Genomic DNA, 55,987 nt, shown 5'->3' on the forward strand with positions numbered 1-55,987 from the left:
CGTGAATGGCTTCGGCCAGCGGGGTATGGGTCAAAGGCCCGGTGGCAATGATGACATTGGACCAGTCGGCGGGGGGTAAATCCTCAAACACTTCACGACGGATTTCCACATTGGGATGGTTCGTCAACGTCTGGGTCACGGCTTGCGAGAAGGCGTCACGATCCACGGCTAGCGCGCCGCCGGCGGGTACTTGATGGCGATCGGCCATCGCCATGATGAGCGAGTTGCATCGGCGCATCTCCTCATGCAGCAGGCCCACGGCATTGGTCTCCGCATCATCGGAGCGGAAAGAGTTGGAACAGACCAGCTCGGCCAGGCCATCGGTTTTATGGGCCTCAGTGCCGCGAACGCCGCGCATTTCATGCAGAATAACCGGGACGCCAGCTTCTGCGGCCTGCCAGGCTGCTTCGCTGCCTGCCATGCCGCCACCAATAATATGGAGAGGGGTAAGATCGCTCATGCGTGCGATATAGCGCGTTTGCGCGTGGGGCTCAAAACCTTGCCACATATGGCTTGCGCCTATAGGGGACACGCTATTGTTTTCAAATAGACGCTGATTAACACACCCTTGAAAAGGAATACTGGAGCGGTTGCCCTTGGTGTGTGCGTGTGCCGAAGCCCAGGAGACCACGCCCATGCGAGGATCAAGATCTCGCAAGGAAACACTCCCATTCTAAACGAAACGCGCATGCAGGCCTATCTCAGTTATCAAAGCGTGGGTCGGAATAATATTGCGTTGATGCATGTTATCATGGGTGCGCGAAGCAATGATCAGCGCGTGCAGACCATCGCTTATGAATATCCCGATCAAAGCCTTAGTCCGTATTTCAATTTATCGCGCACGGATACGCGGGCAACAGAAGATAATCAGCGTTTGGCTATTTACATGCCGTGTTTGCGCTATGGCTCGGATGAGGTGCGTCAAACTTTGACGTGCCTTCCTGGATTTGACATTTCCGATGTTCAAGGCTTTCAAGAGGACTGATGGCGCGCGGACTGAAGCTTTTCATTGGCCTTGGGGGCGCTTCGCACTAATTAAAGCGCTATGAAAAACTGGATTGATTTACCTGCGCTCTCACACACGGTTCACGCACTGTTTGGGGCGAAAATAACCTGGGCCCTCAGCGCGATGGTCGGGGCTGTCAGCTTTGGCCTCGTTGGCGTGTTTACGCATTTCGCTTTGGCGGGGGAGCCTGCGGCGGGGCTTGCGATCTGGGTGTTTATCGCGCTGGCATGCGGCCTTGCCCTCGTCATTGCCAATGCAGGCTTGCGTATCGCGCGCGGTGATGACCTTGGCAAAGCGTGTGGCTTTGCCTGGGGCGGGGACGAAGTTCGCCTGCTCTGGGTGAATGCTTTAATTTTGGCGCTAGCCTTAATTGTCGTTTTAACGGTTTTCCTCTTTATCGTGGCATTATTGGTGGGGGTCAGCGCGGTGGCGATGGACCGTCTTGGCGTTGCTGAGCCGCCTGAAACCTATATTGAGCTTTGGCCTTTGCTCAATGGCTGGGAACGCGGTGTTGTTCTGTTTCTGCTTGGGGCCTTTATGGTATTTTGCGCCTGGTTTTTTGCCCGTCTGGCGATGAGCGGACCTGCGAGTTTTGATGCCAAACGCTTGCAGGTCTTAAGCGTTTGGCCGTTGACCCAGGGACAGGCGGTACGCATTGGTCTCGCCAGTGTCGTGATCTGTCTGCCTATGAGTGTGGGGCTTTGGGCGCTGATCGTGGCAGGAACCGCGCCTGTCGGGGCACTGGGCGCCTTTGTCACCGGCATGTTCAGCGGGGCCGTCGTTTTTGGTCTAGGGCTATTCCCCTTGTCGGTGCTCCATGGACATCTTTTCAAAGATTTAATCATAAAAAATTCAGATAAACTCGAACAGACCAAGACAGCGTAATAAAATTCATTTACCTTCTTATATGAGTTGTATGAGGAGGGGACCATGAGTGGGTCTGCGTATAATTTTGGGGCAGCAACATTTGCCTTTTTTAAAACCATGGGACGGCGTCCAGGCGCGGTGATCTCCATCGCGGTCTGGCAAGTGTTATTCTATCTTGCGCTATTCGTGATCGCTGCGGTGATGTTCCTGCCGCATGTGGGGGCCATAGTCGCCTTGGCAGAGGCCAAGCACGAGCCTGAGCCCGCCCAAGTTTTGGCGCTCTTCGCGCAAATGGGGGGAGCTATTTTTCTGACCCTTGTGATTGGTTTTGCTTTGACCTTGATGGTGCAGGGCGCGTGGCTGCGTTTGTTGACCCGTAATGAAGTGGCCTCTGGGGTGCCTTTCCGGTTCGGCGGCGATGAATTGCGCTTGTTCGTTGTTAATCTCCTTTATGTCTTCTTCGGCTTCTTGATGTATATCGCGATTGTGATCGCCGTCGTCGCAGGCAGCCTTGTCGGCGCACTCATCTTGAATGTGGCGGGTGAGGGCACGGTCACCGGGGGCTTGTTGACCGGCCTTTGGGGATTTGTCGCGGCCCTTGCGGTTATGGCAGTGGTGATCTTTTTGCTGATCCGCTTTGCGGCCGCGCCTGCTTTAACGGTGCGTCAGAAAGATATTCGCTTCTTTGAATCCTGGAGCGCCACCAAAGATGTCACGGGGATGATGTTCCTGTCATACCTGGTGGTGATTTTGGTGTCTTTTGGCCTGGGGATTATCGCCAGTGTCGTCCAACAGATCTTTATGGTCGGTGCGATGGTTTCGGTGATTGAACCTTTAAGCCAGCTGGAAAACACAAAAGGCGCGGATGTTGATCAGGTGATGTCTATCCTGGGCACGGTCTTCAGTAATCCGGTGGTGATTATTGCCCTCCTTCTAGCCCTGGTGGTCCAGTACATTATCCAAGTGATCATCGAGGTCTGCTGGCACGGCGTGGGGGCCTATGCGGCTGTGCGCTATGATGGCGGCGATGATGTGTTGGCACCGGCTAAGCCTGCGCCTTATGCACCTAGCCAAAGTGTGGGTGAAGCGCCCAGTGAAGGGTGATCACATTTTGTAAGTCTTTGAAAATAAGCGCCCCGGTTGTTCCGGGGCGTTTTTGCTGGTTGCCTCGTGGGGGGGCGGTGATATTTTCGCCCCAACGATAACACAACAGGGGCAGACCTCATGCAGACCTCAAATACAGACCTGATCGATGACGCGCCACGCTTTGGCCTTTATGCCCGTGTTGAGCGCTGGCGGCGGACCTATGGCTGGGCCAGTCTTCTTTTGCTGTTGGCAGGATATTTTTTAAGTTCCGTGTTTGCCGGTCTCTTCGCCGGGATTTATTATGGCATCCATACCGCGATGGCGGGCAGCCTGGAAGCTGGTGCGCCCGGGGGTGCTGGGCTTGGCGGGGCCATGCTCACCGATCCCCATTTTCTCCTGCCCATGCTGGCCTTGCAATTTGTGTTTTGGGGAGGTTTTACCCTGATTTGGCTCAGCGTCTTTGAGCGGCGCGGGTTAAAATCCATCGGGTTCAGCGATGGCGTTTTGTGGCGTTATGGCCGCGGGGTTGGCGTTGCGCTGATCGCCGTGATTGTGTTGAGCGTCTTGGGTGCGATTGCCAGCGCCCTGGGTTTTGACATGGGTAAGGGTTCTGAACTTGCCGACGCCGCAGGTGAGGTGGATCCCAGCGTTATGGCCAGCTTGCTTCGCCCGGGCGTTCTGATTGGCCTGGCGTTGGTTTTGGTGCTTTTCCTGTTTCAAGGTGCGGTGGAAGAGATTGTGTTTCGCGGCTGGCTGTTATCGGCGCTGGATGCGCGCTGGGGCCGGATCGCTGCGATCATCGTCAGCACGATCCTGTTTGCCATCCTTCATGCCCAGCATTTGCAAAATGATCTGGTGCTGGGGCTCGCCTCGATTGTCGCGATTGGCATTATGGGGTTGTTCTTGACCCTTTATGCGGTGGGGGAGCGTTCCATCGCAGGTGTGGCAGGCATGCATGGCGCGTTTAATGGCTTGATCATGATCGTTGGCATTTTAGGGGCCTTAAGCACCAATCCCGAGCAAAGCGTGGTCGAAGCCTTTATGGCGACGCTGAACCCCTCGGCCGGCTTGGGCAATGGCGCGGAGCAAATCCCGATGATTGGCGCGGTTATTCAGGGCGGCACCTTCCTGATTTTATGTGCCTTGCCGGTGTTTGGCATATTACGGCGTAAGACACATATTGAGGCGTGATGGTTTTAGAAAGCCCCCGCCTCGGCGGGGGCCTTTTTTAAACGCTTAGCTGGCCTTGGATTTTAGCGCCTTCTGGCGGGCTTTATCGCGCGCCAAGAGCGGTTTGAGATAGCGCCCGGTCCAGCTCTCTTCTACTTCGGCAACGTCTTCAGGCGTTCCGGCGGCCACGATACGGCCCCCGCCATCCCCGCCTTCAGGACCCAGATCAATCAGCCAGTCCGCGGTCTTGATGACGTCGAGATTATGTTCGATCACCACGACGCTATTGCCCTGTTCGACCAATTCCTGCAGCACTTCGAGGAGTTTGCGCACATCTTCAAAGTGAAGACCGGTCGTGGGTTCATCCAGGATATAGAGCGTTTTCCCGGTGGAGCGTTTGGACAGCTCTTTGGAGAGTTTCACCCGCTGGGCTTCGCCGCCTGAAAGCTGGGTGGCTTGCTGGCCAACCTTGACATAGCCCAGGCCCACGCGTTGCAGGGTGACCATTTTATCGCGCACGGCTGGTACAGCTTTGAAGAAGTCCGCAGCCTCATCCACCGTCATATCCAACACATCGGCGATGGATTTACCCTTGAAGGTGACTTCCAAGGTTTCGCGGTTAAAGCGCTTACCCTCGCAGGCATCGCAGGTCACATAAACATCGGGCAGGAAGTGCATCTCAATCTTCTGCACCCCATCGCCCTGACACGCTTCACACCGCCCGCCCTTCACATTGAAGGAGAACCGGCCCGGCTTATAACCCCGGGTCTGGCTTTCGGGCAGATTGGCAAACCAGTCGCGGATCGGGCCAAAGGCCCCCGTATAAGTCGCAGGGTTTGAGCGCGGCGTACGTCCGATAGGGCTTTGATCAATGTCGATGATCTTATCGAGCTGCTCCAGCCCCTCAATCCGATCATGGGGCGCCGGGACCGATTGAGCTTTATTGAGCTTACGTGCCGCCGCCTTATAGAAGGTCTCGATGGTAAGGGTGGATTTACCGCCCCCTGAAACGCCGGTGACGCAGGTAAAGACGCCCAGCGGGAAATGCGCGGTGACATTTTTCAAATTATTGCCGTTGGCCCCAATGACGCTGACTTGACGCTTGGGATCAATCGGGCGGCGCACCTCAGGGATTTCGATCATGCGCCGACCCGACATATATTGCCCGGTCAGGCTGTTGGGATTGGCCGCAATCTCTTGCGGGGTGCCCTGGGCGACAATCTCGCCGCCATGAACCCCGGCGGCTGGGCCGAGATCGACGACATAATCGGCCGTCTCGATGGCTTCCTCATCATGCTCGACGATGATGACGGTATTGCCCAGATCGCGCAGACCGCGTAGCGAATCAAGTAGGCGCGTATTATCGCGTTGATGAAGCCCGATTGAAGGCTCATCGAGGACATAAAGCACACCGGTCAGGCCCGATCCGATCTGGCTGGCCAGACGGATACGCTGGCTTTCCCCGCCGGATAAAGTGCCCGAAGCACGGCTGAGGGTCAGATAATCCAAACCCACATCGACCAGGAATTTGAGCCGGTCGCGGATTTCTTTCAAGATCCGGCGCGCAATTTCCATTTCCTTATCAGAGAACGTGTCTTCAATTTCACGGAACCAATCACGTGCGGCCCGGATGGAGAGCTCGCCCGCCTGGGCGATGTCACATTGTGCGATCTTGACCGCCAGAGCTTCGGGTTTGAGGCGCTTACCCTCACACACTTCACACGGCTGGGCCGATTGGAAACGGCCCAGATCATCACGTACCCAGGAACTGTCGGTTTCGCGCCAGCGCCGCTCCATATTCGGGATGACGCCTTCAAAGGTTTTGCTGGTCTGGTATTTGCGCAGATTGTCTTCGTATTCGAATTTAATCTTGTCTTTGGTGCCATAGAGCACGGCTTTTTGAAACGCTGTAGGCAGATCGCGCCATGGTGTAAACATCGAGACATCAAAATGCTTGGCCAGCGATTCCAAGGTCTGTTGATACAGCTTTGACGTGCCGCGCGCCCAGGGGGCCACCGCGCCATCATAAAGTGACTTATCACGCTCGGCGATCACCAGCTCTTCATCGAATTTCAGGCTTTGGCCCAGGCCATCACAGCTAGGGCAGGCCCCAAAGGGATTGTTGAAGGAGAAGAGGCGCGGCTCAATCTCCGCAATCGTAAAGCCCGACACCGGACAGGCAAAATTCTCTGAGAATAACAAACGCTCAGGCTTACCCTTCTCATCGGTTTTGTCGGCAAATTCGGCAACTGCCAAACCCTCGGCTAGGCCCAGCGCGGTTTCCAGGCTTTCGGCCAAGCGCTGCTCTAAGCCCTCTTTGATGGCGATCCGGTCTACAACGACATCGATGTCGTGCTTATATTTTTTATCGAGGTCAGGCACGTCTTCCAGGGCGTAAAACTCGCCATCGACTTTGACCCGTTGAAAGCCCTGCTTCAGGAAGTCGGCAAATTCTTTCTTATATTCGCCCTTACGCCCGCGTGCGATCGGGGCGAGGAGGTAAAGCCGTGTACCTTCTTCCAGGGCCATCAGGCGATCGACCATCTGGGTCACGGTTTGGCTGGCGATGGGTAGCCCTGTGGCGGGCGAATAGGGAATGCCGACGCGCGCCCATAATAGGCGCATATAGTCATAGATTTCCGTTACCGTGCCGACGGTGGAGCGCGGGTTTTTTGAGGTGGTCTTTTGCTCGATGGAGATGGCCGGGGACAGGCCTTCAATCGAATCCATATCCGGCTTGCTCATCAATTCCAGGAATTGACGCGCATAGGCCGAGAGGCTTTCAACATAGCGCCGTTGGCCTTCGGCATAGATGGTGTCAAAGGCAAGCGAGGATTTGCCCGATCCGGATAGCCCTGTGAAAACAATCAACTGATCGCGTGGCAGATCAACCGAAATATCTTTCAGATTATGTTCGCGCGCTCCGCGTACCCGGATGGCTTTTAAGGCGTCGCTCATCGTGTCGTTATCCTTTGCTGCGCGCATTTATATAGGTCTTTTTTATGGGAGAGCGACAGAACAATGTGCGAACCTTCCTGTCAATTCCATGTCAGCTGTTTAGCGCAGCCCAACTGACACCTCCTGTCAATTGTTTGCGCACGTTGGGGTGGGCTCTGACACGGTAACGCAAGCCCTGGCTGTTCGCTCCGTCTGGACTTCAGCTAAGGAAACGTTAACACTTGGCCGCGACTCGCGCCTCGCATCGACGGGGCTTTTACACGTAATATGATGAAGTATGAAGGTGCTCGTATGGCTGGCGTCAATAAAGTGATCTTGGTGGGTAATCTGGGGGCGGATCCCGAAGTGCGCCGGTTAAATTCTGGCGACCCGGTCGTCAATCTGCGCATTGCGACATCGGATACCTGGCGTGATAAATCCACCGGTGAGCGCCGTGAAAAAACCGAATGGCACTCCGTTGTCATCTTTAACGACGCTCTGGCCAAGGTCGCGGAAAACTATCTCAAAAAAGGCTCGAAAGTCTATATTGAGGGCGCCCTGCAGACCCGCAAATGGCAAGACCGCGACGGCAATGATCGCTATACGACTGAGATTATTCTGCAACGCTATCGTGGTGAACTGCAAATGCTCGATGGGCGTGGTGAGGGCGGTGGACAGCGTTCTGGGGGCTATGATCAAATGTCTGATCAGTCCGGTGGCTATAATGAGGGCGGCTATGGCGGTGGATCACGTGGTGGTCAAGGGGGCGGCCAAGGCGGCGCTCAACGCGAAAGCTTTGCCTCGGACACTCTGGATGATGACATCCCGTTCTAAGTCGACACATGCCAAGCTAAACCAAAAGCGCGGGGTCCCTAGGGCTCCGCGTTTCTTTTTAAATAATCCCTGGCTTATCGAGATAAGTTTCCAGGGCATTGATCGCGAAGAAGATTATCAGTGCACCAAAAATATAAAGCCATTGCAGAATGAAGAGGGTCTGGGCGGTGCGTACGAATTTATTTTTGAGATAAGGCGTGAGTTTCTCGCCAAAAAACTCGCTATAGAGCATACGTAGATTGAGAATTTGTGGCGGAGAATTGCAGCCATTCAGCTCCGCTATCACGACGAGCGGCCACACGACCAGATTGACAGGCACGCATAGAAGGCCCTGGCGTTTCAATTGGCTCTGACGATCTTTAATCGTCGCTGCGATCTCCTCTTCGCTTTCGCCCTCGCTCATATCGGGGTCGCGGAAAAGATCGGGGACTTCATCATGTTGTTTGCGAAATTTCAGCTGCTGGGTGCGCGCAGTGATCCCGGCCAGCAGGACCCAGATCGTCAAGGCATCATCGCCCAGGGGCGGCAAATCAATCTCAAACGGCAAGGCGAGATTGAAGGGGAAAATGATGAAGTCTGAAAGCCAATTCGAGAGCTTCCTAAAATTCTCCAGCACTACGCCCATATATTGGCCGAGATCAAAATCAGCCAGATTTTGCACGAAGGAAAAAATCGTCAACGCCGCCCATAAGACGCCGAACAATAACAGCGGATCTTTGAAATAGCGCGCATTGCGCTTCAAATCCTTGAACGCAGACATGCCTGCCCCTTTATCCCACCCGTAGGAGAGTGTAACGCCTTCGCGCCATAGGGGAAGGGGCTGGCGTATCACAAGGTGAAAAGACTTTACGCAGTGTGCGCCATATTTCATCTTGGCGAGACCTTAGCTTTGCCATAGTCCTTTTGCAAAAGGCGAGCACGCGTCTTTAAAAGGGATGGTGAAACCATGACAAAGTGGATTGTGAAAGCGCTGAGTGTTGTGGCGGCCTTGCTGGGCGCGCCTTTGGCACAGGCCCAGATTGCGCCAGGCGCAAATGTGCTGGACCCTGTGCTTGAAGAGATCGCGCTGGACGGCACGATCTATATCCAACGCGTCAGCGATGGTGCGGTGTGGAGTGCCAATGAAGCGCGCAGTGCGATGCGCTTTGTTCCGGCCTCGACCTATAAAATTCCCAACACTTTGATCAGTCTGGAAACGGGCGTCACCACATGGGACGAAGTGTTTATCTGGGATGGTCAGCCGCGCATGTTTGCGCGCTGGGAGCGCGATATGACCTTGGCTGAGGCGTTCCAGCTGTCTGCGGTGCCGGTCTATCAAGAGCTGGCCCATCGTGTGAGCTATCGTGTGATGCAGGATTGGGTTCAGCGCCTAGCCTATGGCAATCAGGACATTGGCGCTGAGGACAATATTGATCAGTTTTGGCTGAGCGGGCCGGTGGCCATTTCGGCGCAAGAACAGGTCGGTCTAGTGACCCGTTTAGAGGCGCAGACCCTGCCGTTTAATACCGATAATCAGCGCCGCCTGGGTGAGGTGATGATTGTGGACAGTGAGTTGGCCGGCGTTCTTCATGGTAAGACCGGTTGGACCCGCCAGCCGGGGCGCGACTTTATCGGCTGGTTTGTCGGCTGGTATGAGTTTGAGGGTGAAGATTACGTCTTCGCGATGAATGCGGAAGTATCAGATTTTGATAGCCAGGCAGGATATCGTAAAGGTCTGATCGAGACGGCCCTGAAACGGGTCACCGGCGAAGATTAAACACAAAAGCCCCGGAGATTTTCCGGGGCTTCTTTTTTTAGGTATGGCGCGGATTTATTCGCCGTGGGCGGAAATCACACCGCAGGCCACACGCGCACCGGCCCCGCCGATGGGCTGGGTGGTGCCATCATCGGAATTGGCATGGATCACCAGGGCTGAACCATCCTCATCGAGGAGGATGGGCAGGCCGCCGTCTTCAGACAGGGCCAGCATAGGGGTGAAAACCTCAGCCTTCAGGCTGCCATCTTCATGCACGAAGAGATTAGGCAGATCCGCCGCATCAGGGCCATTGGGGTTGAGTAAGCCATGGCTCGCGCCCGTTGGATTGATATGCCCGCCTGATGAGGTGAAATCCGAAGACGAGCAATCGCCAATTTTATGCAGGTGTGCCCCGTGCCAGCCTGGGGTCAGGCCGCGCGCTTCAATGCGGATCAAAACACCGGTCGAGCCTTGGGTGATCTGGGCCTGGCCGATTTCAGAGCCATCATTGGTGATCAGGCTCAAGGCGAGCGTGTCACCGGGGGTAAAGCGAGGGGGGGTAGCGCTTTGCTGCGCCGCGAGCGCAGGCTGCGAGGCGTCATGGCTCATCGCGGCAGGCTCTTCGCTCATCGCGTCAGCATCATAGACGGGTTGCTGGATCGCGGCGTGATCTTCGCTCTGAGGGCTTTGAGCCTCAGAGGCGGGCGCGGTTTGGGCTTGGGTAGGCTCTTGGCCATTATCGCATGCGCCCAGCGCCAGTGCTGATAGGGCTGTGATGGTAAGGCTACGGATCATAATCTTCCCCTTTGTAAGGATGGACCTTGTTACCCCACCCCTAAAATGGGGGGCTTCACCCTTATAAACAACCGGGCTCCCTAAAAAGATCCCGTGACATTTTCATGTCGACAAAGCTTATCCTACCGCATTGGGGATTTGCCGCTATGGCCTGGGCTTGGTACACCTAGGGCTATACATTTCGTCGATTCGAAGGGGGTGGTCTTCCTTTGCGGCGAAAGCCTGTCACATGCGCGCGGCGCTCCCTTTCTTGTGATAGGTGTGAAAGCACCATCATGCTGGCAAGGAACGCCTTCATCGCGTCAGAAAATGACTTAGGACGAGCACCTTGAGCGATATTGAAATTCCCAATTCCGAGCCCGAATCCAAAGGCCCTTTAAGTGGCCCCATGGTGACCATCGAAGAGGAAATGCGCCGCTCCTATCTCGATTACGCGATGAGTGTGATCGTCAGCCGGGCCATTCCCGATGCGCGTGATGGGTTAAAGCCCGTACACCGACGCATTCTGTGGGCCATGCATGAAGGCGGCTATACCAAGGACAAGGCCTATAAGAAGTCGGCCAATGTCGTGGGTGATGTGATGGGTCGCTATCACCCCCATGGTGACAGCGCGATTTATGATGCTTTGGCCCGGATGGCGCAGCCCTTCTCGATGGGGCTTACGCTGCTCGATGGTCAGGGCAATTTCGGCTCGGTCGATGGCGATCCTCCGGCTGCGATGCGTTACACCGAAATTCGCATGGATCATTCCGCCGAAGCCTTGCTGGCCAATATCGATAAGGAAACGGTGGATTTCCAGGACAATTATGATGGCTCCAAGAAAGAGCCAATTGTCTTGCCTGCGACCTTCCCGAACCTGCTCGTCAATGGCGGCGGCGGGATCGCGGTGGGTATGGCAACGAATATCCCTCCGCATAATTTAAATGAAATCGTCGATGCGACCATCCTCCTGCTGGATAATCCCCATGTCAGTGATGGCGAGATTTTGGAGCTTGTTCCCGGCCCGGATTTCCCCACGGGCGGTGAGATTTTGGGCCGTTCCGGTGCGCGCAAGGGTCTGGAAACCGGGCGCGGCTCGGTGGTGACGCGCGCGAAAACCTCCATCGAAGAAGTGCGCTCTGGGCGTAATGCTATCATCGTTCACGAGATTCCCTATCAGGTGAACAAGGCCAGCATGATCGAAAAGATCGCCGATCTGGTGCGGGAAAAACGCATCGAGGGTATTGCCGATCTTCGCGATGAATCCGACCGTTCGGGTATGCGCGTCGTCATTGAGCTGAAAAAAGATGCCAATGCCGATGTGATCTTGAACCAGCTTTATCGCTGGAGCCCGATGCAGACCTCTTTCGGGGTTAATATGCTGGCCCTGATCGGCGGGCGTCCGCAACAAGCCGGCCTTCGCCAATTGCTGGAGACCTTTGTCGATTTCCGTAAAGACGTCACGGCACGCCGGGCAAAATTCGATCTGAGAAAGGCGCGTGATCGCGCTCACGTCTTGATCGGCTTGGCCGTTGCGGTGGCCAATATTGATGAGATCATCCGCCTGATCCGCTCTGCGCCAGATCCGCAGACCGCGCGCCGTCAATTGCGCGAAAAAGCCTGGCCTGCCGCCGATGTGGCCCCCTTGGTGACATTGGTGGCTGATCCGCGCTCAATCATTCGCGATAATAACACCATCTTCCTGACCGAAGAGCAGGCCAAAGCGATCCTGGATCTGCGCCTGCATCGTTTAACGGCGCTGGGCCGCGATGAAATCGGGGAGGAAGCCTCGAAACTGGCCGCAGAGATTGCAGATCTTCTGGATATTCTGCGCTCGCCCCATCGTATTCGCGACATTATTCGCGGTGAACTTCATGACGCCAAGACCCGTTTTGGCGTGCCGCGCCGCACCCAGATCCTGGATGCGGAATTGGAGATGGAAGACGAAGACCTGATCCCGCGTGAGGATATGGTCGTCACCTTGACCCATGGCGGTTATGTCAAGCGCACGCCCTTGACCACGTATCGCGCGCAAAATCGCGGCGGGCGTGGACGCGCGGGCATGGCGATGAAGGATGAAGACTTCGTTGCGACCTTGTTCGTGGCCAATACCCATGCCCCGCTTCTGTTCTTCTCCTCTGATGGCATGGTCTATAAGACCAAGGCTTGGCGCTTGCCGCTGGGCGCGCCGAACACCAAGGGTAAGGCGCTGATCAACCTCTTACCCAGCCTCTCTCAAGGCGCGAGCATCACTTCGGTGATGGCCCTGCCGGAGGATGAGGATAGCTGGGGTGGGTTGGACATCATATTCGCGACCACCGAAGGTACGATCCGACGCAATAAATTGTCTGACTTTGTGCAGGTGAACCGCAACGGTAAAATCGCCATGAAGCTGGAAGAGGGCAGCCGCATCGTTGATGTGCGCCTGTGCTCTGAAGGGGATGATGTGCTGTTGGTTTCTGCTAAAGGCCGCGCGATCCGCTTCCCTGTGGATGCGGTGCGGGTCTTTGCCGGGCGCTCCTCTACCGGTGTACGCGGTATTCGTTTGGCGCAGGGCGATCGCCTGATCTCCATGGCGATTCTCAACCATGTTGAGGTCACCACCGATGAAGCGCGCGCCTATATGAAGCATGCCAATGCGATGCGCCGCGCAGCTGGGTTGGAAGAAGATGTTGCCACCTCCAGCGAGGATGAGGGCGATAGCAATGCCGCCCTGTCGCCGGAGCGAATTGCAGAGCTAGGCGCGGCTGAGGAATTTGTCATCACCGTGGCCTCTGATGGCTATGGCAAGCGCTCATCGGCCTATGATTATCGGGTCATGGGCCGGGGTAATCAGGGCGTTGCCGCCCATGATATGACCAAGAGCGATGATCTGGCCGCCGTCTTCCCAATCCAGGATGATGATACCATCATGATCGTCACTGATGGTGGACAGCTGATCCGCTTCCCGCTCGATAGCGTGCGCATTGCGGGCCGTGCCACGCGCGGGGTTCGCCTGATCCGTCTGGGCGAGGGTGAGAAAGTCGTCTCGGTTGTGCGTATTGACGCCGAAGACGGTGATGACGGCGAGGGTGAGGGCGTAGAGGCCTCAAGTCCTGAAACGCCAGGTGATGAACCCAGCGCCGGGGGTGACGCACAAGCCTAAATCAACGGCCCTCGATGATGCATCGGGGGCCGTTTTGTATCGCGTGGGTGGGCCATGATCACAGTGCACAGTGTCAATCTGCTTCATGTGATTTTGGTCTATCATGGAGCGATCCTGGCTGGCGTCCTGATCTGGCGGGTGCGGTTTTGGGCGTTGAGCGCCTTAATCGCCGCGTTCAGCGTGCATATGGCGTTGAATTTTTTCTCCGAAACCGGGCTCTGGATCGCCGGGGATGGCGTGGCGCAAACCTTTGGTGCGCTCTATGGCCCACTGTTTTTCCTGACCGTCAAAGGCTTGGTGGAGGCGCGCGCCCAAGGCGGGGTGAATTGGCGTGATGGTCTGCATCTTCTGCCTTGGCTGGGCTTGTTGATCCTGGCTCCGCCTTTGATCGTTATGCGGCTGGTCTCTCTCCTCTCCTTGGTGGGCTATGTGGGCTGGGCGTTTTTTCTGGCTTGGCGTTACCATACGCAGATGTGCCAGCTGCGTGCGGATGCGGAAAGTTTGCGTCTGGATTGGTTGCTCAGCATCATCATCGCCTTTGCCTTGATCAGCGCCATGGATGGCCTGCGCATGGTGTTAAGTGCCAATGGGCTTAATGATGCTGGCGCGCTCAGCTATGGCCTCTCTTTAACAATCGCGTTTATCTGTCTGAATGTGATCGCTTATTTTGCGTATCAGCATGTGCGTCGTCACGGGCCGGAGGCGGTCGCCGTTCCGCCTGCGCCCGGTCTAAACACTGCGCAGACCTCTACTCTGGATGAGGCCGCGATCCGGGATCACTTTATCCAGATCGACGCGGTCATGCGCGATGAGGAGCCCTGGCGAGAGCCCGCTCTGCGTCTCGACCAATTGGCCAAGCGCGTTCGCTTGAGCCCGCGCGACACCTCCCATGCGATCAATCGCCATGCCGGGTGCAGCTTTGTGCGCTATATCAACCGTGCGCGCGTGGCTGCGATCATTGCGCGCCTTGAGGGCGAGCCTTCTACGACCCTGATGGCGATGGCCTTTGATGCGGGATTTAACTCCAAGGCGGCCTTTAATCGGGTCTTTAAGGACGAGACAGGTCTCTCGCCCAGTGCCTATCTGGCGCAGAGAGCCTAATTTCACGCTCTTCAATCGTCTCAAAACATGAAGTGAGACGTTTTTATGCGGCTTTTGCAGCGCTTGTGATTGTAAAGGCTGACATGCAAGGGGCTCAACTTTTCAAAACAGGGATGCCCTATGATGATGTCGATGCTCGCTCATATGCTGGTCAGTGCAAGTTTAACCTCCAGCCCTTTTGCCTTTGGTCACTCGGTGGACGCGCTTGAAGCGCATTTCAATCAAGTCTGTACGCAGTGGGAGGTTCGCCGTTTTGATCCGCCGCAAGTGCCCTTCGCCCAGGAAAGCCACCAACAGGTCGATTGCCAGGGCTATGATTTCGCCCAAAGCCCGCGCTTGGCCGAATTTGTCTTTGTCGATGGCGGTTTGGCCTTCGTCTGGATTTTGGTGGAGGGCGAAGAGCTTCCCCAACTGGCCCAAGAGTTAAGCCAGGAATGGGGCGCGCCGCGTTTTGATAACGCCATGTTTGCCGCTTTCCCTCAAGGGGCTGTGGCCCTACGCCGCGATGTGCCCGAGGTGTTATATTACAGCCCCGATTATGCCCCGATGTTTGAAGGCTGGTTTGCGCAAAACGGTTAAAGTTCAAGAGGGGAGGCGCGTTTGCGCCGTCCTTCGTTCATGTCAGGGGCGCATATAGGATCTTGCCCCAAGGCGTTGAGGTGTTTACGGTCCGGCCCAGGATTAATCATAAGGATGGGCCTTTCATGACCCAGACGCGCATTGCGCTTTACCCCGGGACATTTGATCCCATGACCCAGGGGCATCTCGACATTATCCGGCGCGCCGTGAAGCTGTTTGACAAGCTGATCATTGGCGTTGCGATCAATCGCGAAAAAAAGCCGCTCTTCACATTAGAAGAACGCGTGGACATGGCCCGTACCGAGGTGGCCGCGCTTAATGTCGATATCGAGATCGAAGTGACCGCCTTCGAAGGGCTGTTGATGCATTATGCTGAAGAGGTGGGCGCGACCTGTATTGTTCGCGGTTTGCGCGCGGTCTCTGACTTCGAATATGAATTTCAGATGGTGGCGATGAACCAGCGCCTTAATCCAGCCATTGAAACCGTGTTCTTGATGGCTGATCCTCATCATCAGGCCGTGGCCTCGCGCCTGGTCAAAGAAATTGCCCGACTGGGCGGGAACATCACCGATTTTGTGACCCCGACGATTAAAGCGCGTTTGTTGGAGAAGTTTGCGTCATGACGTTTTCTGTTTTGAAATCTGGTTTATCTGCCAGCGTATTGGTGCTGGCTTTAGCGACCTCTGCCTGTGCGCAAGAGCCGCAAGACAATGCCCGCGCGCAAGATCGCGCTGAAAGCACGATCGTGCAAGAGGATGCGGGCGGATCAGCCGCTGTCGCAACGCCAACGGCCCAGCCCGGTGATGATGTCATCGCCAATGCCCCGGCGGAGGCCTGGCGTGTGGTGGATCCAGAAAACATGCTGATCATCACCACCAATGGCGGTAAGGTCTATGTTGAGCTGGCCCCTGAATTTGCGCCCAATCATGTCGCGCGTATGAAGCAATTGGCGCGTGAGAATTTCTATCGCTACACAGTATGGCACCGCGTGATTGGCGACTTTGTGGCCCAGGGCGGCGGTATGATTGATAATCCCAATCATGGCGCGGATCATTTGCCCGGCGTTGAGGCGGAATTTACCCGTGGGCGCTCCGCCGCCGATGGGATTGAGATTTCTGAGCTGATGATGCGTGCGCGGACCCAGCGCGGCAGCTCGGCAGAGGCGCGCGCCGGTTTCTGGAACGGCTTCCAGGCGGGCACTCAACCGATTGCCCAGGCGGCCATTCGCGCCGATGGTCAGGTGGAAAGCTGGCTGTTACATTGCCATGGTGCCGCCTCAGCGGCGCGCACCAATGATCCCAACTCCTTCCGCAGTCAGTTTTATATCACCACCGGTCACGCCGAGCATTTGAACACCCAATACACCGTCTGGGGCCGCGTGCGCGCAGGTCTAGAGGTGATTGACGCCATCCCTGAAGGGACTTTGGGTGAATCTATGGGCTATCGCCCGGTGATCATCGAGGATATTCAGGTCGCCAGCGACGTTCCCGATTCAGAGCGTTCTACGATTGAAGTCATGCGTACCGATGGGCCCAGCTTTGCCCAATATCTCGATGCGCTTAAACAGGCCCGCGGCGGTCAACTGCCTGATGTCTGTGACATCACGGTTCCAGCCCGGGTAACGGAGTAAATTCCCTCATGTCTGATACCCAAGAAAACTTGATCCTGACCCTCGATGGCGGTGATGTGACCATTCGCTTGCGTCCTGATCTGGCCCCGAAACATGTGGCCCGCATTTCTGAGCTGGCCCGTGAAGGCTTTTATGATGGCTTGACCTTCCACCGCGTCATTGATGGCTTTGTCGCCCAGGGTGGCTGCCCCAATGGTAATGGCATGGGCGGCTCTGGTCAGTTGATCGAAGCTGAATTTAATGATGCGCCTCATGCGCGCGGGGCGTGCTCTATGGCGCGTACCAATGATCCAAACTCTGCCGATAGCCAGTTCTTCATCTGCTTGGATGAAGTGCCTTATTTGAATGGCCAATACACCGTTTGGGGTGAAGTGGTTGACGGGATTGAGCATGTGGACGCTCTGCCAAAGGGCGAGCCACCCCGCCAGCCAGGTAAAATCGTTAAAGCCAGCGTCGTCGCAGCTTAAGGCGTTTATATCTTGACGAAAAAGGCTCCCCACGGGGAGCTTTTTTTTATGGCTTAGGGCTTTATTTTGAGCCTGGATTCAATTATCATACTTAGGTCTCAAAACCTCCAAACTTCGGTCACAATTAAAATGTATATTAAATACATCATTATAGCGTCTGTGTTCTATGGCGCTGATTGTGGAGGTTTGAATGGGAAGCATACGCATACAATCTGCGGTCTCAGGGCTGGGCGTGGTCCTGATGGCGATGATCTTGGGGGCGTGTTCCGGGGGAGACGGGCCGAGCCCAACACCCCCACCCCCTCCTGTCGATGAGACCCCAGCACCCACCCCGCCACAAATCGTGTCGGTGTCACCGGCCAATGGCGCTGGGAGTGTGGATGTTGCGACCTCATTGAGGGTGACACTGGATAAAGCGGCAAGCGGAATGACGCCTAGCTTTAATGTGGAAACGGGGGGCACAACGATCGCGGGCAATCTGAGTATTGCGGATAAGGTCGTGACCTTTGAACCCTCATCACCCTTGGATCATGGTACCACATACGCGGTTGATTTTGAACTTCGTAAAGCGAACCAAGTCGTCGCGACCCGCACATGGATGTTTACGACCGCCTGGGCCAATGTGACAGACCCCAGCCCGTGTGCGGGTTTTTATTCACCCGATTTCACTCTGGTGACGGGCTATGACAATAATCCCCCCTCGAGGATGGATGAGCCCGAAAAGGGCGTGCGCTATGGTGATGAGCGCTATGGCAGCTGTATCGTGCGCGCCACCGATCATGCCAACGAACCCCCCGTTGAATTTGCGCGTAATGATTATTCACGACGCCAAGCCTTTAATGCGGATAACACCCGGTTTATTGCTTCAGGCGGTAAAGGCTTTTGGCATGTCTATGATGCCAATAGCTTAGAACATATCAAACGATTGGATGGACAAGGTGGGCCTTTCCCCGCAGGTGATGCTGAACCGCAATGGGATCCGACCAATCCTGATATTTTCTACTTCATCCCCAATTATGGCGGCAGGGTGATCTATACCTATAATGTCACGAATGACACTGTGACCACCCGGATTGATTTTACAAACCGCTTGCCCTGGCCGGATGCGGCGCGGCTCTCGACCCGCTCGGAAGGTTCACCCTCTGCGGATGGGCGCTATTGGGGGTTCCAAGTTGAAACTCAAAGCTTCGAGCCCCTCGGCCTGATGGTATGGGATAGCGAGACCGATACGATCACAACGATGGATATGCCGACGGGGGCGGGCCGCCCAGGCTATGTCAGCATGAGCCCAAGTGGGGATTATCTGATTGCGGGCTGGTCCTATAACCGGACCTTCGGAACACGGGCCTATACTCGCGATCTCGGTGGCGATTATGTCCAGCTACAAAATACGACCGAGCATTCTGACATCGCTCTGCTTGCCAATGGTCATGATGCCTATGTCGCGGCCGATTATGACAGAGGCTATGTCTTCATGGTTGAGATCCAGACTAATCAACGCACCGATCTCTTCGACATGTATTTGAACCGTACAGCAAGCTCGTTCCACTTCTCGGGCAAGGCCTTTGACAAGCCAGGCTGGGTTCTGGTCTCCAGTTATCATGCTCATTTGGGCTCAACCCCGGATGTAGAGCTACCGAAAAGTCAATGGGAGTGGCCGTATGAGAAAGTTTTCGCCATGTCCCTGACGCCTAATCCTGAGTTTCGTCATATCGCTTATCATCACGGGAAAGTGGAACACTATTTTGATGAGATCCATGCCTCGGCTAATCGCGATTTCACGCGCATTCTTTATAATACCTCCTGGGAAGGCAATGCGCCGCGCGATGTGGACGCTTATATGGTGGTCTTACCAGAGGACGCTTTAGACTGAGGCTTAATCCGCCTTCATGCCCAAGGTCGCGATGATCGGGCGATGGTCAGAGCCCGTATCATCGCCGGCGTGGACATCCAGGGTCACGAAATCACGCCCTGCAAAAACGTGATCAATGCCGGCAACCGGGCGAAGGACGCTCCATGTCTTGTCTTCGCCCAATCGGCCCACGCGGTGTGAAGGCCATGTGGGGATGTTGTGCGTGCGCCGGGGTAGGTTGATGACCCGCTCTAACCGACGCAGGGCAAAGGAAGGTGCCGCGGCATTAAAATCACCCACTACGATGAGGCGATCATGCTCAAAGCCTTCTAGATTGGCGGCGAGGGCGCGGCGTTGCTGGCCTTGATCTTTTAGAGGTTCCGGCCAGGTCATATGAACGGTCAGGACGCGGATAAGGTCTCCACTGGGCAGACGAATATCAGCCCATGCTGCAGGGGGCGGGTAATCACCTTGAAGGGTGCGCTCTAAACATCCCGAATCTTCCATGGGGTATTTACTGACAAGCGCGACCGCATGGCGGTGACAATTGGCCCGATAGCGATAGGCCTCACTTAATTGATCGGGAACGCGCCCAGAGCGGCCAAAGCTCTCTTGCATCGCAATGATATCAGCCCCCGTGGCGATCAACACGTCAACAGCGCGTTCAGGCGTTAGGTTGCGCCCCCACAGATTATGGGTTGCGATGGTGAAGCTTTCAGACGTTGAACCTTGCGGGGCATAGCCACTGCTGGGGATCAGCCAACTGGCCAAGGTTAAGCTGGAGATTGACATCAAGCTAAGCAGGGCGAAGAGTTGAAAACCGCGCCTTGCCCAGCGCAATGCCGTCTCGCGAAGGAGCAAATAACTAAAAAAGCTCAACCCCATAAGCGTGATAAGAATGACCCAGATGAAGTGATTGATGAGATCAAAGGTCTCATTCCAATGGCCCGTCAGGCTGGCAAAGCTAAGCCCGATAAAAAGTGCGCTGAAGCCAAGTAGGACAAGATTGGCAAACAGATTGGCCCAGCGCATCAGGGGGAAGGTCCTTTTAAGTTCTTACTTTAAAATGTGATGGTATATTGCGTAAGTGTGTGACCAAAGCTAGACGCTGGACTCATGAAACTCTCTGATTTTGACTTCGATCTACCCGAAACTTCGATCGCGCTGCGCCCAGCGCGCCCGCGTGATAGCGCAAAACTATTACATCTTGATGCGGATGGGCGAATAAGTGATCGCGGTGTTCTGGACTTGCCCGAATTGCTGCAACCGGGCGATCTCCTGGTCTTTAATGATACCCGTGTGATCCCGGCGGCCTTGAGCGCAACACGCCCCGCGCGCGCCGTGGGCGGCGGCGGTGATGTCCAGGTTGAGATCAATCTTCATAAGCGTGTGGATGAAGCGCGCTGGCGGGCCTTTGCGCGCCCGGGTAAGCGCCTGAAAGAAGGCGATCAGATTGTCTTCAAAGGCGGGTTGAGCGCACGGGTTGAAGATAAGGCTGAAGGCGGGGATATCGGTCTTATCTTTGATCAATCGGGTACAGACCTAGACCGCGTCATCGTCAGCGCCGGTGTGCCACCTCTGCCCCCTTATATCGCGTCTAAACGCGCCCCGGATGACGCCGATCTGGAAGATTATCAGACGATTTATGCCGACCCTAACAAGTCTGGCTCTGTGGCTGCGCCTACGGCGGGCCTGCACTTTACCGATCGTTTGATGCGTGCGCTTAAGGCGCGTGAGGTAAAGCAGGCCCATATCACCTTGCATGTCGGGGCGGGGACTTTCCTGCCGGTTAAAACAGAAAACGTCCTGGATCATCAGATGCATGCCGAATGGTATGAGATTGATGAGACGGCCGCCCAGGCCATCGCCGAAACCCGCGCGGCCGGTGGGCGCATTATCGCCGTGGGCACCACGGCCCTTCGTAGCCTGGAAAGCGCCGCGGATGAGGCGGGCCATATTGTCGCCCATTCACGCGAGACTTCGATCTTCATAACGCCAGGCTATCGATTTAAATGTGTCGACGCTTTGATGACGAATTTCCACCTGCCCAAATCGACGCTCTTCATGCTGGTGAGCGCATTTTGCGGGCTGGATAAAATGCAACAGGCCTATGGCCACGCGATTGCCGGGGGCTATCGCTTTTTTTCTTATGGCGATTCCAGCTTGCTAGAGCGCGAGCGCTCCTAAGGCATCAAAGATCTGAGGCTTAGTGGCGCGGGCGTGGGCGCGGATTGGGCGTGGCGTTGACGACCCATTGCGGTGTGAGTGCGGGCTCGCTCTCCACCGCTGCGCCGGTCTCTTGATGTGCACCCGGAGCGCAGCCCCAGCGGGTGCGCGTCTGGCGCTCAATGATCTGCGGCTCAGCGCCGCTCTGATGGCTCACAATGACCACACGCTGGCGCATTTCGAAACGCGCTTCACCGGCACCATTTTCAACGCACTGGGCTTGATCTACAGGCAGGGCGTCAGGGGTGTGCAAGGTCTCATTGGGGGCTTGAAGGGTGATAGGCTTGGCGCTCGGCTTCGCCGTCTCGCCTTGAACGGGACTGGCCTGCAACAGAGCAAGGCTGGTGGCGACAAGATGTAAAGAGACCGCGATCATCCGCGCGTCGCTCCTTCATGTGATGCTCCCCAGCACGTTCAATATGTGCCAGAGCCAAGATGAGCGCAAGGTGAACACACGCCCAGTTCTGCCATGGTAATAAGGTTTTATGCATCATTTGGGCCAAATTAAGGGCAGGGGTTTGTTTTTGACAATGTGATTATGGGCTTGAAGAATGGGGCCAAGTGGTGTTTTCCACGGGGCCTTCAGATTTGCCAAGAAAGTGATGAATAGACCATGGCCGTTTTCCCCTTTCAGATTCACGCCAGTGAAGGCGCGGCGCGCACAGGTGTCTTGAAAACTGCGCGCGGGGATATCCGCACGCCGGCCTTTATGCCGGTGGGCACGGCCGCCACGGTCAAAGCGCTGTATCCTGAACAGGTTCGAGAGGCCGGGGCCGACATCATTTTGGGCAATACCTATCACTTGATGCTGCGCCCTGGGGGCGAGCGGATGAAGCGCCTGGGGGGCTTACACAGCTTTATGCGCTGGCCTGGCCCGATCCTAACGGATTCGGGCGGCTTCCAGGTGTGGTCGCTCTCATCCTTGCGCAAAATGACGGAAGAGGGCGTGGAGTTTAAGAGCCATCTGGATGGCTCCTCCTATATGCTCTCGCCTGAGCGCTCGATTGAACTGCAGGCCGAGCTTTTGGGCGCAGATATTTCGATGCAGCTTGATGAATGTACCGCCTATCCATGTCCGCGCGATGATGCGGCCAAGTCGATGGAATTGTCTTTGCGCTGGGCGCAGCGCTCGAAAGAGGCGTTTGGTGAGCGCGAAACCCAGACCTTGTTCGGTATTGTCCAAGGCTCGGTTTATCCTGATCTGCGCCAAGCCTCTGCCCAGGGCTTACAAGAGATTGGCTTTGGCGGCTATGCCATTGGTGGCCTGGCGGTCGGTGAGGGATTTGAGAAAATGTGTGAAGTTTTAGACTTCACCACGCCGCATCTGCCCAGCGAGCGTCCGCGCTATTTAATGGGTGTGGGTAAGCCGATTGATCTGGTTGAAGCGGTCGCGCGCGGCGTGGACATGTTTGATTGCGTGATGCCCACGCGTTCGGGTCGTCATGGTCAGGCCTGGTCGGATTTCGGGCCGATCAATGTGAAAAACGCCCGCTTTGCTGAGGATTTAGAGCCTTTGGATCCAAGCTTGAATTGCGCGGCCAGCCGTGATTATTCCAAAGCCTATCTGCACCATCTGGTGCGTGCAGGCGAATATCTCGCCGCCATGCTCTTATCCTGGCACAATACTGCTTATTATCAGAATTTGATGGCCCGGATGCGCGCGGCTATCGCTGAGGGGCAGTTTGAAACCTTCCGCAAGGATTTCCACGCCAAATGGTATAGCGAAGGCGAGGAGGGCGCGGAGTAAACCGCGCTCAAGCCTTAGAGACTTAGGTTTCAGGCGTATGCTCGCCTTGGGTGAGGCCATAAGTCTCAAACGCTTCGACCAGCACATCGCGCTCACACCCATAGCCATCGAAGAGCCCGCGTAGATAGGCGCGGCGTTTGAGGGCAAGCTCGCGTTCGCGGCGCGCTTCGGCTTCGATCTCACCGGCGCGTCCAATAAAGCGGATGATCGGGCGGGCGGGGTTTAATCCGACAATCGTTGAGTGGTAGGCATCGCGCGCCGCATCGCCGGCCATCTCTGGCGCGTCACTGGCAAAGTCACGTCCCTTATCGACCAGGCTGCGATCATCTTCGGGCTCTTCGCTGGGCGGCGGGGGCGGGGCCTCGCGGTCTGCGCCCAAAATGGCGGTCAGGCGCGCAATGTCGCGCGCCGTGGTCGAGCATCGCCGCCGCGCACCCTCCCCGCCATAGGGGGTGGGCACAGTGTCATCGCCTTCTTCAATGGTGATCATGCCTGGACGCTCTCGCGCCAGGCCCAAGGCGTCGCTCGCCGCGCTTTGGGTTTGCGTGAAGCCAGAGCGAATGGGCGCACCAACCTGACCCGTGGTGGCGCAGGCGCTAAGGCACAGAATCGGAAGGATCACTAAGACTTGTTTCATGCTTGCTATCCTATTCTTTTTTTGTGGTCCTTTTGCGGCAAAATCAGGCTACTGCAAAGAGATAAAAAAGATGCTGCTGGGTGGCTTGACCGTTACTGATTCCGCCTATAGGTTCCGCGCCTCTTCGCAAGGGGAGCCGATAGCTCAGCTGGTAGAGCAACTGACTTTTAATCAGTAGGTCCAGGGTTCGAATCCCTGTCGGCTCACCATCCTTTCCCAGAATATTAAACGTTGATGTTTAAGGGATTAGGATGGTATCGGGCTCGAGTGAAATCTCCAAATCTTGTGTATAAATGTGTGGGTGCACGAACAATGTTGTTCGTAGGCTATAATGTACTTTAGCTGCTCTTTGAGCCGCCTCCTCGTAAAATCTTTTTATGACGCTGAGAGCTGTGTGCTCGCACTGGACCGGTTCGCGCGCGATGGTCCATAACTGTGAGGTCTCAAATAAGATCGAGGGATCAGATGACCGGAGCGCTCAGCCATATTCGGGTTTTGGATTTATCGCGGGTTCTGGCCGGGCCGTGGTGTGCGCAGATCCTGGGTGATCTTGGCGCAGATGTCATCAAGGTCGAAAACCCCAAAACCGGTGATGATACGCGCGGTTGGGGCCCACCCTTTCTAACCGATGAGGCGGGAGCGCGCGCGGATGCGGCCTATTATCTGTGTGCGAACCGGAATAAGCGCGCGATCGCAGTTGATATTACCACCCCTGAGGGCCAAGAGATTATTATCGCGCTCGCCAAGATCAGCGATGTGGTGATCGAGAATTTCAAAACCGGTGGGCTTAAAAAATATGGCCTCGATTATGAGGGGCTGAAGGCCCACAACAAAGACCTGATTTATTGCTCGATCACCGGCTTTGGCCAAAATGGTCCTTTGGCGCATGCACCGGGCTATGACTATCTCATTCAGGCCATGGGCGGACTGATGTCGGTCACGGGGCAGGGCGCACCGGTTAAGGTGGGCGTTCCGGTCGTTGATCTCTTCACCGGGGTCTATGCCTCTAACGCCATTATGGCGGCCTTGATTGCGCGCGATCAGGGCATGGGGGGGCAGCATATTGATATGGCGCTTTTTGATGTGCAGCTCGCCATGCTGGCCAATCAGGCCAGCAATTATCTGGTCAGTGGTGGTGTGCCCCAGCCTTTGGGCAATGCGCACCCCAATATTGTGCCGTATCAGAATTTCCCCACGGCCGACCGCGAGATTATCGTCGCGGTGGGCAATGATCGCCAGTTCGCAGCTTTCGCTCAGGTTCTGGGATGTGAGGACTGGGCCAAGGATCCGCGCTTTAAAACGAATGCGGCAAGGGTTGAGAATCGCGATGTCCTTACCGGGATGATCGCACAGAGTTTGAAGGCGGGCGAAAGTGGGGTTTGGCTGGACAAGCTGTCAAAGGCGGGAATTCCGTGTGGGCCGATCAATTCTGTCAAAGCCGCTTTCGATGAAGCGCAGGCCAAAGCGCGTGGTGCACAAATCGAAATTCCCGTTACGGGTGTAGGGCCTGTACCAGGTGTAGCGAATCCAATTCATATGAGTGTTACCCCGCCACACTATCGCCTGGGCCCGCCGCGTTTTGCAGAGCATACCGCTGAGGTACTGCAGAAGATGCTGAATTGGGATGATAAAAAGATTGCGCAGCTTCGTCAATCTGGGGCAATTGTGGAGTTATGAATGGCATTTAGGCCACAAATGTGTGTCTAAAAAGAAACTCGGAACCAATCATTCGTATGCGCGTTATGATAAGTATGGTCTTCGCGATTAAAATGCGCTATGGCCATGTCCGGGAGCCATTTTCTTGGTTCTTTTGTGGTGTGCAAACGGCTTGCACGCCATTTGCTAACTCTACACGAAGGGGGCGGTTCCGCTCCCGGAGGGGGAAATATGAAGAAACAGCTACTCGCGGCAACCGCCGTTGGAGCGCTTCTCGCCGTCCCGTCCTTCGCGGCGGCGGATGAGGGCTGGTATGTAAAAGGTGCCATCGGTTACGGTGCACCTGGCGATACTGACGTCACCGGTTCTTTGAACGGCGAAATCAACGGTGAGGGCGATCTTCGTGAAGCCTTGGCCGTCGGTTACAGCTGGGCCAACAATTTCCGTTTGGAAACTGAAGTGGCTCACCGCTTCAACGATACCGGCGCTGTAGGTAACTATCCTAACAGCACGAGCGATTTGCATTCTTGGGCCATCATGTTGAACGGTCTTTATGACTTCAACGAAGGCTCTTGGTGGCGTCCATACGTCGGTGCAGGTATCGGTTGGGTGCGTTCTGACGCCTCAATCCAAGGCTTCAACCAAGCCTCTTCTGGTACGTTCGTTAATATCGACGACAAAGACAACGCCTTGGCATACCAGCTGATCGCGGGTATCGGCTGGCACTTGACCCAGAACTTGGTTCTCGACACCGAATACCGTTACTTTGCCCACAAAGACACCAATTATGGTGGTGTTAAAGTAGACGGCGTTGGCGGTCACGAGGCATGGTTGGGTCTGCGCTACAGCTTTGCTGAGCCTGCAGCTCCGCCTCCACCACCGCCTCCTCCGCCACCACCACCTCCTCCGCCACCACCACCACCTCCTCCTCCACCTGCTGCTGTATGTGAAGATGCTGGTTTCGTGGTGTACTTCGGTTGGGACCAATCTGCGCTGACCGATCAGGCCCGCGCTGTGATCAACCAAGCCGTACGTGAAGCCCGTGATTGCGGTGTGGCGTCTGTCACGATCGCCGGTCACGCTGACCGTTCTGGTGCTCAAGGCTACAACGTCCGTCTGTCAGAGCGTCGCGCTCAGGCTGTCCGTGACGAGTTGGTTCGCTTGGGCGTACCTGGCGGTGCCGTGTCTCTGGAAGCCTTCGGTGAGAGCCGTCCTGCTGTTGAGACCCGTGACGGTGTTCGCGAGCCTCTGAACCGCCGTGCAGAAGTAACTATTGACCTGCGTTAATTTGTAGGTCCGGTTCTTCCGGCGACTAAAAGTTTGGCCCGAAGCGTTTCGCTTCGGGCCTTTCTTTTGGCCGGACATCTGTCTGCGTCACGCAAGAAACTCTCTTTGAAATGATATTTTTAAAAGCTTTCATCGCGTTTGCTTGACCCCAAAGCGGGGAAGGCGCAAACAAGGATCATAACGAGTGTGGCGACACGTATCGCCCGACACATCTCTTCCAAGGGAGGATCCAGATGAGCAAGCCAGATAAAACCTACCGTAAGCGCGCCCTGGGTGATCATGTCTTATCGCCTGAGACGATGATGATGAGCTATGGCTTTGATCCCAAACTGTCTGAGGGCTCGATCAAGCCTCCGGTATTTCTAACCTCCACCTTTGCCTATGCCAGCGCGGAAGAAGGCGCAGCCTTTTTCCGGGTGATGGGCGGTCGCGCCCAGGCCGGCGATCCTGAAACCGCTGGGCTTCTCTATTCGCGCTTTAACAATCCCAATATGGAAGTCTTGGAAGATCGCCTCACCTTATTTGATAAGGCTGAAGATGCGGTGGTGTTTTCCTCAGGGATGTCGGCGATTTCAACTGCCATCATGGCCCATTCCAAAGCGGGCGATGTGGTGTTGCATTCCACTCCGCTTTATGGCGGGACCGAAACCATGATCCGTAATGTGCTGCCCAATTACGCGATTGCCCAAGTGGAATTCGTTGCCATGGCCCCAGAGGCCGAGGTGAAAAAGGCGATGGAGGAGGCTCTCACCCAGGGCCGGATTTCGGTCATCATGGCTGAAAGCCCCACCAACCCGACCAATGAAATCGTCGATTTCGCTTTGTTGGTGGCCTTAGCTGATGAGATTGAGCAGCGCCAAGGCCATCGCCCGATCATTATGATTGATAATACGTTTTTAGGGCCCATCGCTCAGCATCCCTTAGAGCAGGGCATTGATATGGTGCTCTACTCGCTAACCAAATATGTCGGCGGGCATTCTGATTTGGTGGCGGGCGCGGCCTTGGGCTCTGATGCCGTGATGGCCCCCGTGCGCAAGCTTCGCTCCGCCATTGGCACCAATTTGGACCCACATTCGTGCTGGATGTTGCTGCGCAGTCTGGAGACGGTCAAAATCCGTATGGAGGCCGCGTTTAATTCTGCCCGCATCGTCGCGGAATTTTTGCGCGATCACCCGAAAGTGCAAAAAGTGCGCTATCTGGGCTTTTTGGAAGAGGGCTCGCGTGACCACACCCTTCATACCCGCCAAGCCACTATGAATGGATCGACCTTTGCCTTTGACATTAAAGGCGGGGAGGATGCGGCCTTCCGCTTCCAAAATGCCTTGAAAGTCATCAAGCTGGCGGTGTCTTTGGGCGGGACCGAATCGCTGATCTCCCATCCGGGCAGCACGACCCATTCCGGTGTTGATCCACTGCTGCGCGCGCGCTTGGGCTTTGATCCGGGCATGGTGCGTTTATCGGTGGGCCTTGAAAACCCGCAAGATATTATCGCTGATCTCAATCAGGCGCTTGAGCACGCCTAAACCCTAAAAGATAATAGATTTTTATGACGCAACTCGATTTAAGTCGCGATGAAGCCTCGATCCTGGATTGGGTCGAGGCACGCGCCGATCATATGATTGACACGGTTAAAACCTGGGCGCGGATCAATTCCGGCTCTCGCAATCGCGAAGGGCTGGAGGCCATGCGCAAGGTTTTGGGCCAAGCCTTCGCCGAAACCGGCGCAATGATCACCGCGCAAGAGCTCCATTCGTCCCAGACGGTGGAAAATAACGGTGAAATCAAAGACATTCACTACACTCCGGCTATGCGAGTGTCGCAGCGGCCAGAGGCCCCGATCCGCATTGTCCTGACCGGTCATCATGACACAGTATTCCCGGTGGAGAGCCATTTTCAAGATCTCGATCAATGGGATGCGGACACGTTAAACGGTCCCGGTGTGGCGGATATGAAGGGCGGAATTTTGGTGATGCTTCATGGCCTGTTGGCGTTGGAGCGCTCACCCTGGGCCAAGCAGATTGGCTATGATGTTTTGATCAGTCCGGATGAGGAAATCGGCTCGCTGGGTTCCGGTCCGATCCTGGCAGAGCTGGGCGCACGCGCGGATATCGGCATGACGTATGAGCCTGCACTGGCCGATGGGTCTTTGGCGGGTGCGCGTAAGGGCTCGGGCAATTTCTCGCTGCGGGTACGCGGTAAAGCCGCCCATGCCGGGCGCGAGCATCATCTGGGCCGCAATGCGATTGTCGCCGCGGCCGCCTTCGCTCAAGAGCTGGATAATCTTAACGGCGTTAAAGAGCATGTGACTATTAATGTCAGTCGCATTGATGGCGGCGGCGCGCCCAATGTGGTGCCCGATCTGGGCATTGCGCGCTTCAATGTTCGCGTGAAAACTGAAGACGAAGCGCTTTGGATTAAAGGCGAATTGGAAAAGCTGGTCGCCAAAACCAATGCCCGTGATGGCATCACGGCGGATCTGCATGGCGGCTTTACCCGTCCGCCCAAGCCGATGAGCGCGGCCAATTTACAGATGTTTCAATGGACGCGTGCGGCTGGTGAGGCCATAGGCCTGGATCTTAAATGGCAAGATACCGGCGGGGTGTGCGAGGGTAATAATCTGTGGGCCTCGGGCTGTCCCAATGTCGATACTTTGGGGGTGCGCGGCGCGGATATTCATTCTGACCGTGAGATCGTCAAGCTGTCGAGTTTTGCAGAAAAATCAAAGCTTTCGGCAGTGATGCTGATGAAATTTGCGCAAGGGACATTCGACGCCAAACAGGCGCGCGCCCTGGCGCGTCAATCATAGGGGAGGGGGCATGCTCGTCGTTCGTGCTGCGAAATCTGTCGATCATGGCGCTTTTGTTGATTTGGCCCGTTCTACCGGGTCGGGCTTTACCTCATTGTCACTGAGTGATGAGGAATTGGCCAAAAAGCTGATGACCTCGGAGCGCTCTTTCGGTGGGGTCATCGAAGATCGCTCGGATGCGCATTATCAGTTAATGCTGATTGATAGTGAAACCGGGGACATTATGGGCACCTCGGCGGTGAAGGCTGGTGTGGGGATCAAGAAGCCCTATTTTGACTTTAAAATCATAACCCTGGCTCAATCCTCGAAAGAGGCGCAACGCCGCTTCGACATGGATGTCATGCTGTTGGTCAATGATTTTGCGGGCTGCACGGAAGTGGGCTCGTTGTTTGTCAGCGATGGCGCGCGCGGGCGCGGGGCGGGGCGCTTGATCGCCCAGGCGCGCTATATGCTGATCGCCAATGATCTGACCCGCTTTGGTCCGCGCCTGCTGTCGGAATTACGCGGGGTTGTCAGTGAGGATGGCCACTCACCCTTTTATGATCATGTCTCTAAGCCTTTTTTCCGGATGAGTTTTGATGAGGCCGACCAGATGAGTGCGGCGACGGATAATCAGTTCATTTTGGATTTGATGCCCAAGCATCCGATCTATCTGGATTTGCTGCCAAAAGCCGCGCGCGAGGTCGTTGGCCAGACCCATCCCCATGGGGTGGGGGCGCTGCGCCTGTTAGAGGCGGAAAACTTCCGCTATGACAATTATGTCGATGTGTTTGATGGCGGTCCGTTGGTTTCGGTCGACACCGCTGATTGTCGCACCATCAAGGACAGCCAACTGCGCGCGCTTGCTTCATCCCCCTTGGGCCACGCTGCGGTTAAGGCTATGGTCTCCACCACCAGCGTCGACGGTTTCCGCTGCGTCTTTACCGAAATCGAAGCCGACGAACATGTCGCCTATCTATCTGATGAGGCCCGCACTGCCTTACGCGTGGGCCCCGGCGACACGATACGTATGTGGGAGGCCCCATGAGCGCCAGATCCGAAAGCTTCATCGCCGGTCAATGGGTGACCGGTCAGGGGGGGGGCTTAACATCCCTCGACCCGGCCAGTGGTGAAACCGTATGGCAGGGTAAAACCGCCAGCGCCGATCAAGTCGACCACGCCTTTAAAGCGGCCCGCGCCGCCTTTATGGATTGGGCGTTATTGGGTTTTGACGCGCGTAAAGCCATTGTTGAGGCCTATAAGGCGCAAGTCGTGGCGCGCAAGGACGAGATTGCTGAGCTGATCGCACGCGAGACCGGCAAGGTGTTGTGGGACAGTCTGGGCGAGGCCGGGGCGATGGCCGCCAAGGCCGATGTCTCGATCAAAGCCTATGGCGAGCGCACGGGCCAGACTTATACCGAAACCGATTTCGGCTATCAGCAATTGGCGCATAAGCCCTTGGGCGTCTTCTTTGTGATGGGGCCGTATAACTTCCCCGGTCACTTACCCAATGGCCATATCATTCCGGCCTTGCTGGCGGGTAATACCTTGGTCTTTAAACCCTCAGAATTGACGCCTGCCATGGGCGCGCTGATGGCTGAGATGTGGCAGGGCGCAGGGCTTCCCGATGGGGTGCTGAACCTGGTCCAAGGCGGGCGCGAGGTGGGCGGTGCAGCCCTCGATCATGGCGAGCTGGATGGGGTTTTATTCACCGGGTCCTGGAATACGGGGCGCTTTATTCATACCAAATTTGCCGGACGCACAGGGGTGCAACTGGCCTTGGAAATGGGCGGCAATAACCCGCTGGTGATCTGGGATGACCAAGATGCGGAGGCGTCTGCGCGCATTGCCATTCTGTCGGCTTACATCTCCGGCGGGCAACGCTGTTCGTGTGCGCGCCGTTTGATCTTGCCAGAGGGCCAAGCGGGCGATCAAATCCTAGAGGTTTTGACCGATCTCATTCCTAAGCTGCCGATTGATGTGTGGAATGCCAATCCCGAACCCTTCTATGGCCCGCTGATCTCTGATCGGGCGGCCCAGGCGGTGATTGATGCGCAAGCCCTGCTGGCCGGTAAGGGCGCGAAGGTGTTGGCCGAAGCCAAAATCCTGGATAAAGGCGCGGCCTTTGTTTCGCCCTCCCTGATCGACACCACCGGGCTTGATGTGTCCGATGAAGAAGTCTTCGGCCCGCTCCTTCAGGTGCGCCGCGTGGCGAGCTTTGAGGCGGCCTTGGTCGAAGCCAATAATACCGCCTATGGCCTGTCTGCTGGGCTGGTTAGCCGTGATGAAGCCTTGTGGAAACGCTTCTGGGTGGGTAGCCGCGCCGGGATTGTCAACTGGAACCGACCCACGCCGGGCGCGGCCAGCACGATGCCCTTCGGCGGTCCGGGGCAATCGGGAAATCTGCGCCCCAGCGCCTATTATGCGGCGGATTATTGCGCCTATCCGGTGGCCACGCAGGCCGCGAGCACCCTCGAAAAACAAGCCATTAAGGGGCTCTAACCATGCGCACGATCGAAGCGAATTTCGACGGCCTGGTTGGGCCGACCCACAATTATGGCGGCTTGGCAGACGGCAATGTCGCCAGTGCGAAGAATAAGGGCCTCATCTCTTCCCCGCGTGCCGGGGTGCTAGAAGGCCTGGCGAAGATGAAGCGTTTGGCCGATGCAGGCCTGGTGCAGGGCGTTCTGCCCCCGCATGAGCGTCCCTTCCTGCCGCGCCTGCGTGAATTGGGTTTTTCTGGCTCTGACAAAGCGATTTGGGACGCGGCCTGGGCGGCAGACCCCGTCCTTTGCCGCAATCTCACCTCGGCCAGTCCGATGTGGGCGGCAAATGCGGCCATGGTCAGTCCTTCGGCTGATACCGCCGATGGCCGGGTTCATTTCACACCGGCCAATCTGCATTCGACCCTGCACCGCTCCATCGAAGGGCCCCAGACCGAAACCGCGTTGAAGGCGATCTTTGCCGATGATACCCACTTCGCGGTTCATGCGCCTTTACCCGATCAGGTGGCCTTCAGTGATGAAGGCGCGGCCAATCATGTGCGCCTGTGCGCTGAACATGGCGAGGAGGGTGTGGAGATTTTGGTTTTTGGCCGTGATGCCTATGAGGATTATCGCGGTGTTTTTCCTGCACGCCAAACCCGCCAATCGTGTGAAGCCATTGCGCGTCGTCATGGCCTGAACCCCAAGCGCACGGTGATTGTGCGCCAGTCTCAGCGCGCCATTGATGCGGGGGCCTTCCACAATGATGTGGTCTGTGTCGGCAATGGTCCGGTATTGTTCTTCCATGAATTTGCGTTCGAGGACAAGGCTGGGACATTGGCGGCGATCAAGGCGGCGGCTGAAGACCTGTTCGAGCCGATCTTCGTTGAGGTGCCTGACAGTGAAGTGCCGCTGGGCGATGCCATCACGTCTTACCTTTTTAACTCGCAGCTTCTGAGCTGGCCCGATTATGACCGCATGGTTTTGATCGCGCCCAAGGAAACCGAAGAATGCACCAGCACGCGTGAGTATTGTGAGCGTCTGGTGGCTGGCAATGGCCCCATCGGCGATGTTCAGTATGCTGAGGTTCGTCAATCCATGCGCAATGGCGGCGGGCCGGCCTGTCTGCGTCTGCGTGTGGTGTTGAGCGAGGAGGAGCGCGCCGGCGTTAATCCCAAATGCCTGATGAGCGAGACGCTCTATCAAGAGCTCACCGCCTGGGGTGAAAAATGGTATCGCGATGAACTTGGCCCCAATGATCTGGGCGATCCGGCTTTGATTGTGGAGGCCCAAGGCGCGCTGGATGCGCTAACTGCAATCTTGGGGCTGGGGCGGGGATTTTATCCTTTTCAGCGCGGTTAAAGCCTTAATCAAGATAGTGAATATCCAGGGGCGGGACACGGCGTGGTTCCGCCCTTGGCGTGTGTGATGCGATCAGGTCTTCACTGAGCCAGCGTTCGGCCTCTTTGAGGGTGTTAAAGGTGCGAAGCTTATGGGGCGTGCTGGAATTGATCATTTCTTGCACAAGGGCGATTAGGCCTTGAAGGTGATTGGCTTTTAAAACCGCAAAGCGTGTGGGCGGCAAAGTGGTCAAAACCATCAGGCCCTGGGTCAGGTAAGTCTCTATACTGGCATCATAAAAGGCTTTTCGAGGGTCAAATAAAACCCGGCGCGTGTTTGCGGCTTTATAGGCTTTCAAAAAGGCGCGCTGACCCCGGCCCATATCAACGGGGCGGCGATGACCGTGGGCCACCAGCAATAAGGCTTTGCCCCCTAAACAGGGTTTTATATCGAGCGTAGTCATGGCGAGCCCCCTTCGAAAGGCAGCACGCTAGGCGATGGATCTTTTTAAAGATTGAATGAAGAGGGTTTGCGCGCGTTAACTTCGTTGAAGGATTTTGAGCGATAACCAAACGCATTCAACAAGCTGCTAGAATGCCCCCGATCAGTCGATGATAAAAACATCATCATAGGTGTCCGGACGCGGTGATTTCACCAGTTCAGGCTCGGCGGGGGGCGGGGCCGGGGCGTCGTCTTCAAGACCGCGCTGATCATCCAGCAGCCAGGTGCGTGCAGCCTCTTCATCACTGAAGGCGCGCATCTTATGGGGCGTGCTGAGATTGACGATTTCCAGGGCGATATTGACCAAACCCAAGGTGTGATCAGACTTGATCACCGCTATGCGCGAAGGGGGCAGTTCGGTCAGCTTGGCCATCGCTTCAAACATGTACCGGTTCATATTGGCAGTATATGTCGCTTTGCGCGGATCAAACAGGATCCGGCGGGCAGGCTGGGCCTTATACACCCGCAGGAAATAAGCAAGCGTGCCCAAGGCATCAGAGGGTGTGCGTTGGCCGCGCACAACCAACTTTAAGGCCTGTCCATCAAAACAGTGCTCAATCAGACTATCACTCACCCGCACATTCCTTTCATGAGGTCGTGAAGGATACGCGCGGAGCCTTGTTAAAGTCTGAACGAAAGCAGTGAATAGATATTAATGATCATCTGTGAATAAGCTTCAAAACGCCTTAAACGGCAACCGCTTCAGCCTTCAAGCCGCCCGCATGGGCATATTCCTGGGTGCCTTGGGTATAGACCTTATCGCCGTCCACCAGCGTATCGGGCTTGGTGTCGGGAACACCTTTCAGCTTGGCATAGATCGGATCGAAGTCCTGACCGGCGGTGGCCTCCATCAGCTCGTCATAAGAATCGATGACGAAATAGGTCTGCTGGAAATCATCATAGCGGTAATCGGTGGTCATCACCCGCTCGAGATCAAAATGGACGCGGTGGGGCGAGCGCGCTTCCAGGCTGAATTTCGATTCAGATTGCGAGGAGACAATGCCCGCACCATAGATGCGCCGCCCCTCAGGGGTGTTGATCAAGCCAAACTCGACCGTATACCAATAGAGCCGGGTCAGGTTTTCGATCATGTCATGCTTCATAGCTTTGACCCCGCCGCGCCCATAGGCCTGCATATAATCGGCAAAAACCGGTTGGGTCAGTAAGGGGACATGACCAAAGACATCGTGGAAGATGTCAGGCTCTTCAAGATAATCCAGCTTATGTGCATCGCGAATAAAACGCCCGGCGACAAAGCGGCGATTAGCCAGATGATCGAAGAACACATCATTGGGGATCAGGCCGTGAACGGTGACGACTTCCCAGCCGGTCAGCGCCATCAGCTTTTCATTCATCCGGCGGAAATCGGGGATTTCATCGCTCATATTCAAAAGCTCGAGGCCCTTGAAATGCTCCGGCGCGGCGCGCCCTTGCAGCACTTTCATCTGGCGATCATAAAGCGTCTTCCAGACCCCATGCTCTTCCGGCGTATACTTATCCCACATCTGGTCAATGGTGTGATCGGCACGTGGGGTTTGTTGCGCAATAATAGGGTCATTGACCGGCATGGTAAAAGACTCTCCGAAAAAATAGTTTCGTTTGTAACTATTTTAGCAAAAAGCCCCCCGCAATGCGAGGGGCCTTGGCTGTAAATATGCGGTCTAAAATGTCGCGGGTCTTAGCGATCGTTGCACAAGACATTAGTCAGGATTTCTTCGGTGCGTCCGAAATTATCATCCTGCAGGAAGTAAGCCTCACCGCGATAATTAGACCGCTCGTGATACATCGCGCGGCGATGACCGGCGCTGCGGCACAGCTGGTTGGCGACTTCTACCCCGCAGGTGCGCCCAAAACGATCGCTACAGAAGGCGACCGGCTGGCCATCGACAGAAGGACGCTCATAATAGACGGTGGGTGTGCCGCCATCGACATCCACGCGTCCCCCAGGACGTCCAGGACGCCCAGGACGGCTGGGGTAATCAGGACCAGAGCGACCAGGGCGGCGATAATTGTAATCATCTAAGGGTTCAGCCGAAGAAATCTCACGCTCGAAACCCATACGCGCGAGAGAGCGCACATCGCCTTCAAAGGTTTCGCAGCGGCCTTCAAAATCGGCGTGCTGACAGAAGACCCAAGATCCGCGGTGAACCCGAATGGAACCGGCCATGTCATTAAACGCCAAGCCGCTGAGATTGGCCGAAGAGCTGTTGAGGGTAATGGAGCGTCCGGTAAAATTCGGTCCCGCATAAAGCGTCGCGCCCGCCTCGGCATCAGGACCGCGGAAGCGGACCCGACGAACCGATGACATTTTGTCATTCATGGCATTACGGGTCATATCGGGCTGATCTTCGTTGATGACACCACAACTGCCGCGATAATCGGCATGAACACAAATCTCCCACTGACCGCGTCCTTCGATGCGGATGGAGGAGACCATATCATTCATGCCCTCATGCCCCAGATTGGACGAGGCTTCGGTAATACGAACCGAGCGACCTTGGTAATTGGCGTGTTCATAAAGAATGATGGCACCGCCGCGTTCATCATCGCGGTCGCGACCACGCCCACGTTGGGCTTCGGCGGGGGCCAAAAGGCTTACCGCGCTGAGCGTACCCAGAGCAGCGAAAACAAGCGGACGAAGAAGACCTGACATAAGGTTCACTCCAAAAGGTAAGGGTTATCATTGCGATCAGATGTAGTCGGTGCCGTCTGAACGAAAACTGAAGAGGTTGTGCAGGTTTAGTGAAGGGTTGGTGGCCAAAATAAGGCAAGGCCCGAACATAGTCCGGGCCTTTATTAGATTATGCCTCGAGGCCTCAGCCGCCGCCCAGTAAACCGCGAAGCAATTGCTGAGCGGGATCTTCGTCTTTGTCTTCGTCTTGATTTTGATCACTGTCTTGGGACGTGTCCTCAGAGGATTGATCGCGATTGCGATTTCCAAAGAGCGCATTGGTCAGCGCATCGCGCGCGGTCTCTTCCAGGCTTTGCGGTTCGCCATTGGCGTTATTGCCCCCGACGGCTTGGCCCAGACGGGCCCGCAAGAGCGATTGTGCGACCGCTTCAAAGTCGATGCCGATTTGCGGCTCGCTAAAGCTTCCTTGCAGGCGGATCGGCACCGGAATGCCGACAAGGTCGTTTGTACCTCCCTGGCCCTGAAGGGAGGCGACAGCGCGCGGCGTGATGCGATAATCCATGTTTTGCTGAGGCAGGTTGAACACCCCGCCGCCATTGACGCGCACCAGCGGGCTCAACATTTCCAGATTGGCATTCGCTAAACCATTGCTCAGCGTGGTCGCCAGGGTCAAACTGGTAAAGTCTGTGCTTTCTTGCGCGCCGAAACCCTCAGGCAAGCCACGATTGGTCAGCGCCGATTGTACACCGCGCAGAACTTGCGCCAAATTGATGCCTTTAATGGCCCCATCAGCGAAGCGGAAATTGGATGTGCCATTGAGCCCGTTGATGATGTCATGAGCGCTGGCACCCCGGCTGGTCAGATCCATCGTGATCGTGCCCAAACCTTCTAAACGGTCAAAGCCTGCGGCGGCCTGTAAGAGCGGCAGAGCCGACACCCCCTCCAGATTGGCGTTGAGGCCATAGCTGGGGGTGGCGGTGCGCGCATTGGCGATCGCTGTCGCCCGGCCGCGACCTTGATAGAGGGTGAATTGGGTTAAATCAGCTTGCAGGCGTGCGCGATCGAGCACCGCGTGAAGCGCCACATCGCTGACTTCCAAGGCTTGGAATTTCAACGTGTTGACGCTGAGATTAAGGTCGGCATCCACAAGGCCCAGGGCCGAAAGATCCATCGGTGTCCGGCTGAACTCCATGGGTCCTGATGGGCGCTGGGTGTTCGCACGCTCACCTGAACCGGCATAGGGGGTGATGTCGAGCGTATCCAGGCTTAATCGCCCCCGCACCATCGGGCGATCCCCGCCATAGGTGACGGTCAAGGTGCCTTCGCTGGTGATGTCGTCAAAGCGGATCAGGGCGTTATCGCCGCGTGGCGGTTGGCCATTCCCGCGCACCGTCAAGCGGCCGGGCTCGCCGATCAGACGCCCTTCAGCATAGAAGCTTTTATAGGTATTGCCTTGGGGCAGGCTCGCCCCGGCAATCGCAGCCAGGCGCGGTAGGTTAGGCAGGTTTGCCCTAAAGTCCCCCGCAAAAGCAAAGCTTTCACTTTCAGCCATCTGCCCTTGGAAATCGAGATCAAGCACGGCGCTGGCCACAGCAAGATCAATATCGGTGGCTTGACCTTCGAACAGAGCGCGTAGGCTGGAGAGCCCGGTGTCGAAGCGGAAATCTTCCCCATTTAGCGTGAAGCTGCCTTCTAATTGCGCAGCTTCATCCACACTCGGCAGGCTGGTACGGACATTCAGCGCGGTGACGGTGAAGCTTTGCTGCTCGCTGACGAAAGACAGTGCCCCGTTTTCGATCCGTAAATCGCCCAGGCTCGCCTCCAGGGGCAGGGCACCGGGTTGACGAATAAAGGCACCACGCGCATCGGCCTGCTGGGTGGGTGCGACTTCACCGGCGGTCTTGAAGGTCCAGTTATTACGGGCCCCGCGCTGGGTGAGACGAATAGTGGGCTCAACCAGGACAAATTCTTCCAGCTCGATAGTCTTTTGCAACAGGGGCCAGAAGGCGAGGGTCAGGCGAAGCTCGCTCATTTCGGCAAAGGCCTCATCGCCAAAGCCGTCAGCATTGGCAATCGAAACATCCTCGGCGCGCACTTGGACCTTAGGCAAAAGAGCGAGTTTGATTGGACCGGACAAGCGCACCTCGCGGCCCAGCGCATCGCTGGCGGCGCTCTCTACGCGTGCGCGATAGCTATCGGTGGGAATGACGGCAGGCAAAATCAGCGCTGCCCCAAAAATGACACCAATAAGGATGACTAAGAGTAGTAGAATGCGGCGCATAGGGACCTCCCACCCGAAGAGCTTATGCCGTGATGAGACAATGAGAGAAAATCTCATTCTGCTGGCTTGCCAGATTGGCCCCATCGCGGCCACAATGCAGAGTATTCTTATTTATGCGGCGTTTCTATGACATCCGCGCCTAGAAATTCGCCTAGGGGGTTTTTTAAGGGTGTTTTCGCCCTTAAGGAAGGCATGAGGACGATGACGACGATTAAAATGGACCGGCGCGAACTGTTGATGGGCTTGGCCACGGGCAGTGTGGTGGCCTTTACACCGGGTTGCGCAGAGAATATGGCGCTGGGCCGCAGCCAGTTGATGCTGGTCTCTGATGATCAGATCTCGGAAATGTCCACACAAGCGTGGAATGAATCCCTGCGTCAGGAGCGCGTCAGCCGTGATCCGGCCTTGCGTCGCCGGGTGGAGCGTGTGGGCCGCAAAATCGTCGATGCCTCAGGCCAAACCCATCTCGATTGGGAATTCGTGGTCTTTGATAGTGATTCGATCAATGCCTGGGTTCTGCCCAATGGTAAGGTGGGGTTCTATCGCGGGATTTTGGATGTCATGGATAATGACGCCCAGGTTGCGACTGTGATGGGCCATGAGGCGGGCCATGTCGCCGGACGTCACGCCGCAGAGCGCGCCAGCCAGCAAATGGCCGCCGGTGTCGGGATTGGCCTGGCCGCGTTGGCCCTTGATTCGGCTGATGTCGATAATTCCGCCGTCTGGGCCGCCGTTCTGGGTGCAGGCGTCACCTTCGGTGTTGTCCTGCCTTACTCACGCCGCCATGAATATGAGGCCGACCGCCTGGGCCTGCAATTCATGGAGCATGCCGATTATAATCCGGTTGAGGCGCTGACCTTCTGGAATGGGATGAGTGGCCTACACTCCACACGCTCTTTTGAATTTATGTCGACCCACCCTTCTGATGAGCACCGGATTGAGGCGATGACGGCTTATCTCACCGAACGCGGTTTGATTTAGGCTTGCCGCGGTCCAGTCTGGACTGTTATTTATAGGGTGGGGCGCTGCAAAACGCTGGCTCTACCCTCTTGCAAGTCAAAACGCTTGCCCGTAAGTTCCAGCGCCTCACGGCCCGGTATCAACCGCAGTGTCGGTGATAAAAATGGTGCGCCGCCTTAGCTCAGTTGGTTAGAGCGCTTGATTGTGGATCAAGAGGTCCCCCGTTCGAACCGGGGAGGTGGTACCATTTTCTGCTCATCTTTCATGATTTTCATTCGATGACAGGGCGTCTTCTAGACAGGCTTGGACAAACCTCTTATGCGCTTGGCAAAGAGGAGTTGTTCCATGACTGATCAAACTTTACCGCCTTGTCCACAATGTGGCTCAATTTATACTTATGAAGACGGGGCTTTATTGATTTGCCCTGAGTGCGCGCACGAATTTTCGGTTCAAGCGCCAAGCGAAGCCGCCGAGCGGGTCTGGCGCGATGCCAATGGCAGTGTGCTCGCCGATGGGGACACCGTGACGGTGATTAAAGACTTGAAGATCAAAGGCTCTTCATCGGTCGTCAAAGTGGGCACCAAGGTCAAAAATATCCGCTTGGTCGAAGGCGATCACGATATTGATTGTCGCATTGATGGCATTGGCCAGATGGGCTTGAAGACCGAATTCGTCAAAAAGGTCTAAGTCCTTTCGCGGACTTTGTGTTGTCGTTTCATGCTTTAATCGCCTTTCGCCTACATTCGCTCGTCTCTCTCTGGGTTTAATAAAATCAGGGGGGATCCCGTGAGCGCTATAGACATCGACAACTCGCTTAGATGGATTGTGTGCCTGTCAAACCTACGCGCGGGCAGGGGCGAGTTACATGCCGTCTGTGATGGTGATTAGGGGATATGGCCCTCGCGGTGAAATAGCGGTTGGCGACATGCCAGCTTGTGGGAGGCGCGCTTTGCGCACGGCGTGTTCTGGACAGGCAGGCTTTTTGTATAAGGCATAGGTCGTGTACGCCTACACCCTTGCGCACACCGGCTGGCGCAGGATGATTTTGCGCTGTGCCGGAGCCACGCGGCTCCAATCATCGAGATAGATTTCGTGATAGGCACCCTCGGCGTCCAGTTTATGGTGGGGCAGGTAGTCTGCGTAGAGCCCTTGCACAATCTCCGCAAGGGTATGCGTTGGGCCAATGTGAAGGTATTGCACACACTCGCCTTCGTGCACGAGCGCCCAGCGCAGCGCGGGTAAATCACCCAAGTCTTGGCGGGCTTCTTGCGCTGAGTCTTTCAGTCGCTGTGCGTTCGCCCACACGGGCAAGGTAATCTGCACGCGCCAGTGCCATGTCTCACGATTACCCACGGCTAAGTCGCGCATATCATCCGCCCAATAAAGGATCTCCACCGGCGGCTCAACAAAGGACTTGCCCATTCGCGTGCGCGCTTCGCGCCGGATGGAATAGATTGCGGTGTAGAGGGCTTTTACTGCGATTTCGATGGAGCCCGGTTCAGGGGGGCCTTCGCCATCCAGGATCGCGAAGGGCAGCTTTGGCACATCTACACGGCTGAACTGGCCAGCAGGCGGCGCGTAGAGCGCACGTAATGTGGCCCGGTCCTGTGTTAGATCGATCAAGCTATCGTCTACCATGGTTTATGCCTCATATAATCCAGAGTGGTGTTGATCCAGCTGCGCTCGGCGTTCAGCTGGCCGGTGGAGAAGTCAAATAGGCTCTCGATATGATCGGGCATGGGCTGGCTTTGTCGGCGCACGCGCTCAAGCCGTTCAAGTTCGCCAGTAATGGACGACAGGCGCGTTTCCAGGGCCTTTAACGCCGCATCCCGTGACAGGACGGGCCAGTGCACCATGCCAAGCAAAAGGGATGAGAATGTGGGACGATAGTGGCCAAGGGCCGCTAGGGTTTGTGCGCTTAGAACCTCACGGCCGGATGGGGTAAGGCTGAATGTTTTTCGGGCTTTGGCACCCGCGGGCTTTTCGGCGGTTATCAGCCCAGCTTTTTCCAGCTTGGCGAGCACAAAATAGATGGAGGAGAAGCCGACCTGCGTCCATTCCCGCATTCCGCGCGCTTCTATGATCTGTTCCAGCTCATAGCCATGGCGCGGCATCTCTGCGACGAGCCCGAGAAGGAGGAGTTCGCTATCGGTGAGAGTGTGCGTCATATTCTAGTGCTAGAATACTTGATTGTGGGATGTCAAACACTCAGTTCTTAATCGGGGAAGACAGGGAGACCCAAAAGATGAGGCGGGGTAAGACGCTTTAGGGGTCTCCTCTGGTCAATGAGAGCCAAATTATTGCGAGGCGCTCTCTTGCGCGCGCTGTTCGATCAAGGCGCGGGCTGCTTCGGGGCTATCGACCTCTTCAATGGTGTCGATTTGACAGCGCCACGGCCCTTGGGTGGGCTGGATATACTCAAAGCGGGCATTGCAGATGCGGGCATTGTCACTAAACGACGTGCCTACGGCCATGCCGACCCGCATGTCAGAACAGCGCTGGCGCGTGGTGACCAGATAGTGATGGCTGGCCCCGCCGTTTAAGATCAAGTGCTGATCATCAATGACGCTATAGCCGTTAATGTTACGCAGTCTGAGGCAACGGCTTTCATCTTCGCCATCCTGCGCAAAAGCGGGCGCGGCGGTGAATGTTGCGGCAATCAGGCTTGCGACTGCAAGGCGACGGTGAAAACTCATGGTTCATCCTCCTAGGAAACCTTATAGTTTTGTCCTGGCTTCGGCTTAAGGTAGATGCGCTCGTCTATGTCCACATTAACCCTACACCAAATGACCACGGCCCGCATCATCATTGTCGGTGCGGGTGCGGCTGGGTTATTCAGTGCCTGGTCGTTGGCCGAAGCCGGGTTTGCGGTCGAGGTCTATGATCGCGGACCGATTGGTCGCGGCGCGATCTGGGCCTCTGGCGGCATGTTGGGCGCTGGCTTTGAAAGCGCTGTCGAGCTGGTCCGCCAACCCCATGCGGCAGGGGTGAGCGCGTGGCTGCAAGAGGGCTTATCCCTATGGGATGAAACCATTGTGCGCTTACAACATTTTGCCAAACAGCCCCTTGGCTATGCCCGTCCAGGAACTTTAACCCCTATATTCCAGCGCGCCGATGAAGCGCGCATGAATGAAATCGTCCAAAGCGCGCACGATCTGGGCCTCAGCCTTGAACCGCTCAGCGCGCGCGAAGCCCAAACGCGCGAACCGGGCTTGGGCGCTTGCCATGGGGCGCTGTATTTTCCAGGTGATGGCCATCTGGACAATCGCGCGCTGGTCACGGCTTTGATCGCGATGTGTCAGGCCAAGGGGGTGCGCTTTCATGCCGGGGTTGAGGTCTGGGGGCTGGAAAGGTCGGGCGGCGCGGTCACCGGTATTCGTCTGGGTCAGACGGGCGAGGATGTTCGCCATGCCGATGCGGTGTTTCTCGCGCATGGGGCGCAAACCTTGCTGGGTGAAGGGCGCGAAACCTACCCCATTCATCCGGTGAAAGGCCAGATGATCGCTTTTCAGGCCCGCGATCGTATCCCGCTGCATGTCATACGTGGCTTTAATATTTACATCACCGCTAAGCCGGGCGGGCGCGTGGTAATCGGCGCGACATCAGAGCCCGGCAAAGGCGATTGCGATATTGATGATCAAGCCTGCGCCCATTTGGCCGAGCGCGCGCGCATGGCTTATCCTAGCCTGGCTGAGGCGCGCCTGGTGGAGCGTTGGGCCGGATTGCGCCCGGCCGCACAAGACTTTGCGCCGCTGATCGGGCCGAGCCAGACACCGGGGCTTTATTATCTGGCCGGGGCCTATCGCAATGGGGTTTTACTGGGACCGCTTTACGGCCGTGCGGCTTTGGCGATGATGACTGGCGCGCCCTTGGGACTTAATCCTATCTTTACCCCAATGCGTTTTGGCCTGTAGGGCTTCATTTCTGTTAACACTTGTTTACGCGAATACGGCACAATGGGCGCTTAGGTTAGGCGAATCGGCATAAGTGTGTCTTGATGACAGAAGCCCGTGCTCAAGATGTTTTAACGTCCGTTCTGCGCACCACTGCGCCGGGACCGGTGCGTTTTATCGCTGAGGCTGCTCAGGCCACAGGGGCGGACTTCGATTATCTGTTACGCACTGCCGCGCGCGAAAGCAATTTCGATCAAGACGCTAAGGCGCGAACCTCCAGCGCGTCAGGTCTGTTCCAATTTATTGACCAGACCTGGCTTGCCACTTTTTCTGAATATGGGGCCAAGCATGGTCAAGGCGAGCTGGCGGGCGCGATTAGCCGGGATGGCAATGGCCGCTTCAGTGTAAGTGATCCTGCCAAGCGTCGGCAAATTCTCGATATGCGCTTCGATCCGGAGATGGCGAGCCGCCTGGCCGGTGAGTTGACGGCGCAAAATAGCGCGTCTCTCTCGCGTCAACTGGGCCGGGAGCCCAATGGCGCAGAGCTATATATGGCGCATTTCTTGGGCGCGGGCGGGGCCGGTGAGTTATTGACCCTTGCCGATACCCAACCTGAAGCGCGTGCGGCGGAGCATTTCCCGGCGGCGGCAGCGGCAAACCGGTCGATTTTCTATGATCACGGCCGCGCGCGCAGTGTGCGCGATGTGGTTGCGATTCTCTCGCGTCATCACGAAGGCCAGGTGAACCTTCCTGAAGGCCCGCGCGAACCCATAGAGACCTTACGCCCTGATCAACAAGGCGTTTATGCGTTCGCAGGCGTCAGTCGAGCAGCCCCAAATGCGAGTGTGCCCGGTAGTGTCGCAGAAATTTCACCTCTTATGATTGAAATCTTGGCGTCTTTGAAAGGACCTGAGGACAACGACCCGCCGCGGCGGGCGTAAGGCTTGACCCGCACGCAAAGGCGATGCGGGCTCACCAGGAGACCAGACCATGAGTATCGTCAATTTTAAAGCTCGTCTCACGCAAGAGGATATCCAGCGCCTGATGGATCGCGAAAATCCTGAAGCGCGAGCTTTGGCGGTGCATAAAATTTGTAAACGCATCGATGAAGGCGAGTTGATTGAGCAGGACCGTCAGGCCGCGCAAGATCTCATTCGTTTTATCGCCACCGATGCCGCCGAATTGGTGCGACGCGCGCTGGCCGTTTCGATGCAGCGCTCGCCCGATTTACCCGCGGATGTGGCGCGCAAGCTGATCAAAGACATCGATTCGATTGCGATCCCGGTGCTGGCTGGCTCTCCGGTTCTTGATGATAGCGATCTCATTGAGGTGATCCGCGCGGGATCTGGAATTCGTCAAAATGCCATCGCCAAGCGTCCTATAGTGTCCAAGGGCGTGGTGAAAGAAATCGTTGTGCGCGGCCAAGGTGAAGCCGTGGGCACGCTGGCGGCCAATAATGGCGCGGAGTTTGATGAGGAAGCTTTCTCCATCACTTTGCAGCGCTTCCGCGCGCAACCCAATGTGTTGGAGCGCTTTATCGAACGGCGCGAATTGCCACTGAATGTCACCGAAAAATTGATCGCGCGCATCTCTGCCGATGCGATTGACCGTTTGGTGGCACGCCATGCCTTGCCCCCGCAATTGGCGGTAGAGCTGGCCGAAAGTGCGCGTGAACGCGCAACGGTCGATCTGGTTGAACAAGCGGGCATGGCCCCCGATCAGCGCCGCTTCGTGCAGCAATTGCAGATGAATGCGCGCCTGACCCCATCTTTGATCCTGCGGGGATTATTCCGCGGGCATATGGCCTTCTTTGAACATGCAATCGCTGAGCTGGCGGGCATCGAACATCGCCGCGCCTGGTTGTTGATCCATGATGCCGGGCCTTTGGGGCTGGAGGCGGTCTTTGATCGCACAGGTCTGCCCAAGCGGATCTTCCCGGCCATTCGCGCTGCGGTGCAGGCCTATGATTCTTTGGAAATGGGACCATCAGGCGCAGAAGACATCGTGAAATTCCGTACCCGCCTGATGGAGCGGATCTTCACCCAATTCCAGGGCGCACCGGAGGCCGATCTCAATTACTGCATGGAACGCCTGGATGGCGATCATGAGCGGATTTTGGCGATCAACGCGGCGTCATAAAAGCCGCCTATTGGACAATAAAAAGGGAGCCGTCGGCTCCCTTTTTATTGTGTATAAACGAGGCTTTATTGCGCTTCGCCGACCAGGGCGATGACCTGGGTTTCCAGCTCTTCTGCCAAAGCTTTCCCAATAGGATGTTTATCATCGCGCACATTCTGGGCTAGGGCGGCGCGGATGGAGTTGACGTGAGCGCCAACCAGAGCCACAGGCGCGGTTGCGCGGCGCTCTTCATCTTCAATCAGACGTGCCAGCGAGGTCGCGATGCGCGTTACGATCGGGAATTTATACGTGGTGCCAAGTCCGCGTAAATCGTGGGCAATCACGAACACAGCTTCCCCCTCGGGGCTGGCAAGGCCAACCTTTTTGACAGCAGCCATAGCCTTTTCCAGTTTGACGACTTCTTCATTGATCCAGTCTTCAAACTCAACTTCCATTTGCTGAAGCGCTTTTTCGGCCCGGGCAATCGCTTCGGGATCGGCGGGGGCAATACGCCCACCGACTTTAACCCGCAGCATGTTGGGCGGGGTGATAATTTCAATCGGCTTTTCGCGCTTCGTCATTGTTCGTTCCGTTTCACTTAAATGCTGACCGCATCACTACGCCGTTCTGGACCTTCATAATCATCATCGGGGCGACGACGACGATCAGGACCAAAGAACATCTTTGTCCTTACAAAAGGCCGAGGACGGTTAACAATCACTTGCAGCCTTTTAAATAATGCCTCAGAGGTAACAGGTTTTACCAAAAATTCCGTTACACCGCTGTCGCGCGCGATATTTATTTTTGATCGCTCTGAATAGGCCGTGATCATGATGATGGGGAGGAAAGGCGCGGGGCTGTTGTGCGGATCGCGGATATTGCGCACCAATTCCAGCCCATCTATCGGCGACATTTTCCAATCGCAAATCATCACATCAATCGGGGTCTCGCGTAACAGCTCTAAGGCTTTTAAGCCATTGGCGGCCTCAACAATGCGCCGACAGCCAAAGGCAGTTAACAGCGCGCGCAAAATCCCGCGCATGGCCGCATTATCATCGACGACCATGACATTTAGCTGATCAAATGCCTTATCGGCTGGAATCATCTGCGCCACGCAAATACACCCTCATCATTCCACACCCTTCTAAGGCAGTGGGGCTTAACATCCGCCTAAAGGGTCAAGCGAGGGAAGCGTTATTTTTTCGTTTGTTGCGGTAATTGAAGGGCTTGGCTGCGCTTTGCCTTGAAGATGCGCCGGGGCTGGAATGGTCATGCTGGCGCGAAAAAGAATCGCTTTAGCCTGATTGAATGTCATCAGCAGATTTATCGGGCCATCAATAGCGCTGATACGGCTGTATCAAAGGGGCGGGGTGTGAACGCAATTACCTTAACCAAACCTATTGCCATGCCAGAGGGCTTGGACAAGGCCGAACGCCGGCGTCAACAGATTATGAACGCGGTTCTGGCTTTGATTGCGCGCGAAGGCATGGTCGGCGTCACTATGCGGGCCGTGGCGAAAGAGGCTGGGGTCTCTCTACGTCTCGTACAGTATTATTTTACCAGTAAAGCCAATTTATTGGCGCAAGTTCTTCAGGTTTTAGAAGCGGGCATGTATGCGCGCTGGCGCGCGCGCCTGGATGCGATGCCGGGCCAGGCCATGACGCGGGCCTATCTGGAGGCTTTCATCCTGGAGGCCCTGCCGCTTACGCCTGAAAGCCGCCTGTTCCATCTGGCCTGGACGTCCTATGGCGCTTTGGCGATGACTGATCACGAGCTGAGCTGTGAGCCCTTTATCGAAGGGCCAAACCGGCTGGAGCGTTTGATGATTGAGCGCCTGATCGCGGGCCGGTGTGAGGGCGATGTGCCCCAGCGTGTTGATGCCGCCTATGAGGCTGCACGCTTTATTGCCCTGTGCCAGGGGCTGGCGAGCAGTGTTCTGGTCGGCAAGGTGTCGGGCGAGGCAGCGATCACCCTGATGCATGTGCATATTGATGCCATGCTGGACCCGGATGGGCTGTAACGGGCTTTAATTGCTGAATTGTTCGATCAAGACCCGCTCATCCAGCGCGCGGTCGGGATCAAACAGCAAGGTCAGGGAAATCTCGGGCGCTTCGGCGATTTCCACCCAGCGCGCTTGGCGAAACTCCATATTGTCCGCCACGGCGGCGACGGGACGTTTTTCCGCTTCGATCATTTCAAAGCGCACTAAACAGGTGTGACGCAGCACCGCACCGCGCCAGCGTCGCGGGCGAAAGGCGGATATGGGCGTCAGGGCCAAAAGCTGTGATCCGATGGGCAGAATCGGGCCGTGGGCGGAAAGGTTATAGGCCGTGGAGCCCGTGGGCGTCGCCAGCAATACGCCATCGGCGGCCAGCTCCTCTAAGCGCAGCGTACCATCAACGAGAATGCGCACTTTGGCGGTTTGACGGGTTTGGCGCAGCAGCGAGACTTCATTGATCGCCAGCGCTTCGAATTTGCCGCCCGCCATATCCTCCCCGCGCATACGCAAGGGCGAGATATGGGCGGGCTTGGCGGCCTTTAATCGCTCGATCAGCTGATCTTCATGGGCATCATTCATCAAGAAGCCGACACTGCCGTAATTCATGCCATAGACCGGGGTGTGGCGTGGCATGATGGCGTGCAGCGCATCCAGCATGCTGCCATCCCCGCCCAGCGCGACGACATAATCGGCCTCTTCCAAGGGGGCTTCGCCATAACGCGCTTTCAGGCGTTGATAGGCCAGCTGAGCATCAGAACGGTCGGCAACACTAAAACCAATGCGCATTAAAACTCTTCGTTTTTAAGGTTTCGCTTTAGCGGATTGAAGCGGGTAAAGCGAAACTGCGCAAGGCCTTACGCGCGTCATCCGGGCTATAGTCTGCATATATGGCGCGTAATAATCCACTTAAAGCATCGCGGTGCGGCGTTATCATCCGCCCGGCCGCTTCTAAATTGGCGCACATCGAGGCATAGGCCGAACGGTCCACCTCCATTGCGCGTAGGGCCAGGGCCGCGGCGCGTGGGCCCGATGCGCTTAAGGCGCGTCGCCAGTGTTCGACCTCAATATCGGCCAGTTCTGCCACCGCATAATCAAACACTTCCAAGCGACGCTCAGACAGGGCGCGCAGCACATAGGACGGCGTTAGGCGTCCGGATTGATGCAGCTTCTTGACCAGGGCTTGTGAGATGGAGATTGGGGCTTGGTGCTCAACGATCTGAACCGCCGCTTCACCCACCTCATGCAGCGGATGCTGGGGCAGGCGGGGATAGCGCTTGATGATCTCATCTTTAATGGCATCGCTGGCAAAGCGGATCAGGCGCTTGGCAAAACTTTGCGGCAGGTCAAAGCGCGCGGCGAGATGGCTCAACAAAGTCTCATTACGCCGGGCCGCGTCCAGCAAATCCTCAAAGGCATTCGCGCTGAGCCTTGCCCCATTATTGCGCGCCAGAGCATCCAGGACATCGTCCTCATCATGATAGGTGAGGGTCTCACACACCGGCGGGCTAAGGGCTTTGCGCGCTGCGATCAGTTTGCGATGCTCCGCCGATAGATTGGACAGTGCGATCAGGTCTTCATCGCGCAATTGCTGAGACTTTAACAGGATAGGACGCGCCACGGTCAGTTGATCGAAGGCCAGATAGCGTACAATGCCGGGGGGGGCCCATTCACAATCGGCCAGCTTATAGGCCATGGCGATGCGCACCTGGGTCTCTACCGCTTGGGCAAATTGTAGCAAGAGTCCATCGGCGCGCGCACGCGCGGCCGGGGACAGGTTGGCGCTGGTGCAATACTCGGTCGTGGCCAAAACGATTTTGGCGCGAACCCCTGGATCGCCCGGTAACACCGCGCTTTGATCATATTGCTCTGCCATGGCCATTAACGCCGTTCCCCACAAATCCCACTGGCGCATCAGTGATTCGTCAACTGACGCTGCACGCATATGGTTTCTGATTCCTTACCGGGATGCACGACTTGATCTGGCGCGAATCTGTGTTCGGACCAAAAATTCGTTTTAAAATTGACGAAAACCGCGCCCCGCGCGATCCTGGTGCGGATAAAAAAGCCCTAAGGCGCATAATAAACGCAGGAGACAAAGATGGATGGCCAAGCCCCTGATGTGCGTAGTTTAGTCAGTGAAGACGAGTGGAAGGCGCGCTGTGATTTAGCCGCGCTTTATCGCTTGGCCCATGCCCATGGCTGGGATGATTTGTTTTTTACCCATTTTTCGATGCGCGTACCGGGGCCGGACGAACATTTTCTGATCAATCCCTTTGGGCTGTTGTTTGAAGATGTGACGGCATCGAACATGGTGAAGGTGGATTTGGACGGTAATGTCCTTCCTCCCTCACGCTTTGGCATCAATCCGGCAGGCTTCGTCATCCATTCCGCGATCCATAAGGCGCGCCCAGATGTGAAGGTGGTGATGCATCTGCACACCGATCAAGGTGTCGCCGTTTCGGCACAAAAGCGCGGACTTTTACCGATTTCTCAGATCGCGATGAATGTTTTTAAGGACGTGTGCTATCACGGCTATGAGGGCATCGCGTTGGAGATGGATGAACAGACGCGCCTGGTGGCTGATCTGGGCGAGAAGCATGTCATGATTTTGCGCAATCACGGCACGCTGGCCTGCGGTGATCATCCGTTTGCAGCCTATATGCGGCTCTATCTGTTAGAGCGTGCCTGTAAGATCCAGGTCCTGGCGCAGGCGGGCGGGGCGGAGCTGATCGAATGGGATAGCCCCATGCAGGAGAAGGTCTACAGCCAAGGCGAGATGGCCTTCACCCATGAGCTGTTTAAGGAGATTGGCTGGGCGGCTTTGCGTAATCGCGCCAATCGGCAATCGCCCGGTTATGATCAATAGTAAAAAAGCGTGATATACCCGACAGATATCATCGTCTGATCCGTGTTAGATGGGGCGAGGGTTAAGTGGGGAGTGTCATGAAAGGGCGAGGTCTAGGCTGTGCGATCATCGTCCTTAGCTCGCTTTTCATCACGGCGGGCGCACAGGCTGGGGCGTGGAATAAGCGCGATCAAGAAGCACTCTTGATCGCAATGACGGCCTTGTCGTGCTTCACTTGCGATCGGCCGGACCAGAAAATTGAGCGCCGGGCCTATAGCTTTTATGGTGAATATGGCTGGTCAGACGCTTTGACGTTGTTTGGGGATGTCAGTTGGCAAAGGGCGAGCGGCGCGAATGATCCCGCTTATACCAAGCGCCTCAATCCCAGTTTGAAGAACCTTACCTCCAGCCATATCGGAGCGCAATGGCAGATCCGGCGCGAGGGGCCCTGGGCCGTGGCGCTGGCGGGGCAAGTCGCCCTTGGCGGTGCCCAAGAGGGTCAAGATGTCTTCTCCCCCGGCGAGGCGGCGGGCAGTTATGGCATCAAAGTGCTGGTCGGGCGCAGCCTGGGGCCAAAAAGCTATGGTGAGGTGCAGCTAGGCTATGTTGATGCTGGCGATCGAACGCTCCGGCTGGACCTCACTTATGGGCGGATTTTAAACGACGATTGGCGCATACAGGTGCAAAGCTTTTCGGCGGTCTCTCTGGCGCGGGAGCGACCGGGCCAGCCTAATTTTGACGCTCACCGTTTTCAGATCTCTATGCAGCGCGATCTAACGAAGAACCGAATGTTCGAGCTGGGCCTGGTTTATGCCCCCGCCACCACCTTTACGACAGAGGAACGGGGGCTGAGGCTGGGGGTTTGGCGCAGTTTCTAAGTGCCAATGGGGTTGATACTGAGGGGGCGTTTAGGGCTGGCTGCAACCTATTAGAGTAAGATGTGCCCCCTCAGCACGGCCCTATGGTGAAGGGCCGAAGTTGGCCAATTTACCGACGTGCGCGAAGTGATTTTAAATCCTGCTTGAATGAGAGGGCAAGGTTCGATTTTGTTTTAAATTATAAAGACCTGACGCGTAAGCTCGAAAGGCTCCGAAAATAAATGTCAGAGCCTGGTTGAGAAAAAGAAGGGGCCTTATTGCGCAGGCGCACTCGCGTCATAGGTTTCTACCGCCAGATAGGCGATGACATCGCGGCGCTGATCGGCATCACGCAGCCCGGCAAAGCTCATTCGGTTACCTTGCAGGAAGCCACGCGGATTTGTGATCCACTGATCCATCGTTTCTGCTGACCACTCAATGTCAGCATTTTTCAGCGCGTTGGAGTAGGGATAGTCTTTCGACGCTGGGGCGTGTTGTAAAACGCCGAACAAATTGGGGCCGACCATATTGGGGCCGCCCTCAGTGAGGGTGTGGCAAGACTGGCAACGGCGAAACACCCGTGCGCCATTTTCCAGATTTGCTGCGCTATACGCTTCGCCCAAATTGGCCAGGATCGTGGCTTGATCCACGTCTTGTGCTTGCGTCGCTGCACTAAAGCTGGCGCATAACGCACCAAGGGTAAGGGCGGTAAGTCGAGCCATGCATGTCTCCATTCGTGAGCTGGCCTTAGGGCCTTTCCATGACGCAAAACTTAGCGTGACCCTCACCTTAGACAAGTGGCCCCATCGTCGCAGGGGAGCTTACTCCCCCTTGAAAATGTCAAGCGCTTCACCGGCTTCAGGGTTATAATCGTCTTTCGTATAGCCCAGGGCTTTAAGGGCTGTTACGGCGACTTGATTGGTATAGGCGCAATGTTCAGGTGTATAGGCATCACCGCCTTGGGCCTGAATCTGCGGGCCGAGGGCGGCAAACCAGACGGCTTCTGCGCCGGGATGGCTGTCGCCGTGAGAGCGCCATGAGGTGGGCTCTAAATGCCCGCGACCATGATCGGTGGTGATGATGAGCGTGGTCTTGCCCGCATACTCAGGATCGTTTTGGGCAAAGGTCCACAGCTCTTGAAGATAGGCATCAAAGCGGTGGATGGAATTGATATAATGGTCAAAATCGCCGCCATGGGCAAAGTCATCGGGCTCACCATAGGCGATATAGACCATGTCTGGATGTTCAGCCTTTAAGGTTTCCATTGCGAAATGATGGGTGAAGGCATCCAGGCGCACCCCGCCCCAGGGGCTGGGGATTTGCTCTTGCAAAGTGTTGAGGAGGGCAACGGTGTCATTATACACCGGCTCCAGCGCTTCAAACCCGGCATTGACCGGAACGCCGCTGCGCACTTCATTGATGATAAAGGGGAACACATCCCATGAGCCAAAGGCGTAAACCTTACCCGCATGCTCTGGCTGCTGATTGAGCCATTCCAGGATGGTCACATTGGCATTGGGAATTTTAGCGTTGGAATTGATGCGCGGATCGGCCTTGCCGGTCAGGATTTCGTTATACCCTGGGTAGGAGAAGATCATCGTGTTCGACAGCTGACCGCAAGAGCCGGCATCGCGATTGCCTATCAACACGCCTTGCTGGGCGATGACATCATGCGAAAAAGGCATCAGCGCGCGGGCTGGATCGTCCTGGGAAAGGAAATCGGCATTAAGCTGCTCTGCGCGATCGGTGAAGTCTTCATTGGCCGTCAGCTCTGGATCGGGGCCGCGAAAAACCTCTTCCCAGCGTACGCCATCCACGCTGATCAAGATCACTTTTGCGTCTTCAGAAGGGGTGTTCACCGGTGTCAGTGCGCTGGATAAGCCCAAAGCGGCAGTTAAAAGCAGAGTAGACATGGTGACCCCCAGGGTTGAATTTCGCAATACGTCTGTGCGCCCTTATAAACAGACTGTGATCATCTTGCATATTCAATTTTGGCATATGCACGATAGATATTAGGCATAGTGCGGGGGCGGATGGGATATGTGTGGGTCTTAGTCTTGTCTTTGCTTTATCAAAAACAATTCACGCAATTGTCATTATTTACCACCCCCTCTAATATGAAGACCGACATGGTGACGGGGTAGGCCTGCTTGAGCAGGCCTCTGAGGATGTACGACACAGCTTCGCGCCAGGATACCTGGCCGCAATTGTGTGTTCGCTGGGCTGAAATTGCCGCAGGGGTGGGCGATGTTGATCGCGCCCTGGAGTATTTGAATCAGGCGGTGGATTTGGGCTGGCGGGATAAAGATTTTTTGCGCCATTCGCCCTATCTAGGCCCCGTTCGGGCTAGCGCGCAGTGGGCTGAGGTGATGGCGCGCATTGAGCGTGAGCTTTTGATGCAAAGCAAACACCTCACCTCAAGCGGGGTCATGGATGACTTAGCCGACCCGCGCAGGCTAGAGGCTGAAAACGAGCTTTGATGGGGGCATAAAAAAGCCCGCCAGGGGGATGGCGGGCTTTAAGGTCACCTATGACGGTGGGTTAAGCAGCTTTCTTCAGCGCTTTTTTGGCTTTTTTCAATTTCGCTTCCTGATTTTCGATCTTGTTCTTGCGAACTTTAATCTCTTTTTTCAGGGTCTTTACTTTTTTAGACGCCATAATCGTCGTCTCCTTTTTTATCGTAGGTTTATGTGCTCCTTTGGATCATTCGGCATTCTGCGAGGTATGGCGGGCGACAAAGCCCTTAATAAACAACCGAATTTCCCGGGCGGCACTGCTATCCAACGCATCACACAACGCCACGAACTCGTCGCGATCTTCTTTGTTCAGCCGAATGACAAGCTGACCGTCTTTCTTTTTCTTTTTGGCCTTCTTTTCACCCGGCATCACGATCTCTCAAGTCCGCAAAAGGTTATGCAACGGAGATGCAATGTATATACATTTTCGAGTGTGTCCAGGGTTAATGACAAATTTATGTCGTTCTGCCTGTGTGTAAGTGAAAAAGGGTCAAGTCTTTCAAACCCCAATGAAACTGGAATTATTTCTCCAGGAATTTAATCCGTACCGGGATTATAAAGAGTGCGACTGTCTTGGGCTAAGGTAAGCATGTTCTTGAAGCCGGGATGATTCTCGAAGCACAAATCGGCCGTGCGCTTGCCATCCAACACGAAACGCTGATGCGCCCTGCACTTAGGCGATGATCGCGCAGGGCCATGCGATAGCCGAGGCATTAGATCATCGCGCGCTTAGGGGGTGTATAAACTCCCCCTATGGTTTTCGTGTGTTGCTGAGAGTTTGAACGGCGCTCTACATCCAGGAGAAGGATTTTTCCAGGAAGGCGCGCGCCCCGCCTTTTTGCCAGACCCCATGGGCCATGGTGGCATTTTCAGGCTGCCAGGCGAGGACTTTGTCGCGCGCTGCGCGCAGTTTTTTGCGATTAAAAAACGAGATGCGCCACTCAAAAGGCGCATAGCCGCGCCCTTCGATAATGCCCCAGATATAGGCAATGGGGCGCTGCCACCAGGCCCAGTTCTCTTTCAGGAAGTCTTTGCTGAAATTCTCAGACAAGTCCGCCATAATGACCGTGCGTGAAGGTCTATGAAAGAAGACGACTTCATCCATCATCGCCGAGCCGGTAAACCAGGCTTGATCAAAATCGGAGCCCCATTCGGCGGGGCAAATGTGCTCCAGCGCGGGCTCAAAACTCAGATCATCGCGCTTGTCGATGGTGGATTGCGGGCCATAGAGTTTGGCCTCGGGAAAAGCGGTTTTCCAGGGCTCTAAGAACAGGTGGTGGATTTTATTGGGGCTGACCAGAAACGCTGGCGTGCCTAAGGCTTCGATCGCGGTTTTGAGTTCTGGGCTCAACGCGATCGGTGACCAGATCCACAGCTTTCCGCCTTCGACGCGCACAATGATAGAGCGTGTCGGATAGGGAAATCCATAAAAATCAACGCATTCACCTTCGGCAATCCAGATGTTTTCATCAATGGGGGTCAGCATGGCGCGCTCCAAGGCTGGGGTGGGATGGGCAAGTGATAAGCTGTGGGCGCGTCTTAGGTAAAGACTTGGGCGAAAAAAAAGCCCCGCTTCATGAAGCGGGGCAGTTTGGTACAAGATCTATTGTGAGTAAGGAATGGTTCTGTTGTAATTGCGCCGGATATAGCATCGACTGGCGGCCTCAGTGGCCATGTCTAAGCGATAAGGGGGGAAGGCCTCCCGGTTACAGCCAAAGCGGCTATAGATGTGATCTTTTGAATAAAGCGTGGCCCTACGACTATCGGCATAGCCATAAATAACTTCTATATTAGCGGGCCGCGTAAAACGTGCCGCCCAATAGTCATCACCATAGATGTCAATCAGCTGACGCGGATCGCAGGTGGCGTTAAATCTGGAGCAGAATTGAGTGCCCGCGGGGGGTAACATATCACGAACCCAACAATGCTTATGATTTTCGGGTGCCGGATCGCCAAAGGTCGAGTTATTACAGCGGACATACTCGCCCTTTTCAAAATATTCTACAGAGAGGGCCCCGTGAAGGCTGTAAAACACCCAGC

Annotated in this window: 55 protein-coding genes and 2 tRNA genes (2 of these 57 running past the window's edge); 33 read left to right on the forward strand and 24 right to left on the reverse strand. The window is 56.0% G+C overall.

The annotated features are described in order from the left end of the window. Positions 1-460 carry the 5' end (the start) of a methylenetetrahydrofolate--tRNA-(uracil(54)-C(5))-methyltransferase (FADH(2)-oxidizing) TrmFO gene (gene trmFO, locus H151_RS0109875; protein ID WP_040759343.1) on the reverse strand. The gene continues 938 nt to the left of window position 1, outside the view, so 460 of the gene's 1,398 nt are visible here — the first part of the coding sequence; its start codon is at positions 458-460; its stop codon lies beyond the left edge, outside the window. Between the two features lie 228 nt (positions 461-688). Between trmFO and H151_RS0109880 the strand changes: the two genes are divergently transcribed. From H151_RS0109880 to H151_RS0109895, 4 genes are all read left to right on the forward strand, one after another. Then, the gene (locus H151_RS0109880; protein ID WP_019961505.1) at positions 689-985 is read left to right on the forward strand and encodes a hypothetical protein; all 297 of its coding nucleotides are present in this window, start codon (positions 689-691) and stop codon (positions 983-985) included. Between the two features lie 60 nt (positions 986-1,045). Further along, positions 1,046-1,891, forward strand: a complete 846-nt coding sequence (locus H151_RS0109885) for a hypothetical protein (RefSeq protein WP_019961506.1) — start codon at positions 1,046-1,048, stop codon at positions 1,889-1,891. A 45-nt stretch (positions 1,892-1,936) separates the two neighbouring features. Further along, positions 1,937-2,977, forward strand: coding sequence for a hypothetical protein (locus tag H151_RS0109890; RefSeq protein WP_019961507.1), 1,041 nt, complete (start codon positions 1,937-1,939; stop codon positions 2,975-2,977). A gap of 120 nt (positions 2,978-3,097) precedes the next feature. Next, positions 3,098-4,150, forward strand: coding sequence for a CPBP family intramembrane glutamic endopeptidase (locus H151_RS0109895; RefSeq protein ID WP_019961508.1), 1,053 nt, complete (start codon positions 3,098-3,100; stop codon positions 4,148-4,150). Positions 4,151-4,195: 45 nt separating this feature from the next. Here the strand turns inward: H151_RS0109895 and uvrA are convergent, their stop codons facing one another. Further along, complete coding sequence (uvrA, locus tag H151_RS0109900) at positions 4,196-7,087, reverse strand: excinuclease ABC subunit UvrA (protein WP_026353953.1); 2,892 nt, start codon at positions 7,085-7,087, stop codon at positions 4,196-4,198. 291 nt (positions 7,088-7,378) lie between these two features. Here uvrA and ssb point away from each other — a divergent pair, with 291 nt between their 5' ends. Then, a complete protein-coding gene (gene ssb, locus H151_RS0109905; RefSeq protein WP_019961510.1) occupies positions 7,379-7,900 on the forward strand; it encodes a single-stranded DNA-binding protein in 522 nt (173 codons plus the stop codon). A 58-nt stretch (positions 7,901-7,958) separates the two neighbouring features. On the opposite strand, the gene H151_RS0109910 is transcribed toward ssb, so the two are convergent. Then, positions 7,959-8,660 carry a hypothetical protein gene (locus tag H151_RS0109910; RefSeq protein ID WP_019961511.1) on the reverse strand — a complete coding sequence of 234 codons (702 nt, stop codon included), beginning with the start codon at positions 8,658-8,660 and terminating at the stop codon, positions 7,959-7,961. 186 nt (positions 8,661-8,846) lie between these two features. On the opposite strand from H151_RS0109910, the gene H151_RS16115 reads away from it, so the two are divergent. Next, on the forward strand, positions 8,847-9,656 hold the full coding sequence (locus H151_RS16115) for a penicillin-binding transpeptidase domain-containing protein (RefSeq protein ID WP_019961512.1): 810 nt from the start codon (positions 8,847-8,849) through the stop codon (positions 9,654-9,656). A 54-nt stretch (positions 9,657-9,710) separates the two neighbouring features. On the opposite strand, the gene H151_RS16120 is transcribed toward H151_RS16115, so the two are convergent. After that, positions 9,711-10,430 (reverse strand): superoxide dismutase family protein, encoded by a 720-nt coding sequence (locus H151_RS16120; protein WP_019961513.1) that lies wholly within the window; start codon positions 10,428-10,430, stop codon positions 9,711-9,713. Between the two features lie 388 nt (positions 10,431-10,818). Between H151_RS16120 and gyrA the strand changes: the two genes are divergently transcribed. From gyrA to H151_RS16130, 7 genes are all read left to right on the forward strand, one after another. Beyond that, entirely contained in the window at positions 10,819-13,554 is a 2,736-nt protein-coding gene (gene gyrA / locus H151_RS0109925) for a DNA gyrase subunit A (RefSeq protein ID WP_051088974.1), read from the forward strand. Between the two features lie 54 nt (positions 13,555-13,608). Next, a complete protein-coding gene (locus H151_RS0109930; protein ID WP_019961515.1) occupies positions 13,609-14,655 on the forward strand; it encodes a helix-turn-helix domain-containing protein in 1,047 nt (348 codons plus the stop codon). 120 nt (positions 14,656-14,775) lie between these two features. Next, a complete protein-coding gene (locus H151_RS16125; protein ID WP_019961516.1) occupies positions 14,776-15,234 on the forward strand; it encodes a hypothetical protein in 459 nt (152 codons plus the stop codon). A 125-nt stretch (positions 15,235-15,359) separates the two neighbouring features. After that, entirely contained in the window at positions 15,360-15,857 is a 498-nt protein-coding gene (coaD, locus tag H151_RS0109940) for a pantetheine-phosphate adenylyltransferase (RefSeq protein ID WP_019961517.1), read from the forward strand. After that, on the forward strand, positions 15,854-16,864 hold the full coding sequence (locus H151_RS0109945) for a peptidylprolyl isomerase (RefSeq protein ID WP_019961518.1): 1,011 nt from the start codon (positions 15,854-15,856) through the stop codon (positions 16,862-16,864). The genes coaD and H151_RS0109945 overlap by 4 nt, the downstream gene beginning before the upstream one ends. 8 nt (positions 16,865-16,872) lie before the next feature. After that, positions 16,873-17,331 (forward strand): peptidylprolyl isomerase, encoded by a 459-nt coding sequence (locus tag H151_RS0109950; protein ID WP_019961519.1) that lies wholly within the window; start codon positions 16,873-16,875, stop codon positions 17,329-17,331. Between the two features lie 190 nt (positions 17,332-17,521). Then, a complete protein-coding gene (locus H151_RS16130) occupies positions 17,522-19,204 on the forward strand; it encodes an Ig-like domain-containing protein (RefSeq protein WP_083918528.1) in 1,683 nt (560 codons plus the stop codon). 3 nt (positions 19,205-19,207) lie between these two features. On the opposite strand, the gene H151_RS0109960 is transcribed toward H151_RS16130, so the two are convergent. After that, positions 19,208-20,215, reverse strand: a complete 1,008-nt coding sequence (locus H151_RS0109960; protein ID WP_019961521.1) for an endonuclease/exonuclease/phosphatase family protein — start codon at positions 20,213-20,215, stop codon at positions 19,208-19,210. Between the two features lie 84 nt (positions 20,216-20,299). Here H151_RS0109960 and queA point away from each other — a divergent pair, with 84 nt between their 5' ends. Then, positions 20,300-21,370, forward strand: a complete 1,071-nt coding sequence (gene queA, locus H151_RS0109965; protein ID WP_019961522.1) for a tRNA preQ1(34) S-adenosylmethionine ribosyltransferase-isomerase QueA — start codon at positions 20,300-20,302, stop codon at positions 21,368-21,370. 19 nt (positions 21,371-21,389) lie between these two features. Here the strand turns inward: queA and H151_RS0109970 are convergent, their stop codons facing one another. Next, positions 21,390-21,785 (reverse strand): hypothetical protein, encoded by a 396-nt coding sequence (locus tag H151_RS0109970; protein WP_019961523.1) that lies wholly within the window; start codon positions 21,783-21,785, stop codon positions 21,390-21,392. A gap of 237 nt (positions 21,786-22,022) precedes the next feature. Between H151_RS0109970 and tgt the strand changes: the two genes are divergently transcribed. Beyond that, entirely contained in the window at positions 22,023-23,156 is a 1,134-nt protein-coding gene (tgt, locus tag H151_RS0109975; protein WP_019961524.1) for a tRNA guanosine(34) transglycosylase Tgt, read from the forward strand. Positions 23,157-23,178: 22 nt separating this feature from the next. Here tgt and H151_RS0109980 read toward each other — a convergent pair whose 3' ends face one another. Further along, a complete protein-coding gene (locus H151_RS0109980) occupies positions 23,179-23,793 on the reverse strand; it encodes a hypothetical protein (RefSeq protein ID WP_019961525.1) in 615 nt (204 codons plus the stop codon). Positions 23,794-23,926: 133 nt separating this feature from the next. Here H151_RS0109980 and H151_RS0109985 point away from each other — a divergent pair. From H151_RS0109985 to astB, 8 genes are all read left to right on the forward strand, one after another. Beyond that, a tRNA-Lys gene (locus tag H151_RS0109985) sits at positions 23,927-24,002 on the forward strand. Positions 24,003-24,258: 256 nt separating this feature from the next. Next, the gene (locus H151_RS0109990) at positions 24,259-25,470 is read left to right on the forward strand and encodes a CaiB/BaiF CoA transferase family protein (RefSeq protein WP_019961526.1); all 1,212 of its coding nucleotides are present in this window, start codon (positions 24,259-24,261) and stop codon (positions 25,468-25,470) included. A 210-nt stretch (positions 25,471-25,680) separates the two neighbouring features. Further along, entirely contained in the window at positions 25,681-26,736 is a 1,056-nt protein-coding gene (locus H151_RS0109995) for an OmpA family protein (protein ID WP_019961527.1), read from the forward strand. Positions 26,737-26,969: 233 nt separating this feature from the next. Continuing rightward, the gene (locus H151_RS0110000; protein WP_019961528.1) at positions 26,970-28,259 is read left to right on the forward strand and encodes a cystathionine gamma-synthase family protein; all 1,290 of its coding nucleotides are present in this window, start codon (positions 26,970-26,972) and stop codon (positions 28,257-28,259) included. A 23-nt stretch (positions 28,260-28,282) separates the two neighbouring features. After that, positions 28,283-29,542 carry a hydrolase gene (locus H151_RS0110005; protein ID WP_019961529.1) on the forward strand — a complete coding sequence of 420 codons (1,260 nt, stop codon included), beginning with the start codon at positions 28,283-28,285 and terminating at the stop codon, positions 29,540-29,542. A 10-nt stretch (positions 29,543-29,552) separates the two neighbouring features. After that, positions 29,553-30,569, forward strand: coding sequence for an arginine N-succinyltransferase (locus H151_RS0110010; RefSeq protein ID WP_019961530.1), 1,017 nt, complete (start codon positions 29,553-29,555; stop codon positions 30,567-30,569). Continuing rightward, the gene (gene astD, locus H151_RS0110015) at positions 30,566-32,023 is read left to right on the forward strand and encodes a succinylglutamate-semialdehyde dehydrogenase (protein WP_019961531.1); all 1,458 of its coding nucleotides are present in this window, start codon (positions 30,566-30,568) and stop codon (positions 32,021-32,023) included. Before H151_RS0110010 ends, astD begins: the two co-directional genes overlap by 4 nt. A 2-nt stretch (positions 32,024-32,025) precedes the next feature. Continuing rightward, positions 32,026-33,366: an N-succinylarginine dihydrolase gene (gene astB, locus H151_RS0110020; protein WP_019961532.1), complete on the forward strand. Its 1,341-nt coding sequence runs from the start codon at positions 32,026-32,028 to the stop codon at positions 33,364-33,366. 4 nt (positions 33,367-33,370) lie between these two features. Here astB and H151_RS0110025 read toward each other — a convergent pair whose 3' ends face one another. The 5 genes from H151_RS0110025 to H151_RS0110045 form a co-directional block, all read right to left on the reverse strand. Then, positions 33,371-33,808 carry a hypothetical protein gene (locus H151_RS0110025; RefSeq protein WP_019961533.1) on the reverse strand — a complete coding sequence of 146 codons (438 nt, stop codon included), beginning with the start codon at positions 33,806-33,808 and terminating at the stop codon, positions 33,371-33,373. A gap of 141 nt (positions 33,809-33,949) precedes the next feature. Continuing rightward, a complete protein-coding gene (locus H151_RS0110030; protein ID WP_019961534.1) occupies positions 33,950-34,420 on the reverse strand; it encodes a hypothetical protein in 471 nt (156 codons plus the stop codon). A gap of 112 nt (positions 34,421-34,532) precedes the next feature. Next, a complete protein-coding gene (gene phhA / locus H151_RS0110035; RefSeq protein WP_019961535.1) occupies positions 34,533-35,414 on the reverse strand; it encodes a phenylalanine 4-monooxygenase in 882 nt (293 codons plus the stop codon). 110 nt (positions 35,415-35,524) lie between these two features. Continuing rightward, on the reverse strand, positions 35,525-36,499 hold the full coding sequence (locus tag H151_RS17105; protein WP_019961536.1) for a beta/gamma crystallin-related protein: 975 nt from the start codon (positions 36,497-36,499) through the stop codon (positions 35,525-35,527). Positions 36,500-36,662: 163 nt separating this feature from the next. Further along, positions 36,663-38,759, reverse strand: a complete 2,097-nt coding sequence (locus tag H151_RS0110045; protein ID WP_019961537.1) for an AsmA family protein — start codon at positions 38,757-38,759, stop codon at positions 36,663-36,665. A 201-nt stretch (positions 38,760-38,960) separates the two neighbouring features. On the opposite strand from H151_RS0110045, the gene H151_RS0110055 reads away from it, so the two are divergent. The 3 genes from H151_RS0110055 (at position 38,961) to H151_RS0110065 (ending at position 40,406) form a co-directional block, all read left to right on the forward strand. Beyond that, positions 38,961-39,740, forward strand: coding sequence for a M48 family metallopeptidase (locus tag H151_RS0110055; protein WP_019961539.1), 780 nt, complete (start codon positions 38,961-38,963; stop codon positions 39,738-39,740). Between the two features lie 149 nt (positions 39,741-39,889). Then, positions 39,890-39,966 (forward strand) — tRNA-His (locus H151_RS0110060). Between the two features lie 98 nt (positions 39,967-40,064). Beyond that, on the forward strand, positions 40,065-40,406 hold the full coding sequence (locus H151_RS0110065) for a zinc ribbon domain-containing protein YjdM (protein ID WP_019961540.1): 342 nt from the start codon (positions 40,065-40,067) through the stop codon (positions 40,404-40,406). Positions 40,407-40,727: 321 nt separating this feature from the next. On the opposite strand, the gene H151_RS0110070 is transcribed toward H151_RS0110065, so the two are convergent. The 3 genes from H151_RS0110070 to H151_RS0110080 form a co-directional block, all read right to left on the reverse strand. Further along, positions 40,728-41,357: a GyrI-like domain-containing protein gene (locus H151_RS0110070; protein WP_019961541.1), complete on the reverse strand. Its 630-nt coding sequence runs from the start codon at positions 41,355-41,357 to the stop codon at positions 40,728-40,730. Continuing rightward, positions 41,351-41,887 carry a PadR family transcriptional regulator gene (locus H151_RS0110075; RefSeq protein WP_026353955.1) on the reverse strand — a complete coding sequence of 179 codons (537 nt, stop codon included), beginning with the start codon at positions 41,885-41,887 and terminating at the stop codon, positions 41,351-41,353. The genes H151_RS0110070 and H151_RS0110075 overlap by 7 nt, the downstream gene beginning before the upstream one ends. A gap of 129 nt (positions 41,888-42,016) precedes the next feature. Continuing rightward, the gene (locus H151_RS0110080; protein ID WP_019961543.1) at positions 42,017-42,415 is read right to left on the reverse strand and encodes a DUF6491 family protein; all 399 of its coding nucleotides are present in this window, start codon (positions 42,413-42,415) and stop codon (positions 42,017-42,019) included. A 66-nt stretch (positions 42,416-42,481) separates the two neighbouring features. Here H151_RS0110080 and H151_RS0110085 point away from each other — a divergent pair, with 66 nt between their 5' ends. The 3 genes from H151_RS0110085 to H151_RS0110095 all read left to right on the forward strand — a co-directional run bounded on the left by H151_RS0110085 (position 42,482) and on the right by H151_RS0110095 (position 45,751). Next, a complete protein-coding gene (locus H151_RS0110085; RefSeq protein ID WP_019961544.1) occupies positions 42,482-43,633 on the forward strand; it encodes an NAD(P)/FAD-dependent oxidoreductase in 1,152 nt (383 codons plus the stop codon). 83 nt (positions 43,634-43,716) lie between these two features. Beyond that, positions 43,717-44,553, forward strand: coding sequence for a lytic transglycosylase domain-containing protein (locus H151_RS16140; protein ID WP_019961545.1), 837 nt, complete (start codon positions 43,717-43,719; stop codon positions 44,551-44,553). A 49-nt stretch (positions 44,554-44,602) separates the two neighbouring features. After that, complete coding sequence (locus H151_RS0110095) at positions 44,603-45,751, forward strand: DUF2336 domain-containing protein (protein ID WP_019961546.1); 1,149 nt, start codon at positions 44,603-44,605, stop codon at positions 45,749-45,751. 65 nt (positions 45,752-45,816) lie between these two features. On the opposite strand, the gene H151_RS0110100 is transcribed toward H151_RS0110095, so the two are convergent. Together H151_RS0110100 and H151_RS0110105 are read right to left on the reverse strand one after the other, a co-directional pair. Then, positions 45,817-46,311: a hypothetical protein gene (locus H151_RS0110100; RefSeq protein WP_019961547.1), complete on the reverse strand. Its 495-nt coding sequence runs from the start codon at positions 46,309-46,311 to the stop codon at positions 45,817-45,819. A gap of 17 nt (positions 46,312-46,328) precedes the next feature. Beyond that, positions 46,329-46,835 carry a response regulator gene (locus H151_RS0110105; RefSeq protein ID WP_026353956.1) on the reverse strand — a complete coding sequence of 169 codons (507 nt, stop codon included), beginning with the start codon at positions 46,833-46,835 and terminating at the stop codon, positions 46,329-46,331. Positions 46,836-47,102: 267 nt separating this feature from the next. Here H151_RS0110105 and H151_RS0110110 point away from each other — a divergent pair, with 267 nt between their 5' ends. After that, entirely contained in the window at positions 47,103-47,750 is a 648-nt protein-coding gene (locus H151_RS0110110; RefSeq protein ID WP_169336735.1) for a TetR/AcrR family transcriptional regulator, read from the forward strand. Between the two features lie 6 nt (positions 47,751-47,756). Here H151_RS0110110 and H151_RS0110115 read toward each other — a convergent pair whose 3' ends face one another. Together H151_RS0110115 and H151_RS0110120 are read right to left on the reverse strand one after the other, a co-directional pair. Further along, positions 47,757-48,515, reverse strand: coding sequence for an NAD kinase (locus tag H151_RS0110115; protein ID WP_019961550.1), 759 nt, complete (start codon positions 48,513-48,515; stop codon positions 47,757-47,759). Between the two features lie 28 nt (positions 48,516-48,543). Beyond that, entirely contained in the window at positions 48,544-49,671 is a 1,128-nt protein-coding gene (locus H151_RS0110120; protein WP_083918534.1) for a DUF2336 domain-containing protein, read from the reverse strand. A 156-nt stretch (positions 49,672-49,827) separates the two neighbouring features. On the opposite strand from H151_RS0110120, the gene H151_RS0110125 reads away from it, so the two are divergent. Further along, positions 49,828-50,595, forward strand: coding sequence for a class II aldolase/adducin family protein (locus H151_RS0110125; RefSeq protein ID WP_019961552.1), 768 nt, complete (start codon positions 49,828-49,830; stop codon positions 50,593-50,595). A 77-nt stretch (positions 50,596-50,672) separates the two neighbouring features. Next, complete coding sequence (locus tag H151_RS0110130) at positions 50,673-51,452, forward strand: hypothetical protein (RefSeq protein ID WP_019961553.1); 780 nt, start codon at positions 50,673-50,675, stop codon at positions 51,450-51,452. 254 nt (positions 51,453-51,706) lie between these two features. On the opposite strand, the gene H151_RS0110135 is transcribed toward H151_RS0110130, so the two are convergent. Both H151_RS0110135 and H151_RS0110140 read right to left on the reverse strand, forming a co-directional pair. After that, positions 51,707-52,153: a c-type cytochrome gene (locus H151_RS0110135; RefSeq protein ID WP_019961554.1), complete on the reverse strand. Its 447-nt coding sequence runs from the start codon at positions 52,151-52,153 to the stop codon at positions 51,707-51,709. 99 nt (positions 52,154-52,252) lie between these two features. Continuing rightward, positions 52,253-53,344 (reverse strand): alkaline phosphatase family protein, encoded by a 1,092-nt coding sequence (locus tag H151_RS0110140; RefSeq protein WP_019961555.1) that lies wholly within the window; start codon positions 53,342-53,344, stop codon positions 52,253-52,255. 255 nt (positions 53,345-53,599) lie between these two features. On the opposite strand from H151_RS0110140, the gene H151_RS0110150 reads away from it, so the two are divergent. Then, positions 53,600-53,911: a hypothetical protein gene (locus tag H151_RS0110150; RefSeq protein WP_019961557.1), complete on the forward strand. Its 312-nt coding sequence runs from the start codon at positions 53,600-53,602 to the stop codon at positions 53,909-53,911. 223 nt (positions 53,912-54,134) lie between these two features. Here the strand turns inward: H151_RS0110150 and H151_RS0110160 are convergent, their stop codons facing one another. The 3 genes from H151_RS0110160 to H151_RS0110170 all read right to left on the reverse strand — a co-directional run. Beyond that, positions 54,135-54,317: a hypothetical protein gene (locus tag H151_RS0110160; protein ID WP_019961559.1), complete on the reverse strand. Its 183-nt coding sequence runs from the start codon at positions 54,315-54,317 to the stop codon at positions 54,135-54,137. Positions 54,318-54,737: 420 nt separating this feature from the next. Then, positions 54,738-55,433 (reverse strand): DUF4336 domain-containing protein, encoded by a 696-nt coding sequence (locus tag H151_RS0110165; protein ID WP_019961560.1) that lies wholly within the window; start codon positions 55,431-55,433, stop codon positions 54,738-54,740. A gap of 117 nt (positions 55,434-55,550) precedes the next feature. After that, positions 55,551-55,987: the end of a glycerophosphodiester phosphodiesterase family protein gene (locus tag H151_RS0110170; protein WP_019961561.1), read on the reverse strand. The gene runs 1,741 nt beyond the window's last position; the window shows 437 of its 2,178 coding nt (coding positions 1,742-2,178); the start codon falls outside the window, past its right edge; the stop codon is at positions 55,551-55,553.

Source organism: Woodsholea maritima DSM 17123 (assembly GCF_000382325.1).
Lineage (GTDB): Bacteria > Pseudomonadota > Alphaproteobacteria > Caulobacterales > Maricaulaceae > Woodsholea > Woodsholea maritima.

Bases quoted from the DNA above. Each gene is read 5' to 3' on its own strand.
- H151_RS0109970 (WP_019961523.1), bottom strand. From the start codon at position 21,785: ATGATCGCGGTCTCTTTACATCTTGTCGCCACCAGCCTTGCTCTGTTG.
- gyrA (WP_051088974.1), top strand. From the start codon at position 10,819: ATGGTGACCATCGAAGAGGAAATGCGCCGCTCCTATCTCGATTACGCG.
- H151_RS0109960 (WP_019961521.1), bottom strand. From the start codon at position 20,215: ATGCGCTGGGCCAATCTGTTTGCCAATCTTGTCCTACTTGGCTTCAGC.
- H151_RS16125 (WP_019961516.1), top strand. From the start codon at position 14,776: ATGATGATGTCGATGCTCGCTCATATGCTGGTCAGTGCAAGTTTAACC.
- H151_RS0110065 (WP_019961540.1), top strand. From the start codon at position 40,065: ATGACTGATCAAACTTTACCGCCTTGTCCACAATGTGGCTCAATTTAT.
- H151_RS16120 (WP_019961513.1), bottom strand. From the start codon at position 10,430: ATGATCCGTAGCCTTACCATCACAGCCCTATCAGCACTGGCGCTGGGC.
- phhA (WP_019961535.1), bottom strand. From the start codon at position 35,414: ATGCCGGTCAATGACCCTATTATTGCGCAACAAACCCCACGTGCCGAT.
- H151_RS0109980 (WP_019961525.1), bottom strand. From the start codon at position 23,793: ATGAAACAAGTCTTAGTGATCCTTCCGATTCTGTGCCTTAGCGCCTGC.
- H151_RS17105 (WP_019961536.1), bottom strand. From the start codon at position 36,499: ATGTCAGGTCTTCTTCGTCCGCTTGTTTTCGCTGCTCTGGGTACGCTC.
- H151_RS0110135 (WP_019961554.1), bottom strand. From the start codon at position 52,153: ATGGCTCGACTTACCGCCCTTACCCTTGGTGCGTTATGCGCCAGCTTT.
- H151_RS0110105 (WP_026353956.1), bottom strand. From the start codon at position 46,835: ATGATTCCAGCCGATAAGGCATTTGATCAGCTAAATGTCATGGTCGTC.
- H151_RS0109880 (WP_019961505.1), top strand. From the start codon at position 689: ATGCAGGCCTATCTCAGTTATCAAAGCGTGGGTCGGAATAATATTGCG.
- H151_RS0110085 (WP_019961544.1), top strand. From the start codon at position 42,482: ATGTCCACATTAACCCTACACCAAATGACCACGGCCCGCATCATCATT.
- H151_RS0110100 (WP_019961547.1), bottom strand. From the start codon at position 46,311: ATGACGAAGCGCGAAAAGCCGATTGAAATTATCACCCCGCCCAACATG.
- H151_RS0109890 (WP_019961507.1), top strand. From the start codon at position 1,937: ATGAGTGGGTCTGCGTATAATTTTGGGGCAGCAACATTTGCCTTTTTT.
- H151_RS0110125 (WP_019961552.1), top strand. From the start codon at position 49,828: ATGGATGGCCAAGCCCCTGATGTGCGTAGTTTAGTCAGTGAAGACGAG.
- ssb (WP_019961510.1), top strand. From the start codon at position 7,379: ATGGCTGGCGTCAATAAAGTGATCTTGGTGGGTAATCTGGGGGCGGAT.
- H151_RS0110115 (WP_019961550.1), bottom strand. From the start codon at position 48,515: ATGCGCATTGGTTTTAGTGTTGCCGACCGTTCTGATGCTCAGCTGGCC.
- H151_RS0110055 (WP_019961539.1), top strand. From the start codon at position 38,961: ATGACGACGATTAAAATGGACCGGCGCGAACTGTTGATGGGCTTGGCC.
- H151_RS0109945 (WP_019961518.1), top strand. From the start codon at position 15,854: ATGACGTTTTCTGTTTTGAAATCTGGTTTATCTGCCAGCGTATTGGTG.
- H151_RS0110095 (WP_019961546.1), top strand. From the start codon at position 44,603: ATGAGTATCGTCAATTTTAAAGCTCGTCTCACGCAAGAGGATATCCAG.
- H151_RS0109995 (WP_019961527.1), top strand. From the start codon at position 25,681: ATGAAGAAACAGCTACTCGCGGCAACCGCCGTTGGAGCGCTTCTCGCC.
- H151_RS0110010 (WP_019961530.1), top strand. From the start codon at position 29,553: ATGCTCGTCGTTCGTGCTGCGAAATCTGTCGATCATGGCGCTTTTGTT.
- H151_RS0110130 (WP_019961553.1), top strand. From the start codon at position 50,673: ATGAAAGGGCGAGGTCTAGGCTGTGCGATCATCGTCCTTAGCTCGCTT.
- H151_RS0110165 (WP_019961560.1), bottom strand. From the start codon at position 55,433: ATGCTGACCCCCATTGATGAAAACATCTGGATTGCCGAAGGTGAATGC.
- astD (WP_019961531.1), top strand. From the start codon at position 30,566: ATGAGCGCCAGATCCGAAAGCTTCATCGCCGGTCAATGGGTGACCGGT.
- uvrA (WP_026353953.1), bottom strand. From the start codon at position 7,087: ATGAGCGACGCCTTAAAAGCCATCCGGGTACGCGGAGCGCGCGAACAT.
- H151_RS0110140 (WP_019961555.1), bottom strand. From the start codon at position 53,344: ATGTCTACTCTGCTTTTAACTGCCGCTTTGGGCTTATCCAGCGCACTG.
- H151_RS0110005 (WP_019961529.1), top strand. From the start codon at position 28,283: ATGACGCAACTCGATTTAAGTCGCGATGAAGCCTCGATCCTGGATTGG.
- H151_RS0109895 (WP_019961508.1), top strand. From the start codon at position 3,098: ATGCAGACCTCAAATACAGACCTGATCGATGACGCGCCACGCTTTGGC.
- H151_RS16115 (WP_019961512.1), top strand. From the start codon at position 8,847: ATGACAAAGTGGATTGTGAAAGCGCTGAGTGTTGTGGCGGCCTTGCTG.
- H151_RS0109930 (WP_019961515.1), top strand. From the start codon at position 13,609: ATGATCACAGTGCACAGTGTCAATCTGCTTCATGTGATTTTGGTCTAT.
- H151_RS0109990 (WP_019961526.1), top strand. From the start codon at position 24,259: ATGACCGGAGCGCTCAGCCATATTCGGGTTTTGGATTTATCGCGGGTT.
- H151_RS0110080 (WP_019961543.1), bottom strand. From the start codon at position 42,415: ATGAGTTTTCACCGTCGCCTTGCAGTCGCAAGCCTGATTGCCGCAACA.
- H151_RS0110025 (WP_019961533.1), bottom strand. From the start codon at position 33,808: ATGACTACGCTCGATATAAAACCCTGTTTAGGGGGCAAAGCCTTATTG.
- H151_RS0110120 (WP_083918534.1), bottom strand. From the start codon at position 49,671: ATGCGTGCAGCGTCAGTTGACGAATCACTGATGCGCCAGTGGGATTTG.
- H151_RS0110045 (WP_019961537.1), bottom strand. From the start codon at position 38,759: ATGCGCCGCATTCTACTACTCTTAGTCATCCTTATTGGTGTCATTTTT.
- astB (WP_019961532.1), top strand. From the start codon at position 32,026: ATGCGCACGATCGAAGCGAATTTCGACGGCCTGGTTGGGCCGACCCAC.
- H151_RS0110000 (WP_019961528.1), top strand. From the start codon at position 26,970: ATGAGCAAGCCAGATAAAACCTACCGTAAGCGCGCCCTGGGTGATCAT.
- H151_RS0110075 (WP_026353955.1), bottom strand. From the start codon at position 41,887: ATGACGCACACTCTCACCGATAGCGAACTCCTCCTTCTCGGGCTCGTC.
- H151_RS0109910 (WP_019961511.1), bottom strand. From the start codon at position 8,660: ATGTCTGCGTTCAAGGATTTGAAGCGCAATGCGCGCTATTTCAAAGAT.
- H151_RS16140 (WP_019961545.1), top strand. From the start codon at position 43,717: ATGACAGAAGCCCGTGCTCAAGATGTTTTAACGTCCGTTCTGCGCACC.
- H151_RS0109885 (WP_019961506.1), top strand. From the start codon at position 1,046: ATGAAAAACTGGATTGATTTACCTGCGCTCTCACACACGGTTCACGCA.
- H151_RS0109950 (WP_019961519.1), top strand. From the start codon at position 16,873: ATGTCTGATACCCAAGAAAACTTGATCCTGACCCTCGATGGCGGTGAT.
- H151_RS16130 (WP_083918528.1), top strand. From the start codon at position 17,522: ATGGGAAGCATACGCATACAATCTGCGGTCTCAGGGCTGGGCGTGGTC.
- H151_RS0110160 (WP_019961559.1), bottom strand. From the start codon at position 54,317: ATGCCGGGTGAAAAGAAGGCCAAAAAGAAAAAGAAAGACGGTCAGCTT.
- queA (WP_019961522.1), top strand. From the start codon at position 20,300: ATGAAACTCTCTGATTTTGACTTCGATCTACCCGAAACTTCGATCGCG.
- tgt (WP_019961524.1), top strand. From the start codon at position 22,023: ATGGCCGTTTTCCCCTTTCAGATTCACGCCAGTGAAGGCGCGGCGCGC.
- coaD (WP_019961517.1), top strand. From the start codon at position 15,360: ATGACCCAGACGCGCATTGCGCTTTACCCCGGGACATTTGATCCCATG.
- H151_RS0110150 (WP_019961557.1), top strand. From the start codon at position 53,600: ATGTACGACACAGCTTCGCGCCAGGATACCTGGCCGCAATTGTGTGTT.
- H151_RS0110070 (WP_019961541.1), bottom strand. From the start codon at position 41,357: ATGGTAGACGATAGCTTGATCGATCTAACACAGGACCGGGCCACATTA.